Annotated in this window: 46 protein-coding genes and 3 tRNA genes (2 of these 49 running past the window's edge); 25 read left to right on the top strand and 24 right to left on the bottom strand. The window is 69.9% G+C overall.

The window, feature by feature from the left end:
• Positions 1-107, top strand: partial view of a M20 metallopeptidase family protein gene (locus tag K318_RS22420; RefSeq protein WP_051298223.1) — the 3' portion only. Its footprint begins 1,078 nt before the window's first position; 107 of the gene's 1,185 nt are visible here — the last part of the coding sequence; its start codon lies beyond the left edge, outside the window; it ends in the stop codon at positions 105-107.
• Between the two features lie 20 nt (positions 108-127).
• On the opposite strand, the gene K318_RS24860 is transcribed toward K318_RS22420, so the two are convergent.
• From K318_RS24860 to pdxA, 18 genes are all read right to left on the bottom strand, one after another.
• The gene (locus tag K318_RS24860) at positions 128-274 is read right to left on the bottom strand and encodes a hypothetical protein (RefSeq protein WP_156914068.1); all 147 of its coding nucleotides are present in this window, start codon (positions 272-274) and stop codon (positions 128-130) included.
• A gap of 977 nt (positions 275-1,251) precedes the next feature.
• Entirely contained in the window at positions 1,252-2,697 is a 1,446-nt protein-coding gene (locus K318_RS0115435) for an APC family permease (protein WP_245579922.1), read from the bottom strand.
• Positions 2,698-2,863: 166 nt separating this feature from the next.
• Complete coding sequence (locus K318_RS0115430) at positions 2,864-3,769, bottom strand: ribokinase (RefSeq protein WP_029090142.1); 906 nt, start codon at positions 3,767-3,769, stop codon at positions 2,864-2,866.
• Positions 3,766-5,460 carry a dihydroxyacetone kinase family protein gene (locus K318_RS0115425; protein WP_029090141.1) on the bottom strand — a complete coding sequence of 565 codons (1,695 nt, stop codon included), beginning with the start codon at positions 5,458-5,460 and terminating at the stop codon, positions 3,766-3,768. Before K318_RS0115425 ends, K318_RS0115430 begins: the two co-directional genes overlap by 4 nt.
• Before the next feature lie 9 nt (positions 5,461-5,469).
• Positions 5,470-6,348 carry a dihydrodipicolinate synthase family protein gene (locus K318_RS0115420; RefSeq protein WP_029090140.1) on the bottom strand — a complete coding sequence of 293 codons (879 nt, stop codon included), beginning with the start codon at positions 6,346-6,348 and terminating at the stop codon, positions 5,470-5,472.
• A 38-nt stretch (positions 6,349-6,386) separates the two neighbouring features.
• Positions 6,387-7,880 carry a tripartite tricarboxylate transporter permease gene (locus K318_RS0115415; RefSeq protein WP_029090139.1) on the bottom strand — a complete coding sequence of 498 codons (1,494 nt, stop codon included), beginning with the start codon at positions 7,878-7,880 and terminating at the stop codon, positions 6,387-6,389.
• Positions 7,877-8,368: a tripartite tricarboxylate transporter TctB family protein gene (locus tag K318_RS0115410; RefSeq protein ID WP_051298092.1), complete on the bottom strand. Its 492-nt coding sequence runs from the start codon at positions 8,366-8,368 to the stop codon at positions 7,877-7,879. The genes K318_RS0115415 and K318_RS0115410 overlap by 4 nt, the downstream gene beginning before the upstream one ends.
• Before the next feature lie 37 nt (positions 8,369-8,405).
• Positions 8,406-9,383, bottom strand: coding sequence for a tripartite tricarboxylate transporter substrate binding protein (locus tag K318_RS0115405; RefSeq protein ID WP_029090137.1), 978 nt, complete (start codon positions 9,381-9,383; stop codon positions 8,406-8,408).
• A gap of 63 nt (positions 9,384-9,446) precedes the next feature.
• On the bottom strand, positions 9,447-10,178 hold the full coding sequence (locus K318_RS22415; protein ID WP_051298091.1) for a GntR family transcriptional regulator: 732 nt from the start codon (positions 10,176-10,178) through the stop codon (positions 9,447-9,449).
• Between the two features lie 184 nt (positions 10,179-10,362).
• On the bottom strand, positions 10,363-13,200 hold the full coding sequence (locus K318_RS0115395; protein ID WP_051298090.1) for a penicillin acylase family protein: 2,838 nt from the start codon (positions 13,198-13,200) through the stop codon (positions 10,363-10,365).
• A 199-nt stretch (positions 13,201-13,399) separates the two neighbouring features.
• On the bottom strand, positions 13,400-14,284 hold the full coding sequence (locus K318_RS0115390; protein WP_029090135.1) for a LysR family transcriptional regulator: 885 nt from the start codon (positions 14,282-14,284) through the stop codon (positions 13,400-13,402).
• A 110-nt stretch (positions 14,285-14,394) separates the two neighbouring features.
• Positions 14,395-15,882, bottom strand: a complete 1,488-nt coding sequence (locus K318_RS22410) for an aldehyde dehydrogenase family protein (RefSeq protein WP_051298089.1) — start codon at positions 15,880-15,882, stop codon at positions 14,395-14,397.
• The gene (locus K318_RS0115380; RefSeq protein ID WP_029090134.1) at positions 15,875-16,780 is read right to left on the bottom strand and encodes a dihydrodipicolinate synthase family protein; all 906 of its coding nucleotides are present in this window, start codon (positions 16,778-16,780) and stop codon (positions 15,875-15,877) included. Before K318_RS0115380 ends, K318_RS22410 begins: the two co-directional genes overlap by 8 nt.
• Positions 16,781-16,904: 124 nt before the next feature.
• On the bottom strand, positions 16,905-18,239 hold the full coding sequence (locus K318_RS0115375) for a TRAP transporter large permease (protein WP_029090133.1): 1,335 nt from the start codon (positions 18,237-18,239) through the stop codon (positions 16,905-16,907).
• Positions 18,236-18,817 (bottom strand): TRAP transporter small permease, encoded by a 582-nt coding sequence (locus K318_RS23935; protein WP_051298088.1) that lies wholly within the window; start codon positions 18,815-18,817, stop codon positions 18,236-18,238. Before K318_RS23935 ends, K318_RS0115375 begins: the two co-directional genes overlap by 4 nt.
• The gene (gene dctP / locus K318_RS0115365; protein ID WP_029090132.1) at positions 18,814-19,869 is read right to left on the bottom strand and encodes a TRAP transporter substrate-binding protein DctP; all 1,056 of its coding nucleotides are present in this window, start codon (positions 19,867-19,869) and stop codon (positions 18,814-18,816) included. Before dctP ends, K318_RS23935 begins: the two co-directional genes overlap by 4 nt.
• Positions 19,870-20,129: 260 nt before the next feature.
• A complete protein-coding gene (locus K318_RS0115360; protein ID WP_029090131.1) occupies positions 20,130-20,921 on the bottom strand; it encodes a DeoR/GlpR family DNA-binding transcription regulator in 792 nt (263 codons plus the stop codon).
• A 120-nt stretch (positions 20,922-21,041) separates the two neighbouring features.
• A complete protein-coding gene (gene pdxA, locus K318_RS0115355; protein ID WP_029090130.1) occupies positions 21,042-23,576 on the bottom strand; it encodes a 4-hydroxythreonine-4-phosphate dehydrogenase PdxA in 2,535 nt (844 codons plus the stop codon).
• Positions 23,577-23,711: 135 nt separating this feature from the next.
• Here pdxA and K318_RS0115350 point away from each other — a divergent pair, with 135 nt between their 5' ends.
• Positions 23,712-24,692, top strand: a complete 981-nt coding sequence (locus K318_RS0115350) for an aldo/keto reductase (protein ID WP_029090129.1) — start codon at positions 23,712-23,714, stop codon at positions 24,690-24,692.
• Positions 24,693-24,712: 20 nt separating this feature from the next.
• A complete protein-coding gene (locus K318_RS0115345; protein WP_029090128.1) occupies positions 24,713-25,606 on the top strand; it encodes a dihydrodipicolinate synthase family protein in 894 nt (297 codons plus the stop codon).
• 1 nt (position 25,607) lies between these two features.
• Here K318_RS0115345 and K318_RS22400 read toward each other — a convergent pair whose 3' ends face one another.
• Together K318_RS22400 and K318_RS22395 are read right to left on the bottom strand one after the other, a co-directional pair.
• A complete protein-coding gene (locus K318_RS22400; protein ID WP_156914067.1) occupies positions 25,608-26,996 on the bottom strand; it encodes a sodium/glutamate symporter in 1,389 nt (462 codons plus the stop codon).
• A gap of 28 nt (positions 26,997-27,024) precedes the next feature.
• Complete coding sequence (locus K318_RS22395) at positions 27,025-28,164, bottom strand: NAD(P)/FAD-dependent oxidoreductase (protein WP_051298085.1); 1,140 nt, start codon at positions 28,162-28,164, stop codon at positions 27,025-27,027.
• 8 nt (positions 28,165-28,172) lie between these two features.
• Here K318_RS22395 and K318_RS0115330 point away from each other — a divergent pair, with 8 nt between their 5' ends.
• From K318_RS0115330 to K318_RS0115305, 6 genes are all read left to right on the top strand, one after another.
• Positions 28,173-28,961: a MurR/RpiR family transcriptional regulator gene (locus K318_RS0115330; RefSeq protein WP_084500304.1), complete on the top strand. Its 789-nt coding sequence runs from the start codon at positions 28,173-28,175 to the stop codon at positions 28,959-28,961.
• 42 nt (positions 28,962-29,003) lie between these two features.
• On the top strand, positions 29,004-30,038 hold the full coding sequence (locus tag K318_RS0115325; protein WP_051298084.1) for a LacI family DNA-binding transcriptional regulator: 1,035 nt from the start codon (positions 29,004-29,006) through the stop codon (positions 30,036-30,038).
• Between the two features lie 228 nt (positions 30,039-30,266).
• The gene (locus K318_RS0115320) at positions 30,267-31,916 is read left to right on the top strand and encodes an OPT/YSL family transporter (protein ID WP_084500303.1); all 1,650 of its coding nucleotides are present in this window, start codon (positions 30,267-30,269) and stop codon (positions 31,914-31,916) included.
• A 68-nt stretch (positions 31,917-31,984) separates the two neighbouring features.
• The gene (locus K318_RS0115315; RefSeq protein WP_029090124.1) at positions 31,985-34,024 is read left to right on the top strand and encodes a hydantoinase/oxoprolinase family protein; all 2,040 of its coding nucleotides are present in this window, start codon (positions 31,985-31,987) and stop codon (positions 34,022-34,024) included.
• A gap of 3 nt (positions 34,025-34,027) precedes the next feature.
• On the top strand, positions 34,028-35,872 hold the full coding sequence (locus tag K318_RS22390; RefSeq protein WP_084500302.1) for a hydantoinase B/oxoprolinase family protein: 1,845 nt from the start codon (positions 34,028-34,030) through the stop codon (positions 35,870-35,872).
• Positions 35,869-37,149 (top strand): metal-dependent hydrolase family protein, encoded by a 1,281-nt coding sequence (locus tag K318_RS0115305; protein WP_051298083.1) that lies wholly within the window; start codon positions 35,869-35,871, stop codon positions 37,147-37,149. Before K318_RS22390 ends, K318_RS0115305 begins: the two co-directional genes overlap by 4 nt.
• A gap of 72 nt (positions 37,150-37,221) precedes the next feature.
• On the opposite strand, the gene K318_RS0115300 is transcribed toward K318_RS0115305, so the two are convergent.
• On the bottom strand, positions 37,222-38,166 hold the full coding sequence (locus K318_RS0115300) for a phosphoglycerate dehydrogenase (RefSeq protein ID WP_035282157.1): 945 nt from the start codon (positions 38,164-38,166) through the stop codon (positions 37,222-37,224).
• Positions 38,166-39,602, bottom strand: a complete 1,437-nt coding sequence (locus K318_RS0115295) for an Nramp family divalent metal transporter (RefSeq protein WP_029090121.1) — start codon at positions 39,600-39,602, stop codon at positions 38,166-38,168. The genes K318_RS0115300 and K318_RS0115295 overlap by 1 nt, the downstream gene beginning before the upstream one ends.
• Positions 39,603-40,003: 401 nt before the next feature.
• On the opposite strand from K318_RS0115295, the gene K318_RS0115290 reads away from it, so the two are divergent.
• The 8 genes from K318_RS0115290 (at position 40,004) to K318_RS0115255 (ending at position 48,706) form a co-directional block, all read left to right on the top strand.
• Complete coding sequence (locus K318_RS0115290) at positions 40,004-41,368, top strand: sodium/glutamate symporter (protein WP_029090120.1); 1,365 nt, start codon at positions 40,004-40,006, stop codon at positions 41,366-41,368.
• A 125-nt stretch (positions 41,369-41,493) separates the two neighbouring features.
• Complete coding sequence (locus K318_RS0115285) at positions 41,494-41,853, top strand: hypothetical protein (RefSeq protein WP_029090119.1); 360 nt, start codon at positions 41,494-41,496, stop codon at positions 41,851-41,853.
• A gap of 430 nt (positions 41,854-42,283) precedes the next feature.
• Positions 42,284-43,657: an MFS transporter gene (locus K318_RS0115280; protein WP_084500300.1), complete on the top strand. Its 1,374-nt coding sequence runs from the start codon at positions 42,284-42,286 to the stop codon at positions 43,655-43,657.
• A gap of 196 nt (positions 43,658-43,853) precedes the next feature.
• Positions 43,854-44,369, top strand: coding sequence for a cyclic pyranopterin monophosphate synthase MoaC (moaC, locus tag K318_RS22385; RefSeq protein ID WP_035282155.1), 516 nt, complete (start codon positions 43,854-43,856; stop codon positions 44,367-44,369).
• Positions 44,366-45,640: a molybdenum cofactor biosynthesis protein MoaE gene (locus K318_RS22380; protein ID WP_051298082.1), complete on the top strand. Its 1,275-nt coding sequence runs from the start codon at positions 44,366-44,368 to the stop codon at positions 45,638-45,640. The genes moaC and K318_RS22380 overlap by 4 nt, the downstream gene beginning before the upstream one ends.
• Positions 45,637-46,836, top strand: coding sequence for a ThiF family adenylyltransferase (locus K318_RS22375; RefSeq protein WP_084500297.1), 1,200 nt, complete (start codon positions 45,637-45,639; stop codon positions 46,834-46,836). The genes K318_RS22380 and K318_RS22375 overlap by 4 nt, the downstream gene beginning before the upstream one ends.
• Positions 46,833-47,792: a formate dehydrogenase accessory sulfurtransferase FdhD gene (locus tag K318_RS0115260; RefSeq protein WP_029090117.1), complete on the top strand. Its 960-nt coding sequence runs from the start codon at positions 46,833-46,835 to the stop codon at positions 47,790-47,792. The genes K318_RS22375 and K318_RS0115260 overlap by 4 nt, the downstream gene beginning before the upstream one ends.
• A gap of 104 nt (positions 47,793-47,896) precedes the next feature.
• A complete protein-coding gene (locus K318_RS0115255) occupies positions 47,897-48,706 on the top strand; it encodes a metal-dependent hydrolase (RefSeq protein WP_029090116.1) in 810 nt (269 codons plus the stop codon).
• A 120-nt stretch (positions 48,707-48,826) separates the two neighbouring features.
• Here K318_RS0115255 and K318_RS0115250 read toward each other — a convergent pair whose 3' ends face one another.
• Positions 48,827-49,615, bottom strand: a complete 789-nt coding sequence (locus K318_RS0115250; protein ID WP_035282152.1) for a DedA family protein — start codon at positions 49,613-49,615, stop codon at positions 48,827-48,829.
• Between the two features lie 95 nt (positions 49,616-49,710).
• Between K318_RS0115250 and K318_RS0115245 the strand changes: the two genes are divergently transcribed.
• Positions 49,711-49,783, top strand: a tRNA-Gly gene (locus K318_RS0115245).
• 162 nt (positions 49,784-49,945) lie between these two features.
• Here K318_RS0115245 and K318_RS0115240 read toward each other — a convergent pair.
• A complete protein-coding gene (locus K318_RS0115240) occupies positions 49,946-51,511 on the bottom strand; it encodes a tyrosine-type recombinase/integrase (RefSeq protein WP_169721480.1) in 1,566 nt (521 codons plus the stop codon).
• Positions 51,512-52,254: 743 nt separating this feature from the next.
• On the opposite strand from K318_RS0115240, the gene K318_RS0115235 reads away from it, so the two are divergent.
• The 7 genes from K318_RS0115235 to K318_RS0115205 all read left to right on the top strand — a co-directional run.
• Positions 52,255-52,327, top strand: a tRNA-Lys gene (locus tag K318_RS0115235).
• Between the two features lie 434 nt (positions 52,328-52,761).
• Positions 52,762-52,834, top strand: a tRNA-Asn gene (locus tag K318_RS0115230).
• Between the two features lie 59 nt (positions 52,835-52,893).
• Positions 52,894-53,217, top strand: coding sequence for an HNH endonuclease (locus K318_RS0115225; protein ID WP_029090113.1), 324 nt, complete (start codon positions 52,894-52,896; stop codon positions 53,215-53,217).
• Positions 53,218-53,252: 35 nt separating this feature from the next.
• Positions 53,253-53,663 (top strand): phage terminase small subunit, encoded by a 411-nt coding sequence (locus tag K318_RS0115220; RefSeq protein ID WP_051298081.1) that lies wholly within the window; start codon positions 53,253-53,255, stop codon positions 53,661-53,663.
• 10 nt (positions 53,664-53,673) lie between these two features.
• Positions 53,674-55,374: a hypothetical protein gene (locus K318_RS22370; protein WP_051298080.1), complete on the top strand. Its 1,701-nt coding sequence runs from the start codon at positions 53,674-53,676 to the stop codon at positions 55,372-55,374.
• Positions 55,375-55,383: 9 nt separating this feature from the next.
• Positions 55,384-56,811: a phage portal protein gene (locus K318_RS0115210; RefSeq protein ID WP_029090111.1), complete on the top strand. Its 1,428-nt coding sequence runs from the start codon at positions 55,384-55,386 to the stop codon at positions 56,809-56,811.
• Positions 56,811-57,671 carry the 5' portion of a VG15 protein gene (locus tag K318_RS0115205; protein WP_029090110.1) on the top strand. The gene runs 198 nt beyond the window's last position, so the window shows 861 of its 1,059 coding nt (coding positions 1-861); it begins with the start codon at positions 56,811-56,813; the stop codon falls past the right edge of the window. The genes K318_RS0115210 and K318_RS0115205 overlap by 1 nt, the downstream gene beginning before the upstream one ends.

The raw sequence follows: 57,671 nt of genomic DNA, 5'->3' as shown, positions 1-57,671 counted from the left end.
GACTGCACACCTCGGACTTCCTGCCCGGAGACGACGATGTGCGCCGCGTGGCGCAGGCGATGCTCGCCGGCTACCTCGCGGCCGCAGAGCTCATCCGAGAGGGGTGAGCGGGGCCGTGCCGGCAGTCTCAGCCCTTCCGTGCGGAGAAACGGATCACCCGTGCGCTGTCGCGCCGCTTGCGCTCTTCCTCGAGTTCGCGGGCGATCCTGCGCTGACGCTCTTCGGCCTCCCGTCGTTCCGCCTCGGTGAGTTCCCACGCGGGTGCACTGGACATCGGCTTCACCTTCCTTTCCGGATGCGGGTGTCTGATATCTGAGGCAACTGCGGGTATGCGAGAGCGAATGCGATCGACAGTGCATCCGCGAACGCCTGGATGGGGTGCTGCTCTGCTTCGTCGAGTGCATCGGCACCAGGAGCATCCACTGACAGCATGCCATAGGGCTGCGCATCGGTGTAGATCGCACACGAGATGAACGCATCGTACTTCTCCCCGGTCTGCCCCCCCAGTGATCGGCGTCTGCGTACGTCGTGTCCGAGACGAACCGGGGAGCGCGATCATTTCCCTCGAGCCAGCGGATCGCGTTGTATCCACGTGGTCTGTCAGAGCGGACGAAGTGTCGAGGTCGGTCCTGGCGTCCTCGCGACGAGAGCACCCGCATCTCGGTCCTGTCCGGCAGGAGCACGAAGATCGAAACCCTCACTTGGTCGATCTCCTTGTACGTCATCAGCAGCTGCGAGATCACAAGATTGGCGACCTCGGTCGAGGCCTGCGGTCGCTTCCCCGGTGTGAGCTGTGTCAGGTGGGCGATCTTCTCGTGCACGATGGCGAGGCTCTCCGCCAGGCCGCGCAGCCGCTGCGCGACCTCGTTCTCCTCCCGGGCGACTCTGTGCTTCCAGTGGCCGATCGATGCATACGCGCGAGCACCACGGTCTGGGGCACCACTGAGAGCCAGAGCAGCAGCTGCCAACCGGGCTCCCGGGCTGTACTCCGAATCGTCCCGAGCACAACGAGCGCCCCCGAAGCCGCGGTGCCTGACGCCCCGATGACCAGATCAGACAGAGGGCGATTGCTGAGATCGCGCCCCACCCGGCTGGCCGAGGCCTTCAGCCAGTTCAGTTCCTCAGGCTGACGCATCCCTGCCTCCTCGCACTCATGACCTTCGCACGCCGAAGGGAGCCCTGAGCGTCGCACGAGGCACGGACATCGCTCCGTGCGCGCTCGACCTCGAGCTGTTTCTGCGCCGCGGTCCCTCAGCCCACGTCCTCTCGGGTCAGGCGGGCGCCGATCCGCTGCGCGAGGCCGGGCCGGGCGAGGACGATGACGAGGCCGATGAGGCACCATGCGCCGGACATCCACGGGAACCACGTGTAGGGAGCCTCCTGGCCGATCACCTGGACGGCGTAGACGAAGACGAGGTAGGCCAGCCCCAGGACGGGGAAGGCGAGCTCCCACACCGGGATCCTGCCCCCGGAGCCGAGGACGAAGCGGATGACGCCCACCGAGGTCATGCCGTAGGCGACGACCATGCACAGCGTGGCGATGGTGGCGTACCAGTAGTAGACGTCGACGGAGGTCGCGCCCAGCAGGCCGGACCCGCAGGCGATGACGACGGTGCTGAGGACCACGAAGAGCACCGCGGGGCCGGGGACGCCGGTGACGGGGTTCACCCGGGCGAAGCCGCGCGGGCCGAAGCCGTCGCGGGCGAGCGCGAAGAGCAGGCGCGAGGCCGCCGCGGTGGAGGACAGCAGGGAGGCGAAGGCGACGAAGAAGGCGATGACGGAGATGAGCACCGCGAACCACGGGCCGATGTAGGTCGAGGACAGGGCGGTGAGCGTCGAGGAGGCCCCGGCGAAGGCGGCGATGCCGGCCTCGTCCGTTCCGAAGCCGATCGTCTGGGCGAACATCACGAAGGTGTAGATGATCCCGGCGAGCACGACCGCGAGTCCCAGGGCGCGCGGGATGGTGCGCCTGGGCTCGCGGGCGTCCTCGGACAGCGAGGTGCCGGATTCGAAGCCGGCCCACGAGAGGAACCCGAACACCGAAGCCGTCATGATCGCGGAGAGGGGGGCGTCGCCGGGCAGGAGGGTGCCGAGGTCCACGCCGGTGCTCACGGGCGCGCTGCCGGAGGCGACGCGCACGATGATGACGACGGCGAGGACGAGCATGACGAGGATGCCCACGAGTCCGATCGCCAGGAGGGTCCGGGCGGTGACGGTCGACTCGCGGAGGTTGAGCCAGAGGACGAAGACGCCCACGAGGAGGGGGATGAGCACCCAGAGGCCCTCGGCGAAGGGGAGGCCGAGCTCGGCGGCCATCGCCTGGAAGAAGACGGCGCAGGCACCGGCGATGCAGGCCGCGAAGAACAGGTACGTGCCCAGGAGGGCGAATCCGCCGAAGAAGCCGGCGCGCGGTCCCAGGGTGGATCCGGCGAGGGCGTACACGGAGCCCGCGTGCGTGATGCGGCCGGTGAGCCGGATGAACGCGTAGGCCACGAGCATGGTCCCGATGAACGAGACGAGGAATGTGAACGGCACGGCCCTGCCGGTGAGGCCGGCGACCCCGATCCCGTTGAGGCTCATGGCCATGACCGGGCCCATGAAGCCCACGGAGATGGCCGCGACCTCAGGAGTGCGGAGACGGCCGCGGGGCCGGACGGACTGGGCGTCGCCGAGCGAGGGGGCGGGGGATTCGGTCAACGGAGCTCAGGCTTTCTGTGACGCAGCGCAGGAGCTGCCGACGGGTCCCGGGCTGCGGAGACGCGCCCGGGGTGTGTAATGCACATTACACACTCCGGGTGATCGGGTGCAGATGTTTCTCGCTATTAGAGAAGTGCAGGGTTCGGGAAGCAGTTCAGGCTGTCGCTCACCACGAGTGATCGCGAGGATACGACTGCATCGCGCCGTGGGCCGTGGCTGCGCGTGCGGCGAATCCGGTGGCGCGCTGAGCTGCGAGCTCCAGATCGTCACCGCAGGCCAGCCGCCCCACGAGCACTCCGGCGAAGGCGTCACCGCAGCCGGTGGTGTCCACCGCCCGCACAGTCGGAGTGGGGATGTGCGCGGCGGGCCGCTCCTGGCGGGAGAGCAGGACGCCTCCGGCGCCGAGGGTGATCGCCACGGTGTCCACCCCGAGCGCCTCGGCGGCGGCCTCGAGGTCCGGTGGGGAGGCGGTGTCCGGCGACGCGGCACCCGTCGCGGCCGCCTCCAGCAGCGCCTCCGCCTCGCCCCGGTTGACGACGAGCAGATCGATGTCCTCCAGCGGGACCGGCGCCTCGGGGACGGGGGAGAGGTTGAGCGCCACACGGCATCCGGCGGCGCGCGCCCGCGAGGCCGTCTCGAAGACCGCCGCGAGCGGGACCTCCATGCCGAGGAGCGTCCACGAGGCGGCCTGCAGGCGGGCATCCGGACAGTCATCGCCGGTGACGTCCGCGTTCGCGCCGGGCACCATCACGATGGTGTTCTCACCCGCCTCGTCGACGGTGATGAGCGCCGTGCCGGTGGGCGAGCCGGTGGCCCGGACGTCCGCGGTGTCCACGCCGCAGGCACGCAGCGCCGCCGTGACCTGCTCGCCCGCCTCGTCGCGGCCCACCCTGCCGATGAGGGCCGTCGCCGCACCGCTCAGCGCCGCCGCTGCGGCCTGGTTGGCGCTCTTCCCGCCCGGCGACTGGCTCAGGCTGTGCCCCAGCAGCGTCTCCCCGGGTAATGGGAAGCGCCGCACGCGGACCCCGAGGTCCCGGTTCACGGACCCGAAGACCACGAGCGCGGCGCTCATGCCGGGCTCCCTGCTTCCCCGGCCTCCGCGAGGGCGGTGAGGAAGCGGACGACGGCGACGGAGCCGGGATCCGGCAGCCCGCGCGTGCGCTCTCCCTGCCAGGCCGCCCTGCCGCGGCGGTTCTGCAGCGGGGTGCTCTCCGCCAGCAGCCGCTGCGCTTCAGATTCGAGCGCGCGGAGGCCCGCACCTGCGCCTGCGAGCTCCGCGAGCGGGATGAGCACGTCGAGGAAGGTCTTGTCGCCCAGGCGGGCGCCTCCCCGCTCGCTCACCCTGTCGGCGAACGCCCGGAGGCCGGCCGCGCACCGTGCCGCCGGATCGCTGCCGGCCTCCGCGTCGACGGCTTCGGCCGCCGCCGCCAGTCCCGTGCCCACGAGCGCGGCGAAGGTCGAGGGATTGGCGGAGGCGAACGCCGAGGCCGCCGTGAGGAGGACGACGGACTCGGCCGCGTCCGAGGGCAGGCCGGCGACCGCGGCGGCCACGGCCTCGGCTCCGGCGGAGACCGTGATGCCGAGGTCCCCGTCGCCCACGGCCGCGTCCAGCCGGCGCAGCTCCTCCGCATGTGCGGGCATCTGCGGCAGCGCTCCGAGCAGGAGGGCGCGCAGCGGCCCCGGGTCCTCCGCGGTGCGGATCTCCACGGAGGTGCCCGAGGCGTCGCGCAGCTCTCCGCGGACAGCCTCGTCGGAGGAGCCGTCCCGGTAGAAGGGGGAGGCCGCGGGGGCCGCGATGAGGTCCTCGAGCTCCTCGTCGAGGAGCATGACCGAGACCGAGACGCCTGCCATCTCCAGGCTGGTGACGTACTCGCCCACGAAGCGGTGCGCGATGTCGACCCCGCGGGCCGCGAGCCGTTCGGCGAGGCGCCGGTAGACGACGTAGAGCTCCTCCAGAGGGGTGGCGCCCAGACCGTTGACGAGGACGGCCGCGCGGCTGCCCTCGGTGAGGTCGAGCTCCCCGGCGATCTCCTCGAGGAAGCGGTCGGTGATCTCGTCCGCGGTCTCGAGCGGGCCGCGGTGGACTCCGCGCTCGCCGTGGATGCCCACGCCGATCTCCATCTCGCCCTCGCCGAGCTCGAACGTGGGCTCACCTGCGGCGGGCAGGATCGTGGGTGCGAGCCCCACTCCCATCGTCCGGGTGCGGTCGACGGCCTTCTGCGCGATCCGGGCGACCTCGTCGAGGGGCATGAGCGCCTCGGCGGCGGCACCGGCGGCCTTGTAGACGAGGACGAGGCCGGCCACCCCTCGCCGGTCCCCGCTGCGCTCCGGCGGGGCGGAGGCGATGTCGTCCGTGCCCAGCACCGTGCGCACAGGAGTGCCCTGCGCCCGCAGGAGATCCGCCGCGAGGTCGAAATTGTAGACGTCCCCGCCGTAGTTGCCGTAGAGCAGGAGGACGCCGGCCTCCGAGGCGACGGAGGCGGCCGCGGCGTGGACGAGGGCCGCCGAGGGGGAGGAGAAGACGTTGCCCACGGCCACGGCCGAGCACAGGCCCCGGCCCACGTAGCCGAGGAAGAACGGCAGATGGCCGGAGCCGCCGCCGGTGACGATGGCGACCCGTCCGGGCTGCGGTGCGTCGACGCGCCCGAGGGAGCGCCGGTCCGTGGTGAGCGCGCGGATCTCCCCGCCGTGCGCGGCGAGGATGCCGTCCATGACCTCGTCGACGAGATCGGCCGGGTCGTTGATGATCTTGCGGAGGGTCATGGCGCTCCCTCAGCCTGCGAGTGCGTCGAAGTGCGCGGCCAGGTCCTCGAGCGCAGCGCGCTCCTCCGCTGTGACCCCGGGGACGGCCGAGCGCACCGGTCCGCCCCGGAAGCCGCGTGCCTCGGCTCCTGCCTTGAGGTGGGTGAGGCTGCCTGCGAGCACGGCCCGGACGACCCTCTCGACCTCGCCCTGCCAGCGGGCGGCCTCCTCCTCGCGGCCGGCCGCGACGGCGTCGCGCAGGGCGACGAACGGCTCGGGGAACGCCGAGGACACTCCGGAGACGATGCCGTCCCCACCGGCGCCCGCGAGCCAGCCGAAGGAGATGTCGTTGCCGGAGAACACCTCGAAGCCCTCGGGGCGGTGTGCGAGGTAGGCGGCCACGGACTCGTCCGACTCCCCGCTGAGCTTGACTCCGGCCACACCGAGGTCCGCGAGCTTCGGCAGGAGTGCGGGCACGGACACCGTCGAGGTGCGCGCCGTGAAGAGATAGGCGTAGAGCCTGGCATCGGGCGCGGCGGCGACGAGGCGCTCGTAGTACCTGAGGACCTCGGCCTCGGGGGCGGGCTGGTAGTAGGGGGTCACGGCGGCGAGGCGGACCGCGCCGGCGCCGGCTGCCCCACGGGCCAGCTGCTCGGCCTGGAGGGCGGCGGCCGCTCCCACGTGGAAGTAGGTCCGCTCCGGGGCGAACACCTCGAGGGTCGTCCGCAGCACGGAGAGGCGCTCCTCGTCGGACAGCGCGGGGAACTCGCCCGTGGTGCCGGCGGCGAACACCGCGTCCACACCCTTGTCCTGCAGCCAGGCGAGCTGCTCGCGGGCGGCGCCGAGGTCGAGCGATTCGTCCTCGGAGAAGAGGGTGGGGGTGGCGGTGATGACGATGGGTCGGTTCATTGCTTTCCTTTGCTGTGGCGTGTGCTCTGCGGCGGGTTTCAGCGGGCTGCCCGGGCCGCGGCGCGGCGGCTCCGGAGCGCGCGGACGAGGGGAGGGACGGTGACCGCTCCCACTGCGACGACGAGGAAGCCCATGGCGATGGGACTGGTGAGGATGTTCGCGGGGCCTCCGATCTCGAGCGCGCGGCGCAGATTGCCCTCTGCGAGCGAGCCGAGGATGAGGCCGAGGACCACGGGGCCTGCGGGGAAGCCGAACCGCCGCATGAAGAGGCCCGCGATCCCGAACGCGAGCATGACCACGACATCGACGACGCTGTTGTTCACGGCGTAGGTGCCCACCATGCAGAAGACGATGATGACGGTCCAGAGGAAGTGCGGCGGCAGTTCGAGGAGCCGGGTGACTCCGCGCGAGCGGACGACGCTGAGCCCGAGGGTGAGCAGCGTCGCCGCGACCATGATTCCCGCGATCGTGTAGACGAGGTCCGGCTGGCTGGTGAAGAGGCCGGGCCCCGGCTGGTAGCCCCAGATGACGAGCGAGCCGATGAGGACGGCCATGACTGAGTCCCCGGGCACCCCGAGGGCGAGGGTCGTGGTCACGGACGGGCCCAGTGTGGCGTTCGAGGCGGTGTCGCTGGCGGTGAGGCCCTCCAGCGAGCCCTTCCCGAACTTCTCCGGCTCCTTCGAGGCCTTCCGCGCGGTGGTCCAGGAGAGGATCCCTGCGATGTCGCCGCCGGCGGCGGGAACTGCGCCGACCGCTCCGCCCACGGCCGAGCCGATGCCCAGCGGTTTGAGCATGGTGCGCAGCTCACTCCGGTCGGGCCACCAGCGGCCCATCTCCCGGATGGGGGAGTGGAGCGCGCTGCGGTGGGTGTACATCTGGTCGAGGACGTCGGCGATGCCGAAGAGCCCGATGATCACCGCGATGAAGGGGAGTCCGTCGGAGAGGGCGAGGATGTCGAAGGTGAAGCGCTCCGTGCCCGTGATGGGGTCCCTCCCCACGGAGGAGAGGGCGAGGCCGAAGGCCCCGGCCGCGAGTCCCTTGAGGATGTTGTCACCGGAGACGCCCACCATCATGGTGAGCCCGAAGACCACGAGGGCGAACATCTCCGCCGGGCCGAACATGAGCGCGATCCGCGAGAGCGGGATCGCCGCGAAGACCAGCACGATGAGACCGACGAGGGTGCCGATGGCCGAGGCCATCGCAGAGGTGGTGAGTGCGACCCCGGCCCGGCCCTGTCTGGCCATGGGGTTGCCGTCGAAGGTCGTGGCGATCGAGGCGGGAGTGCCCGGGGTGTTCACGAGGATCGCGGGCACGCGGTCCCCGAAGTTCGCCGCCACGTAGATGGTCAGCAGCACCGCGAGTCCCGGGACGGGGTCGAGGGTCAGGGTGAAGCTGCTGGCGAGCGCGACCGCCATCGTCGCGGTGATGCCGGGGAACGCGCCCACGAGCATGCCGGCGAGCGCACCCACGAGGATGCAGACGATGACGAGGGGATCGGCGAGCTGTGCGAGCCCTTCGAATGCGGCGCTCATACCGGCACCCGCAGCAGCAGTCCGAACAGGAGCCAGAGCACGAGGGTGACGATGAGGGGGAAGAGGACGAGCCCCTTCCAGCCGCGACCGCCGCCGATGGCGACGAGCGCGGCGAGGAGGAGCGCGGTGACCAGACGGAAGTCGAACACCAGCCAGGCTGCGCCGTACGCCGCGACGGCTGCGAAGACGAGCGCGATGCGCACCGTGCCCGCACGGCTGCCGGCCTCGACCTCCCCGCCGGAGGCGGCCGGGCGCAGTCCGTCCTTGAAGGCGGCCGCGAGGGAGAAGAGGATCATCGCCGCGCCGGAGAGCTGGGGCCACCAGCGGGGGCTGAACTGCGATTCGACCTCGGGGACGGGGACCGACTGGGCCAGGAGGAGGACGAGCGCACCGGCGGCGATGCCGCAGAGCGGGCCCACCAGTGCCCGGCCCCGGCCGGGGCTCAGCATCACGATGCTGCCGCCGGAGGGCTCTGTGGGGAGTGACATGGGATTCTGCTTCCGTCCGGGATGGGAGGGCGAGTGCTCAGCCGCCGAAGATCGCGGCGAAGCGCTCGTTCTCGTCCTCGTAGAACGGCTGGAAGTCCTCGGGGGGCACATTCATCGGCACATTTCCCGAGTCGGCGATGATCTTCCGGAAGTCCTCGGTCTCCGCTGCCTCGGACACGGCCGAGGACAGAGTCTCCTTGACCTCGGCGTCGAGGCCTGCTGGGGCACCGAGCGCGCCCCAGCCGCCGATCACGACGTCGTGGCCGGCCTCGGCGCCGGTGGGCACGCCCTCGAGCGCGGGCGAGGGCTCGTCGTCGAAGACGGCCAGGACGCGCAGGGTTCCGTCGGCGTGGCCTGGTGAGGTCTCGGAGATGCCGGCGACCACCGCATCGACCTGACCGCCGATCGCGGCGGTGACGGCGGGTGCGCCGCCGTCGAAGGGCACGGGCTTGAGCTGCGCGTCCGCAGTGGTCGCGAGCTCTGTGGTGGCCGCCTCCCAGATGGAGCCGGTGCCGGAGTTGGCGACGGTGACCTCGCCGGAGCGTGCCGCCGCGATGAGATCCTCGAGCGTCTGGTATTCGCTGTCCGCGGGGACTGCGATGGTGGCCGGGACGGAGACCATCTGGCCGAGCGGCTCGTACGCCGCCGGGTCGATGTCGTAGCCCTGGTAGCCGAGCATGACGGTTTCGACCGGGAGATAGCCGATGGTGTATCCGTCCGGCTCCTGGGCGGCGAGGTAGTCGAGTCCCACCGAGCCTGCGCCGCCGCTGCGGTTCTCCACGACGATGGAGGCATCCAGGCTCTCCTCCATCTGCGTGGCGAGAGTGCGGGCGGCGAGGTCGGAGGCGCCGCCGGCGTCATAGGGCACGACGAGGGTGATGTCGCCGTCGGGGAAGCCCCCGGCGGCAGAGTCCTCCCCGGTGGCCCCGCCGCGATCGGCGCAGGCGGTCAGGGTGAGGGCGGCGACGGCGGACAGGGCTGCGATTCCCGCCAGGCGGGTGCGGCTGCGGTTCATGTGTGCACTTCCTTGTGAGTGTTCTCGGGCGAGAACGGGTGGGTCCGGGCGGAGCTGCGGTGCTCAGACCGCGGAATCTGCCGGGGCCGGGGAGCCCTGGGAGTCCGGCGGGTCGACGGGGGGATGGTGATCAGGCTGTGCGTCCGTGAAGTGCTCGCGGACGCGGACGCGCGAGGCATCGACGTGGTGCGCGAGCTCTGCCAGAGCCGCATCGTCGTTGCCGTCCTCGATCATCACCAAGAGCTGCTGGTGCTTCTTCAGGGACGGCTGCAGGTCGATGTGGTCGAGGTTGGCGACGAGGAGCAGATTGGAGATCGAGCCGCGGTACTGGCTCCACACGCTCTGGACGCGGCGGAGCCCCGATGCGGTGCCGAAGGCACTGTGGAAGGTGAGGTCGGCGAGGGTGAACGCCGCGGGGTCACCGGCCGCAACGGCCGCCTCCATGTCCGCGATGGCGGAGCGGAGGAGCGCGAGCAGACCCTCCCGGCGGGAGCCGAAGGCCTCGGTGAGGGCCATCTGCTCCATGGCCAGGCGCAGCCGGAAGAGCTCGTCGATGTCCTCTCGGGTGAGTCCCAGGACGCGCACGCTGCGGCCGCTCGTCTCCACCAGCCCCTCGTTGGCGAGGATCCGGAGGGCATCGCGCACCGGGCCGCGGCTGACCTGGTAGATCTCCGCGAGCCTGGTCTCGACGAGGCTCGCGCCCGCTTCGATGCCGCGCGTGACGATCTGGCGGCGCAGATCGTCGGCGACCTGGTCGCCCAGGGCATCGCCGCGGCGCGGTGGTGAGGGGTGCATCTCGAATCCTTTTCAGTTTACCGTTTACTGTAAACAGTGTGCCCATGATGCCATACGGACGAGGCGTGCGCCACAGTCGTCCGTGAGACCGGAGCCGGGCTGGGGCGCGGATCGGTTCGGGGCGCGGTTCCGGCCCCGGGTCCCGTTCCTCGACCGGAGCCGGGGCCGGGGCGCGGCGCGGGGCTCAGCCCGGCACGAGCGTGAGGGTGTCCTCCGCAGCGGCCCGGACGGCGCCGTCGGTGAATGCCCACGCGAACTGCTCGCCGTGGGCCCAGTCCTCGGCCTGGTCCGCATAGTGCGGGTGGAAGGCGTGACCGCTCGCCCCGGTGAGGTGGTGCCAGGTCGAGGCGTCCCAGTCCGCGAGGTCGATGACCATGCGCATCGAGGGGACGGTGACTGTCTCGTAGCCGTCGTCCAGCCCCCAGCCGGTCGCGTTCACCACGCCGGATCCGCCGCCCACCGGGTACGGACCGCGGTTGAACAGCGCCTCGACGGGCGCGATCCCGCTCTCGCCGAAGGTGCCGCTGCGCAGGGTGAGCGCATGGAGCTCGCCCCAGTTCCATCCTGCGGGGTCTGCCCCCTGCGCCTGAGCGAGCTCCTCGTAGGCGTCCACCGCCGCGGTCTGCAGGAGCCGCGTGCGGGACCCGCCCCACCACGGGCTCTCCTCGTCGTCGAGCTGCAGCGCGAACACACGTGCGAGACGGGACTGATCGTCCCGGGCGATGCCGATGTCCTCGGGCTCCTGCGGCTCCGCGGCGCTCCTGGCCGCCGCGGAGTCCTGCATCGCGGTCGCCTGCGTGGACATCATCCCCTCGGTCACGCGGTTCCACAGCACATTGGCGAACGCCGCGGCGGGGGAGTCGGCGTCGTTCTGTCCGTCCCAGTCCGCCAGCAGGCTCAGGGCGTCCCTGACGCGGGGGTCTTTGGGAGGGTCGATGCTCGCGTACGCGCCCTGCAGCGCGTCTGCGAACGGCGCCTCGTTGTCCATCTGCACCTGCGCCATGTCCTCGCTCGTCACGGGCCCCGCGGCGATGCGCTCGCGCAGCAGCTCGTCGATGCGTGCGGCGCGGTCGCCGTAGTCCCAGTCGCGGCTGAGGAAGTGGGGGTAGTCGTCGTTCACGATCGCATTGTTGGCGGTGACGATGTACCCGGAATCGGGGTTGTAGGCGACCGGCTGCTCCTCGAAGGGGATGAAGCCCTGCCAGTCGTAGGCGCTGTCCCATCCCGGCTGCGGCAGCCAGCCGTCACCCCCTCCGCGGACGGGCAGCCGGCCGGGAGCCTGGTAGCCGATGTTCCCCTCGCGATCCGCGTAGACGAGGTTCTGCGCGGGCACGTCGAAGCGCGAGGCCGCCTCGCGGAAGTCCGCGAAGTCCTCCGCGAGGTTGAGGGTGAAGATCGACTGGGCCGTGGTGCCGGGATCCAGCGCGGTCCAGCGGAGGCTGAGGGCGTTCTCGCCGGGCGGCAGCTCCGTGCTCTCCGCTGCGTCCGTGCCGGTGGGAGCTGTGCCTGCGTCCGAGGCATCGGCGTCCGCATGGTGCGTGGGGCCCACCGGGACCTCGTCCTCACCGGTGCCGGCGCCCACCCGCGGCTCTGCGGCGATGTCCGTGAACTCCGGCGTGAGATCGGAGACGAGCGGGCCGTGCCCGGTGGAGCGCACCTCGATCTCCACATCCTCGCCGCCGGCCACCCGCAGCGTCTCCGTGCGGGTCTCGAAGGCGTGCTTCTCGCCGTCCTTCCAGTAGCCGTCGTCCTCGACGCGTTCGACGTAGAGGTCCGCCACGTCCGTGGTGAGGTTCGTGAAGCCCCATGCGATCTGCTGGTTGTGGCCGATGACGATGCCCGGGAGGCCGGAGAAGCTGAAGCCTCCCACATCGAACGGGCACTCGGGGGAAACGGTGCTGCAGCGCAGCTGCATCTGCGTCCAGACCGAGGGCATGGAGGCACCGAGGTGCGGGTCGTTCGCCAGCAGCGGCGCGCCGGACTCCGTGTGCTCACCGGAGACCACCCAGGAGTTGGAGCCGACGCCCTCGCCCTGCGCGCTCACCAGCGCGTCCACTCTTCCCAGGAGGTCGCCGAGGGAGGAGAGGCCGGCCTCGGCGGCAACGGCCGATGCAGTCGTGGGAGTGGCCGAGGCAGTCGCGGCGGAGGCAGAGGATGCGGCACCGGCCTGCACCTCGCCTGCGGTCCCCGCAGATCCCGCGGGGTCCGCGTCCCTGCCGGAAGCGCCTGAGGGTGCCGGCACCTCGGCCTCGGCGATCTGCTCCCCTGCGGGGTCCTCGGCCATGATGACGGGATGCTCCTCGAGGGGGTAGCCCGGGTAGAGCTCGGCCAGCCGCTCCGCGTCCAGGTCCCGGGCGAGCAGGGCGCGGGCAGTCTCGTCCTCGATGTTGGTCCGCAGGTCCCACGCCATCGCCTTGAGCCATGCGGCGGAATCCGCCGGCGTCCACGGCTCCGGGGCGTACCCGGGGTTCTGCAGACCCAGGACCGTGTACTCGAGGGCGAGGCCTCCGCCTCCGCGCTCCTCGAGGTAGGCATTCACCCCGGCGGCATAGGCTTCGTAGTGGGAGCGCGCCTCGGGCGGCATGTCCTCGACCTCCTGCTGCGCAGTCCGGTGCCAGCCCAGCGTGCGCAGGAACGCATCCGTCCCCAGCTGGGACTCGCCGAACAGCTCCGAGAGCCGCCCCGCCGTCATGTGCCGGCGGAAGTCCATCTCCCAGAAGCGGTCCTGCGCGTGGACGAAGCCCTGCGCGAAGAAGAGGTCGTCGGAGCGGGACGCCGTGAGCGTGGGGATGCCGTGGGCGTCGCGCTGCACGGTCACGCCCTCGTGGAGCCCCGCGGCCTCGATCGTCCCGGTGGTCTGCGGGAACGCACGCCTCACGGACCAGAGCCCCAGCGCGGACGCCACGAGGGCGAGCACCACCACTCCCGCTGTGGTCCAGGCGAGGAGCCGCCGCAGCCGAGGCCGGCCTCGGGCGGGCTTCCCAGCGCCGGGCGGGCGGGTGCTGAGGAGGTGCTGCGGCATGCGTGCGTCTCCGCTCTGAGAGGCTCTGGGCTGTGGTCGCTGAGTGCTGTGCAGCTGATGCCAGGAGTCCGTGGGCTGCGGCGCCCACCCGGCTCAGGTTACTGCCGGGTACAGTCTGCTATCTTCCGGTTCCCCCGGAAAGCGGATGGAGATGCGGACGGCATATGTGCGACGTGCTCTGTGCGGACGTGAGCAGCGTCTATGCGGGTACGGTCAGCCCGGCTTCCCGCACGGCGTCGTGGAGGAACGCGAGGATGCGCTCCGTGGTCTTCCACCGCAGCTGGGCCGAGGGCAGGACCGCCCAGTAGCGGCCCCGGAAGCTGAGCTCCTCCGGCAGGATGCGCACGAGCGCCTCGTTCCGCTCCGCGGTGTACGTGGGCATGACCGCCAGGCCCACCCCGGCCAGCGCCGCCTGCTCATGCACATTGAGGTTGTTCGACTGCAGCTGGATGCAGCTCGGCAGCCGTCCGCGGAGCGCGTCGAACTCCGGTATGCCCGCGATCGGATCCTCGGAGTACCAGCTGAGGACATGGTCCTCGAGGTCGTCCGATCCGCGGATCGCCGCATGGCGCCCGAGGTACTCCGCCGTGGCGTAGAGGCCGATCTCGTACTCCGCCAGGAGCGTCGAGCGCACCGAGGCGGAATGGGGCCGCGAGCGCACCACGGCGACGTCGTAGGACGCCCCGTCGCGTGCGGCGAGGGACGGCGCCGACACGATGCGCAGGAGTATGCTCCGGTCGGCGAGCAGCCGCCCGCACCTCGGGGCGAGGATGTTCGCGGCGAAGCCGTCGGAGGACAGGACCGTCCACTCCTCCGGTCCCATGCGTGCGGGATCCCCCTCCGTCACGGCGTCGTATCCCAGGGAGACGGCTCGTGCGGCCGGGAGCAGGCCCTCGCCGTTGGCATTGAGGGCCCATCCCGTGCGAGTCCGCGTGAACAGCCGGATGCCGAGGACCTTCTCCAGTCTCCGGACGCGTCGGCTCACGGTCGTGTGGTCGACGCCCAGCTCCTGCCCAGCCCGCGCGAGGGTGCCGGAATTGGCCAGCACATGGAAGTACCGGATGTCCTCCGCATCGGCCTTCATGGCCTCCTCCTCGGGTTGGGGGCGTGCAGGGCAGAGCCCACCGACCGCTCCGGCCCATGCGAGACGCCCCGCGCTGGGCCGAGGCGGTCGGCCTCGGCGGCAGCGGGGGGCTACCCCTGTGCGATCCAGACCGTCATGGCCTCCTGGTAGGCGTCCAGGGCCTCGGGACCGTTGTCCCTTCCCCAGAAGCCGGACTGCCGCATCCCGCCGAAGGGCGTTGCGACGGTCCCCTCACTGTAGCCATTGATCGCCAGGGTGCCCACGCGGATGCGATCCGCCCACCACCTCACCATCGCGAGGTCCTCGCACCAGACCGTCGACGCGAGGCCGTAGGGCTCGCCGTTGATCGCGCTGACGGCCTCCTCGCGGGACGAGACCCGCACCAGCTGCGTGACCGGACCGAAGATCTCGCCTGTGCCCAGACGGCTGTTCGCCGGCACGTCCGCCAGGATGGTCGGCGGGTACCAGGTGCCCCGCGCGGGCACGTCGGGAGCGCGGTGGAGTACTGTCGCGCCCAGTGAGACCGCCTCGTCGACCCAGTCCGCGATCCGCTCCTGGGCAGCGTCGTTGATGACCGGCCCCATGTCCGCGGCCTCGTCCAGCGGATCGCCCACGGTGATCCGCCCCGCTGCCGCGACCAGTGCGTCCCGGAACCGGACGAAGCGCTCCTCGTCGTCGCCCACGAAGATCACGCGGGAGGAGGCGGTGCAGTTCTGGCCGCTCGTGCCGAAGGCCGCCGCCACCGCATCGGCGGCGGCGGCCTCGAGGTCCGAGACGTGAGCATCGTCGACGATGTAGCCGGCACGGCCGCCCAGCTCCAGCGAGATCTTCTTGAGGTTGGATCGCGCGGATGCCTCCAGCAGCGCCCGTCCCACCGGTCCGGAGCCGGTGAAGCCGAGCGCGTCGACGTCGGGGTGGAGGCCCAGCGCCCGGCCGGCGACGGCCCCCGTGCCGGTGAGCACGTTGAGCACGCCGTGGGGGACTCCCGCCTCGGCCGCGAGCTCGGCGAAGCGGAGCGCGCTGAGGGTGGAGTCCTCGGAGGGCTTGAGGACGACGGCGTTCCCAGCCGCCAGTGCCGGAGCGACCTTCCAGCCGAGCATCGCGATGGGGAAGTTCCACGGCAGGATCGCCCCCACCACTCCGACCGGCACCTTCCGGACCCAGCCCCAGCCGGAGGCGTCCTGCAGGTAGCGGCCCTCGTCCCGGCCGCAGAGGTCTGCGAAGAAGCGCAGGTTCGCGGCCACGTCCCCCACGTCCTCGGCGAGACTGTCTCGGAACAGCTTCCCGGCCTCGACGGCGTCGAGGTAGGCGATGTCCTCCGCATGCTCCAGGACCAGGTCGGCGAGGCGGCGGAGGACCAGGGCGCGGTGCGGTCCGTCCTCGGCCCAGCCCCCGGCGGAGAACGCGCGGCAGGCTGCGGCCACGGCCTCGTCCACCTGCGCCTCCGAGGCCTCCCGGAGGCTCCCGATCACCTCGCCCGTGGCCGGGGAAACCAGATCGAGGGGAGCTCCCTCGCCCGTCACCCACTGCCCGTCGACGTGGAGGCCGCAGCCGCGTCCGATCAGGGCGTTCAGCGCGCCCCTGCTCTTCTCATGCATGGGCTCCCTCCCCTTCCATGCCTGCGATCGCGCTGAGCACGGACTCCACTTCGGCGGGAGAGGCGGTGGGGAGCGGGGGGCGCACCGGCCCCTGCTCGGCACCGCGGCGGCTCAGCGTCTGCTTGATGAGCGAGATGAAGGCGGAGCTCCCCTCGATCTGCGCGAGAGGCGAGGAGAGGCCGTTCCACAGGTCGAGGGCGGCTGCCCACTCGCCGTCGCGGCAGAGCTCCCACAGTCGCTGGCACTCGCGGGGCAGGAGCCAGGCCGAGGCCGCGACCCAGCCGCTCGCACCCTGGGTGAACCCCTCGAAGGCGATCCCGTCGGCACCCGCGAACACCTCGACGCTCTCGTCCAGGGCGTCCCGCAGCTCGCGAATCCGCGAGGCCTCACCCGAGGTCTCCTTCACGCTCCAGAACGCTCCCGTGTCCTGGAGAGCGGCGAGATGCTCGGGCCTGAGGTCCGTGCCCGTGGAATGGGGGTTGTTGTAGACCATCACCGGAAGCTCAGAGGCGGACATCACCGCGCGGAGGGCTGCGACTGCGGCATCCGGCTCCAGGCCCCCGTAGAAGGGCGGAGTGATCATCGCCGCGTCCGCGCCCCAGCTCTTCGCCTGTGCGATGAGCGCGGTCATCTCCGCAGGGGAGTAGGCCATGCAGCCGACGACCACGTGGGCCCGTCCTGCCACGGCCTCCACCACGGCGCGGATCTGTGCCTCGCGCTCCTCACTGCTCAGGGCCAGCGCCTCGCCCGTGGCGCCCAGGCACAGGAAGCCGCCGACGCCCGCCTCCAGGGCGCGGTCGATGCCGGTGAGCAGCACCTTGATGCTCTGCTCTCCGTCCGCATCGAACGGGGTGGTCGGCACGGCGAAGACGCCGCGCATGGTCTGCTCATCCGGCATGGGAGCTCTCTTTCTCTGCAGTGTTCTCTGTCTCTGGTCTCAGTGCGGTTCCACGGCGCCGGCGATGATCGCCCGACGCCTTCGGCTGTTCGGCAGCCGGGGGTGTGCGTCTCCGGAGCGGGGGCTATTCGAGGAGGCCGGGGAACCACGTCAGCAGCCCCGGGAAGACGACGCAGAGGACCACGAACAGGATCTGCAGTCCGATGAAGGGCAGCGTCGCCCGGTAGATGTGGCCGATGGTGATCGCCTTCGCGGTGATGCTCTTGAGGTAGAAGATCGCGAAGCCGAACGGCGGGGTCAGATAGGCCGTCTGGAGGAGCACCATGAAGAGCAGCGCCCACCACAGCGAGTCGAAGCCCTGGGCGATGATGATGGGTGTGAGGATCGGCGCGGCCAGCAGGATCACCGCCATCGTTTCCAGGAACATTCCCAGGACGAACAGGAACAGCACTGCGAAGATCAGCACGCCCCATCGCCCGCCCGGCGCCATCTCCGCAGTCTGGATCATGAGCGCTTGACCGCCCACGCCGGCGAACACCGCGCTGAATGCGGCTGCGCCTGCGAGGATCCACACGATCATGCCGGTGGTCTTGGTCGCAGACCAGCAGGTGTCTCTCAGCGTCCGCCAGTCCAGTCCGCCGGAGAGGGCGGCCAGGGCGAGCGTTCCGATGACGCCGATCACCGCGCCTTCCGTGGGCGTAGCGGTGCCGGAGAGGATCGTGCCGAGGACGACAGTGATGAGGACCCCCGGAAGGATGAGCCCGCGCAGTACGCGGCCCGGGCTCACATGCGGTTTCGCCTCCTGCTCCCCGCTCGTGGGGGCGCCCTCCGGTTTGGGGAAGGTTCCCGGCCGCAGAATGCCGAGGACCACGATGAAGACGACGTAGAGTGCGGCCAGCAGGATACCGGCGGAGAGGCCGCCGGCGAAGAGGCTCGCGACGGAGACGCCGGTGATCGCGCCGAACACCACCATGTTGAGGCTGGGCGGGATCAGCTGTCCCAGCGTGCCGCCGGCCATGACGGCCCCCAGGGCGATCCCGCGGCGATAACGGTACTTGAGCATCTGCGGCAGGGCGATGAGGCCGAGGCCGATGACTCCCGCCGCCACGACGCCGGAGATCGCGCCGAGGATGGCACCGACGACGATTGCCGCGATCGCCAGACCGCCCCGCAGCTTCCAGCTGATCCGGTAGAGGACGTCGAAGAGCTCCTCGACGATCTTGGACTTCTCCAGCAGCACGGACATCAGGATGAACAGGGGGATGGCGACGAGGGTGAAGTTGTTGATGGAGCCGAACACCCCGGAGACGATGAGGGGCATCCCGCTGGTGCCCCACGCGAGGAGGCAGAATCCTGCGGCGACCCCGAACAGCGAGAAGGCCACGGGGACGCCGAGCGCGAGGAGGACGAACAGCGCCAGGAACATCCCGGCGGGGAGGAGATCGATGAGGAGCGTCACCTCGGCTCACCTCCGGTCCGTGGGGAGGGGCCCGAGGCTGGGGCATCTGTCGGAGCCGTGGCTGCGGCAGTTCCCCTGTCGGACGGCTCCTCGGACTCGGCGGCGATGTCCTCGGCGACCGTGCGCGGCAGGCGGAACAGCTGACGCAGCGACTCCGCGAGGAGCAGCAGTCCGCCCAGCGGGATCATCCAGCGGAACCACCAGATCTCCGGATCGAACGTGGTCTGGAATATCGACCGCTCGCGGATCCGGGTCGACTCGTAGGCGGTGAGCGAACCCTGCACGACGAGGGTCACCGCGACGGCCGCGATGACGAGCAGGGCGATCCCCCTGAGGGCGGTCCTGGTGAGGATGCCGGATCTGCGCGGGATGATGTCCACCGCCACGTGCTCCCGGTCGCGGAGGACCTGGCCTCCGGCCAGCAGCGCGGAGATGCCGAAGAGGAAGATGGACACCTCGAACGGCCAGCTCAGAGCCTGACCGGAGGCGCGAGAGACGACATTGACGAGGACGACGATCACCAGCGCGGGGAGCAGCGCTGCGCTCACGGCCGTGGCGATCAGCTGGAGTCTCTTCATCGGTCCGACCCTCCGTTCTCCTCGACGGCAGCGGCGATGGCCTCGGCCTCGTGGTCGTAGCCCAGCTCGCGGAGAACCTTCGTGTACTCGTTCACGTACCTCAGAGAGCGGTCGCTGCCGTGGGCGAACTCGCCCAGCCATTCGAAGGCGATGAGCCGGGCCTCGGCCACGTCCTCGGCGGGGAGCTCGACGGTCTCCACACCTGCGTCCGCCCAGATCTGCGCGGCCTCCTCGTTGGCCTCGGCGTACTCGCTCGCACCCGCCTGCCGGGTGGCCTCCTGCGCGGTGAGGACGGCCTGCTGGTAGGAGGCGGGCAGCGAGTCCCATGCCTTCTCGTTGATGATGAGATCCTTGTCCGATGTGGGCCCCGTGTGCAGGACGGGCTCGATGAGGTAGTCGGTGACCTCGTGCAGGCCCATCTCCGCGTTGACCAAGTGGTCGTTGAACTCCGCGCCGTCCACGGTGCCCAGCTGCAGGGCCGTGTAGAGCTCGGGCGGGGCGATCGAGACGGCGTTGGCACCGAGGCGGTCGAAGTACAGCCCTGCGACGCCGGTGGCGCGCAGATTCAGCCCGGCGAAGTCGTCGAGGGAGTCGATCCGCGCATCGGACATGAATATCTCCGTGGGGCCGTAGTCGAATGCCCCCAGGTACTCGATGCCCGAATCCTCGTAGACCTCCCGGAAGATCGGCTCGAGTGCCTCGCTGCGGGTGTAATGCTCCTCCGCGGTCTGCAGCGGGTCGCCGGGGATGCTCGCGAGGTTGAAGACCGGATCCTTGTTCGTCCAGTACCCGGAGAAGACCGCGGCCGCCTGCACTGTGCCGGTCGCGACGTTGTCGTAGGTCTCCGTGATGGGGAAGAGGGTGCCGCCGCCGAAATGCTCGATGACGAACTTCCCGTCGGTCTCCTCCGCCACCTTCTCCGCGAAGAGCGGGATCGTGCTGTCGTACCGCGAGGTGCCGGGCACCTGGTGGGTCACGATCCGCCAGCGCAGCTCCTCACCGTCCTCGGCGGTCTGGTTCAGCAGGCCTGTGCTGCAGCCGGTGACCAGCATCAGGGATGCTCCCACGGCGGCGAGCGCGCGTGGTCCGGCTGGGAGTCTGTGCAGTGACAAGGAGTCCTCGCTTTCCGTGCTGACGCTGGACGTCAGTGGAAACGAGACTATGAACGGGAGAGGCGGCTCACAATGGCCGGTTCTCCAGGGCAGCGTGCAGAACTGCACATGCACGCCTGCTGGGCGTGGGAGTGCAGAGGTGAGGAGACGCAGGCGGGCGGCGGGTTCGGAGCTGCTGCGCGGGGCGGGTGAGCGGACCCTCAGCCGTCGGTGGCGACCGCCTGACCGTCGTGATCCACGCGGATGACGGCGATGCCGCGGTCCGTGAACTGAGCGGTCTGCTCCTGCGTCGCGGAGTCGTCGGTGACGAGCGTCCAGCCGGGGCCCAGATCCGCCCAGGCGTGGAAGGGGCTGCGCCCCAGCTTCTCGGCATGCGCGACGACGTACACGCGTTCGGCGCGGCGGCTCATGAGCTCCTTGAGCCGCACCTGCTGCAGCGATGCCTCGCACACGCCGTGCTCGGCTGTGACGGCGTCCGCGCCCAGGAAGGCCGCGTCGAAGGTGAGCTTCTCCAGCCCGGCCTCCGTGAGGGGGCCGACGAAGCCCTGGCTGATCTCCCGGTACTGCCCGCCCAGCAGCGTGACCTCGGTGTCGTCGAGCCCGGTGAGCTGCTGCAGCGGCGTCAGGCCCGTGGTGACCACGGAGAGCGGAGAGGTGTCGCGCAGCGCCCAGGCGATCTGCGCGGTGGTGGTGCCCGCATCGAGCAGGATCTGCGAGCCCGCGGTGACCTGCCGCGCGCACCACGCGCCCATGGAGCGCTTCGCCTCGGTAGCCTCGTGCGTGCGCTCCGCGAGCGGGCTCTCGTGATGCGCCGCCACGGCGATCACGCCCCCGTAGGTGCGCGCCAGGTCGCCAGCGGCGGTGAGCCGCGCGAGATCCCGGCGGATGGTCGAGGCCGTCACGCCCAGGGACTCGGCGAGGTCGTCCACGCTCAGCTCGCCCTGCGTGCGGGCCAGCCGGACGATCTCCTCGCGCCTCTCACCAGCGTTCATGTGTCACCTCAGCGGTTTCTCCCGGCCCTCGCGGGCATGGAACGGACGGGCACGCGCTCCGGACCCGCCGCGCCGTCCGGTGGAGGGACGGGCTGCGGCCGCTCCGGGGTCCGTCTGCGCTCAGACGGATGCGAGCGCGGCGGCCTGCCGCATGGCCTCGCTCATGCTTGCGGTGTCGACCTTACCCGTGCCCGCGATGTCGAAGGCGGTGCCGTGGTCCACGGAGGTCCGGATGACGGGCAGGCCGACCGTGATGTTCACGCCGGCCTCGATCCCGAGGACCTTGATGGGCCCGTGGCCCTGGTCGTGGTACATCGCCACTATGAGGTCATAGTCCCCTCGTCCTGCGAGGAAGAAGGCCGTGTCCGCGGGCAGGGGGCCGGCGGCGTGAATGCCGTCGGCACGCAGGGCCTCGAGTGCGGGCGTGATCTTCTCCGCCTCCTCGCCGTAGCCGAACAGTCCGTTCTCACCGGCGTGGGGATTGATGGCGCACACGCCGATCACCGGCTTCTCGATGCCCGCGCGCACCAGGGCCTCATGTCCGCGGCGCACCGTCCGCTCCACGAGCCCCGGCTCGATCTTCGCGATCGCGTCGATGAGGCCGATGTGCGTGGTCACGTGGATGACCCGCAGCCGGGGGGAGGAGAGCATCATGGACACCTCCTCGGTGCCGGTGAGTGCCGCGAGCATCTCCGTGTGGCCGGGGTAGCGGTGACCTGCGGCGTGGAGGGCCTCCTTGTTCAGCGGCGCGGTGCAGATGGCCTGCACCTCTCCGGACATGGCCAGCTCGGCGGCGCGTTCGATGTAGCGGAAGGCCGCATCGCCGGCGAGGGGAGAGAGCTCGCCCCAGGCCAGGTCCTCCGGCAGCAGGCCCAGATCGATGACATCGATGCGGCCAGCCGCCGCCTCGGCCTGCGCGGGGGAGTCGACCACCGAGATCTCGACCTCGCGCCCGAGGATAGCGGCGGCCTGACGCAGGCGCGCGGCATCTCCGATGACCACGGGATGGGCCGCCGCCAGCACGGTGGGATCGAGGCACGCGGCGATGCAGATCTCCGGGCCGACGCCGGCTCCGTCGCCCATGGTGACGGCGATGGTGGGAAGAGCGGACATGCGATCTCCTTCGCGGATGGCGGCAGCGGCGCTGCCGGAGGGGACGGAGGCGGGCGAGGCGGTGATCGGCCCGGTCATGCGGTCCGGGTGCGCCCGCTCCGCGGAGCGGGTCAGGGTCTGCGGCCGCCCGCGCAGCGCGCGGTGGATGAGGGTGAGGGAGTCGCGCTCGCCCTGGCCCCCGGGCCGGGTGACGACTCGGCCGAGGAGGCGGGGGCGAGGGCTCCCGGGTCCGGGGTGCCCCGGCGCCGAGGCCCCGGGGGCCGTCCGCACCTCGGAGAGCACCGCTCCCGGATGGATCTCGGCGAGGGCGAGGAGTGTGCTCACGCCCAGGCGGTCGAAGACGGCCCGTGCGGTCTCCCCTCCGGCCGCGGCGAGATGCACAGGCTCCCTGCGGGCCAGCACCGCTTCGACGAGGCGGGCGAGCTGCTCCGGCAGCAGCCGGGAATCCGCGGGCTCGCCGTCGTCCGTGAGCCGGAAGGCGAGGTCTCCCTCCGCCAGCCCTGCGGCCACCTGCGCACAGACCTCCTCGAACGCGCGCGGGTCCGTGCTCCAGCGCTGTGCATGCGCCGCCGGGACCTCGAGCACAGTGGTGCCGGTGTGTGCACGCAGATGCGCGATCTGGCCGTCCACGCGCCGTGCCGCCGTGCCGAGCACCATGAGGACGGGTGCCTGCTCCGACTGCCTGTGCTCCGGGGCCGCCGCTGCCGAGGCGGTCTGCGCTGTCTCCGCAGACCGCGCTGCCGTGTGCGCTTCGCCGCGGGCCTCCACGGTGGAGACGGCAGGTGACTCCGGGCCGGTGCCGGTGAGGGTCTCCGCACAGGCTCCGGCGCGGACCTCCTCGCGCACCTCGGCGACGGCCCGCGCGAGTGCCGCCGAGCCCACGAGGACGGCTCCGGCGGTGAGCGCCAGCCGTGCCAGGGCGCGCAGATCCTCTTCGGTCTCGGCGTCTGCGATGACCAGGCGCGCAGAGGTGAGACGGCGCATATCGGCGGAGGTGCGCACATCGTGCAGTGAGAGATGTGCGGTGGCTGTGCTGCAGAGCTCCGAGAGATGCCCAGGGGGAGTGCCGTCCTCCACATCCCAGGCGGGTGTCTGTACGAGGGGAACGCCGTCGACGAGGGGCACGCCGTCCACCACTGTGCGACCGTGCTGCGGGAGTGCGGGGGCGAACAGCACGGGGCCGGTCCCCGCGGCGAGGGCGGCGTCGATGTGCGCGGGCACGTTCCCGCGCAGCAGTGAGTCGACCTTCACGAGGACTGTGCGGGCGGGCGTGCCGCGGAAGGCGGTGAGCGCATCGAGGGTCCGCCGGCGTGCGGCGTCTGCCGAGAGGTGACGGCAGTCCAGGTCGATCGCGAGATCGGCGGTGTGCCGGCCGGAGCCGGAGCAGGGGATGTCATGGCCGGGCGCGTCCTCGCCCGCGGCATCGGCTCCGGCGGCGGTGCGGAGCAGGACCTGGACGGGGGCGCCGACGGTGACGGCAGCCTCGGCGGCGCCGCTGAGGTCGTCGGCAAGCACGAGGATCCCGGGAGGTGAGGGGAACATGGCACTCCTTGGGAGCCGGCCGGCGGAATGGCAACAGCCTGCCAGGTATGCGTGAAATGCGCAAGTAATTGCACGATACGCGCAAATGGGAGAGAATCGCCCCAGTTCGCCCGTTCGCGTCGATGAGGAGATCCCATGCCCGCAGACAGGAATCTGACGATCGAGGGGGCTCCCATGCCGCTCTCCCCGCTGGTGCTGGGCACCATGACGTTCGGCGACACCGTGGACGCGGTCGCGGCGCAGCAGGTGTTCGAGGCGGCGCTCGCTGCGGGCATCACCGGCATCGACACGGCCAACGGCTACGCGCGGGGCACCACCGAGGGCCTCATCGCCCCGTGGGTGAGGGCGCACCGGGAGGAGATCGTGCTGGCGACGAAGGCGGGCATGCCCCACGCGGACGCCGGTGAGAACTCTCCGCTGTCAGCCGCGGGGCTGCGTGCGAGCGTCGAGGGCTCCCTGCGTCGCCTGGACGTCGAGAGGATCGACCTCTTCTATCTGCATCAGCCGGACCGGGAGGCTCCGCTGTCGGAGACGCTCACGACGGTGGCGGAACTCCACGCCGAGGGCAGGATCGGGGCGCTGGGCATCTCCAACTACGCGGCCTGGCAAGCGGTCGATCTGCTCGCCGCCGCGGATGCGGCAGGGGCGCCGCGACCCGTCGTCGCGCAGAACGTCTACAGCATCCTCGCGCGCCGGATCGAGGACGAGTGGCTGGAGTGCGGCCGCACGCACGGCATCGCCACGATGGCATACAACCCGCTGGCCGGAGGGCTGCTGGCCAGGCGGCCCTCGACCTCGGGCGCGCCGGAGCGCTTCACCGGCTCCGTGCTCGCGCAGATGTACTCGCAGCGCTATCTCTCGGACTCCGTGACCACTGCCTGCGAGGCGCTGGCCGATGTGGCCGAGGAGGCCGGCATCCCGCGGGCGGAGCTCGCACTGCGCTGGGTCGCGGGTGCGGAGGGCGTGAGCTCGCTCCTGCTGGGCGCGAGCCGCGTCTCACAGCTCGAGTCCAATATCGCCGCGGTGGCCAAGGGGCCGCCGCCTGAGGACGTGCTCACGGCAGTCGATGCCGCAACCGCCCCGCTGCGGGGCTCCATGCCGCTCTACAACCGCTGAACCTCCACGGAAGGACCTCCATGACCGCACTCAACGGAATCCTCGCGGCGATCGCCACGGCGTTCGACGAGAACGAGCAGTTCGCGGAAGCCGCGATGCGCGTGCATGTGCGCAGACAGCTCGATGCCGGTGTGCACGGCATCTTCGCCCTGGGCACCAACGGCGAGTTCTACGCGCAGTCCGCGGCAGAGCGCGCCGAGGCGGCACGCGTGGTCGTCGACGAGGTGGCGGGCGCGGTGCCCGTGGTGATCGGAGCCGGCGCGATCACGACGCGTGAGACCGTCGCGATCGCACAGGACGCAGCTGCGGCCGGTGCGGATGCGCTGTCGATCATCACCCCGTACTTCGCGGCGGCCTCGCAGGCGGAGATCGAGAACCACTTCCGTGCCGTCGCCGGTGCCGTGGACGTTCCGGTCGTCGTCTACAACATTCCCGCACGCACGGGGGTGAATGTGGCTCCGGCGACGCTGGAGCGATTGGCGGAGGTGGAGAACATCGTCGCGGTGAAGGACTCCAGCGGCAATTTCGACACCATCCTGCAGTACCGCGAGCGCACGGACCGCGAGACGTTCTCCGTGATCTCCGGCAACGACTCGCTCATCCTCTGGACGCTGCTGGCCGGCGGCGCGGGTGGCATCAGCGGGATCGCGAACATCTACCCGGAGACCATGGCCTCGATCTACGACCGGTTCGTCGCCGGTGACATCGACGGGGCCCGGGCGGCGCAGGACAGCATCCGGCCCATCCGCAACTGCTTGGCGCTGGGCAATCCCAACACCGTGGTGAAGTATGCGGCGAACGTCCGCGGTGCGGCTGTGGGACCGGCGCGTGCGCCCTTCAACGCACTCTCCGCCGAGGCGCAGGCCCAGGTGCGCGAGACCATCGCGGCGGATCTGGAGCGCGGCCTGGGGTGAGTCAGGCGGGGGCGCCCGCTCCTGCCTCTGGACGGGCGGCGGCGGGCTTCCTCCATATGCCCGTCGCCTTCGCCGCCCCTATCATGACGAGACACAGCGCGAGGCAGGCCAGGCCGAGCCAGAGGTTGCCGATGTTCATGACCAGGACGGGGAACAGCGCAGTCACCAGGCCGCCCCCGACGAACGGACTGGCGAAAGGTGCTCGGAGTGCGAATCCCCGGAAGGCGTTCGTCTTCATCTCCGGATCGGCGGCGCGCAGCAGAAGCAGGCCCACGGAGGTGACACCGGTCATCGCCCCGAAATTCACGATGCTGTTCTCCACCCAGTGCTGAGGGAAGATGCGCGGGCCGATCCAGCAGAAGATTCCGACGCTGATGACCGCGACCACTACCGTGGCGATGAGCAGCGGAAGCCAGTTCGCGAAGATCACCGGCAGCGAGATCGTAGCCACCGCGGCGACGACCAGGAAGTCCAGTGCGATCCCCGCGATGGAGTTGAGCGTCGGCTTGTCCACGAGGGCGTAGGCCGGTGTCCGGGAGACGATGAGCTGCACCAGCAGGCCGCCCAGCATGGCCAGCGGAAACAGGGGGATGCCGGTGAGGAGCTGGTCCACTCCCCACTTCAGCAGGACACCGATGAGCACGGCCACGCCGATCAGGGAGACGTGGAAGGCGAGATTGTCCAGCGATCCCCGGCGCAGGCGGTTCGTGGAGTCCGTGCTGGCCTCGGCCGGCGGAAGGATGTCGGAGCCTGTGCTCGGACCCTGTGCCGCAGCGGAGGTGAGAAGTCCTCTGCGCGCTGCGAGGTTGAGGATGACCATCCCCGCGATGATGCCGAAGAGAAGGCCGACGGTCGCCGAGCTCAGCGAGAGGGAGCTGCCGTCCTCCCAGCCGAGCGAGCTGTAGGACTCCTCCATGCCGGCGGCCGTGCCGTGGCCGCCGGGCCAGGAGACCTCGAAGATGGTGGAGAAGAGCGGATTCGTGCCCATGAGCGGCTGGAGCACCAGATAGGTGAGGAGTGCCGGCACTCCCACCACGGCGAAGGTGCTGAAGTACCCGTAGAAGACGTGCGGTCCTGCCTCCTTCGCCGCTTCCCGGAACCCGGGGAGGTTCTGTCCGAGGAGCATGGGCGCGAAGACGATGGTGATGAGGACCCCGGCGAAGGAGGACCAGGTCGTATGCATCCCCGCGGGGACCAGGCCAAGTGCATGCGGACCGAGACCCAGGCCGACGGCGCCTCCCAGGAGGGCCGCTGGGATGAAATACCGCTTCAGGGCGGGTACCAGGGTCCTCAGCAGCAGTCCTACGAGCAGGAGTATGCCGAGGCCGCAGGCCGCCACGAGCAGGGACAGCAGAGCATCGCCGTCGAAACCGTCTGAGCTGAACATCATTGTTCTCCAGGTGTGAGGTGGGAAGTCTTCAGAGGGTGAATCGGTCGGGTGAGAACGGGGCGAAGGCGCTGTCCGCCCGCCTTGCGCGCAGGGATTCCGCGACCCTCGGTGCCACAGCCGGGGCGAGTGCCCAGCCGTGGCCGGACCATCCTGTCGCCACCATGACGTTGGGGGCGACGTACCCGATGGTGGGGATGAGATCCACCGAGGCCGTCTCGGTGCGCGAGGCATCGGCGTCGATCACCTCGAGCTCTCCGAGGCCGGGGAACGTCTCGGTGAGGCTGCGGATGTTGCCTGCGATGTTCTCCTCGCGAGTCCGGCCGCGGCCGGTCGCAGGGTCGAGCGTTCCGCGCCAGCCGCCGCTCAGCATGATGACCCCGTCATCGAGGACCTTCACCGAGAGCGGCCTGCTGTCGTGCGCTGTGAGCAAGGGGATCTCCGGCCTGTTCCGGCTCCGCAGGAAGACGGCCTGAGGGTAGATCGTCCACAGCGGGAGCTCACCTCCGGGGAGGTCCGCGAGCAGCGGGTTGGCCCCTGCATTGTTCGCAAGGAGGAGCTGCTTGCCGATCGTGAAGACGTCTTCCGTCGCGGTGAGGACCGATGCGGCGGCTCCTGAGGCGTTGGTCTCGATCTTCACTGCGGTGGTGTTCTCGAAGAAGTCGACGCCCAGACGCCGGCCTGCCTCTGCATAGGCCTGCGTGGTGGCTCCGTGGGACGCGACGCCGTCCAGAGGCGCGTAGATTCCCGCTTTCGTGGTGGTGTCGATGCCCGGCAGGCGGGTGAGAATCCGATCGCGGTCCCATACCTCCGTCGGGATGCCGAGCGCATTCTGCGCTCCTGCGGTGGCCTCGACGGCCGCGAGGCCGTTGTGTCCGTTGGCCGCGTTGCCGCTGACGAGGCATATGCCGCCTGTGCGGACGTATCCGGTATCGGCTCCGAGCTCGTCCGCCAGTGTGGGCCAGAGCTCGCAGGCCTCACGCATGAGCGGCATCTCCCGCAGATCGCGCCTGTTCGCGCGCACGCCTCTCTTGCCCCGACCGCCGGAGGCCTCGGCGGCCAGGGTCGCCGTTTCGATGACCGCGATCGAGCCTGCGCCCGATGCGGCGAGATGGTAGGCGGCGGCGCAGCCGTGCACGCCGCCTCCGATGATGATGTAGTCGTACTTCACGGGTCCTCCTGGCGAGCAGGGATCCCCTGCGATTCGCGACCACGACTGCCGCAGATGTCGCACGCGAAGCGGGGGTGAGCGAGGCGACGGTGGCCCGGGCTGCTCAGAAGCTCGGGTTCACGGGGGTCAAGGAGATGAAGGCCGCCTATGCGGCGCGTGTGCAGAGGGGGGTCGGCCTGGAGGGGGTCATGGAGTCGCGACTGGCGCGGCTGCGGTCCATGGGCGCTTCCGGTCCCGAGCGCACGCTGGGCGGCGTGCTGGCCTCGGCGGCGGATCTGCTTCTGACCCTGAGCGAGACTCTCGACCCTGCCGCGTTCGCCGAGGCTGCCGAGGGCATCGGGGCTGCTCCGCGGACGGTTGTGTACGGTCTTGGGACCGGCTCGCAGATCGCGGGCTACTTCGTCCTCGAACTCGAACGGGGGGGAGTGGATGCCGTGGTGGTGTCCGGCAGCGGGCACACCAATGCGGATGCGGTGTTCCGGCTGCGTCCGGACGATGCGGTGATCGTCCTGGCTCCGCGCGTGGTCTTCGACGATGTCGCGGCGTTCATCGCAGGCGCGGCGGGGATCGTCGGGCTCGTGGCTGTCGTGTCTCAGGATGAGGTGCCGAAGGCGTCCCGGGGGTCGGCCGTCCACCTGAGGCTGCCCGACACGTCCGGTGGCGTGGCGACGGAGTCGGTGGCCGCATGGGGTGTCTGCGACGCTCTCGTGGCGGAGGTCGTGCGTGCTCGGCCGGATCGGGCCCTCGAGGCGCGGAGTCGTCTGCAGGAGCTGAGGGAGCGGTATTCTGCCCGATGAGGCGCGTGATCCGCGGATCACGCGCCCCCATAGACTCTGAATATGAGTCAGCAGGACAAGGGTGTGCGCCGGCGTCCTCCTCGCGTCACGATCAAGGACGTGGCCCAGGCTGCAGGGGTCTCGCCCTCGACGGTCTCCCACGCGTATTCCGGACGCCGGGCGATCTCCGCGAAGACCAGGGAGCGCGTGTTCGCGGCCGCGGAGGCCCTCGGCTACAGCGCCGACCCGCATGCGCGGTCCATGCGCACCGGCAGCTCGGGGATGATCGGGCTCGTGCTGCGGCCCCGCTTCGCGGCCACCGGGGCGCCTGAGGCGTCGGAGACCTTCAACCGCCTCGCCGGCAGCATGGCGACCGAGTGCCTCCGGCGCGGGATCGGCCTGGTCCACGTGCCGGATCCCAGCCGCCCGGACTACGCCGCCGTGCCGATGGACGGGTGCATCATCGCCCATCCCTATGCAGGGGATCCCATGATCGATCTCCTCGCCTCCCGGGGGATCCCCGTCGTCTGCGCGGATCCGGACCCTGACCGGCCGGATCTGCCCTGGACTGCCGGGGTCGACTATGCGGAGGGGATGAGGGCGGTCTTCGATGCGCTCGGTGTCGAAGCCGGGGCGAAGGTGTGGCTCATGCCCGGTTCGGAGGACAATGCCTGGAACCGCGCGGCCCGCAGCGTGCATGCGGAATGGTGCGCGGGCCGAGGGGCTGTGCCCGAGGTTCATGTTCTGAGCGAGGCGCTGTCTTCGGACGAGGCGAGGGCGTGCGTCGCCGGGCTCCTGGATGCCGAGGGAGCGCCCGCCGCGCTGGTTCACTCCCTGAGCAAGCTGACCGGCCCGGTCATGGAGGCGCTCTCCGCCGCCGGGCTTGCGGTGCCTGCGGACGTCAGGCTCGCGACCCTCACCGACTCCTCCTTCGCTCGCGCGGCGCACCCTCCGGTCACCGCGCTCGACCTCAACCATGAAGGGCTCGCGGCCGCGGCCGTGGACCTGCTGCTCGACCGGATCGCCGGGGGGTCGCCGCCGGCCGGTCCGATCCGCGTCCGCCCGCAGCTGAATGTCCGGGAGTCGACGCAGCCCTGAGGGATGTCGTCCCATGTGTGCGGTGCGCCTCTTGACGTGAGGCCCGTCACGGTGTTGACTCTTGGGAGTCAAATCGTTTTGATCGTGCTGGCCCACCCGGATGCCTGTGTGCTGCATCGCTGCAGCCTCTGGGGACAGGGCCGGCCCAGCGGCGGACCCCGGGTCCGTGCGGAGACAGCTCGCTCGCGCGCATGCGAGCGGAGCCCCCTTCTTCAGAGAGGCACGGCCATGGCAGCTGAGGCGAGGTCCGGCGAGGACCTGCAGATTCCGCCCCATCCGAGAGCGTTCGAACCCGGCACGCTCGTGCTGACGATCGTGCTGGCCGCGGTGGGCGCCTTCATCGGCATCCACCTCATCACCCAGCTCGGCATCTCCACCCACACCTCCGTCATCGGCGCGCTCATCGCGATGATGATCGGAAGGATCGGTCTCACGGGATTCCGGAAGTTCCGCAGCGTGCATCGCCAGAACCTCGCGCAGACCGCGATCTCCGCCGGCACCTTCGGTGCGGCGAACGCCATCATCACCCCGCTCGCGATCACGTGGGCGTTCGGCCGTCCGGATCTCATCTGGCCCATGTTCATGGGGGCTGCCGGCGGGCTCGTCGTCGATGCGTGGATCCTCTACCGTGCCTTCGGCTCGAAGTTCCTCTCCGCGCGGAACGCGTGGCCCCCGGGAGTCGCGGCGGCGGAGGCGATCAGGGCCGGGGACCAGGGCGGGAGGCGTGCCAAGGTGCTGGTGGCCGGCGGGGTGATCGGCTTCGTCCTCGCCTGGTTCGGCCTCTCCGCCTCCGCGGCGGGGGTGGCTCTCATCGGCAATGTCGTCGCCCTGCTGATGTTCGGCCTGGGCCTCCTCATCGTGCAGTACTACTCGCTGCTACCGGGGCTCGCGGACTTCTCGCTGGCCGAGAACTACATCCCCCACGGGATCATGATCGGCGCCGGAGTCATCGCACTGGCCCAGGCGGGGTTCATCCTCTTCAGGAGGCAGCGGGCGAAGCGGGACGCACAGCCCGTTCAGGAAGCCGCCTCCACTCCGGATCCGGCGATGGCGGACACCGTGAGCCCGCGCCGTCTGCGCGGCGGGCTCGGCTCGGGCTTCCTGCTCTTCATCGCGGTGGCGATCCTCCTCGCCTTCGTCTCCGGGATCTACGTGCAGATGTCCGTGCCCGTGCTCATCGGCTGGATCCTCTACGCCGCGGTGGCCGCGTTCGTCAGCGAGCTCATCGTGGGTCTGGCGGCGATGCACGCAGGCTGGTTCCCGGCCACGGCGATCACCCTGATCTTCCTGGTTCTCGGCCTCGCCATCGGATTCCCGCCGGAACCGCTGCTCGTCCTGGTGGGCTACACGGCCTCCACCGGACCGGCCTTCTCCGACATGGGCTACGACCTCAAGACCGGCTGGATCCTGCGCAAGGTGCATTCGCGTCATCCCGGATACGCCGACTACGAGCGCTCCGGTCGGAAGCAGCAGTACTACTCCGCGATGATCGGATTCGTCGTCGCCATGGGAATGGCCGCACTCCTCTGGAAGCCCTATTTCGAAGACGATCGCATCCCTCCCGTGGCGGTGGTCTTCGCAGACACGATCAAGGTGGGGCTTGCGAACACCGAGGCGCTGCAGACCATGCTCCTGTGGGCGCTGCTGGGTGCGGCGCTGCAGGCGGTGGGCGGGGCCACCCGGCAGATGGGCATCATGCTCGCCACCGGCCTGCTCATCGCCGCCCCCTATGCCGGCTGGCTGGTGCTGGGCGCCCTCGCGGTCAAGCTCGTGGTCGTGAAGCTCAAGGGCCGTCAGGCGGAGGAGGACCTGCAGCTCATCGGCGCAGGCATCATCACGGGCGATGCCTTCGCCTCCCTGGGCCGCATCTTCCGATAGCGGTTCCGGTCCGTGCACGGAAGCGGCGGACACACACAGCAGAGAACATCGAGCAGAACAGGAAACACATGCAGTCAGGGACACGGATCTCCGTCGATGTGGGAGGAACCTTCACGGACGTGGTGAGGCTGGACCCGGCCTCGGGCGCACTGCGCTTCGAGAAGGTGCCCACCACCCCGCAGGCGCCCAAGGAGGGGGTGCTCCGCGCCTTCGACAAGGTCGAGGCGCCCATCGACCAGGTGAGCACCTTCAACCACGGGTCGACGCTGGGCCTGAACTCCCTCCTCACGCGGACCGGGGCGCGCATCGCCGTGATCGGCACGCAGGGCTTCCGCGACGTCTACCTGCTGGGCAGGGCCGGCAGCCGGGTGATGTACGACATCACCTTCCGCAAGCCGGAGCCGCTCGTGCGGCGCCGTGACACCTTCGAGGTCCCCGAGCGCACCCTCTACGACGGAACAGTTCGCACCCCGCTGGACCGGGAGGCCGCCGCGGAGGTGGCGCGCGAGATCGCCGCGGGCGGATACGAGGGCGTGGCTGTGGGCTTCCTCCACGCCTATGCGAACCCGGAGAACGAGATCGCGATGGGCGAGGTGCTCAGGAAGTTCGCGCCCGAGGCCGAGGTGACCCTCTCCCACGAGCTCTCGCGCGAGTACCGGGAGTACGAGCGGACGAGCACCGCCGTCCTCGACGCGTACATCAAGCCGATCATGCGCCGCTACCTCGCCGACCTCGGCGAGGACCTGCGGCGGGCCGACTTCGAGGGCAGGTTCCTCATGTCCCGGTCGGGAGGGGGCGCGATGACCGCGGCGGCCGCGGCGGAACAGCCGGTCAACCTCATCCTGTCGGGCCCGGCCGGCGGAGTCGTGGGAGCGGCCGCGCTGTCCGAGGAGCTGTCCGAGCCCAATGTCATCACGATCGACATGGGAGGGACCAGCCTCGACGCCTCCCTGATCCTCGATCACGAACCCGTGCTCTACCAGGGCGCGGAGTTCGAAGGCCTGCCGATCAACACTCCCTCGCTCTACATCCACACGATCGGCGCCGGCGGAGGTTCGCTCATCTCGCTCGACAAGGCGGGCGCGCTGCAGGTGGGGCCGCAGAGCGCGGGCGCCGACCCGGGGCCCGCCGCGTACGGCCGCGGGGGAGAACTGCCCACGTTCACGGACGCAGCGGTGTCGCTGGGGTACATGGGCGGCGACCTCGCCCTCGGCGGCGACCTGGTCCTCGACGAGGAACGCGCGGAACAGGCGCTGGCCCCGGTGGCCCAGGCGCTCGGGTTGTCCATCCCGGAGCTTGCGCGGGGGGCGGTGCAGATCGCGAACATGAAGATCGTCGGTGCGGTCCGGTCCATCACGGTGGACCTCGGCCGCGATCCGCAGGACTTCGCCCTCATGTCCTTCGGCGGCGGGGGCGGCCTGGTCGCCGTCGATGTGGCGCGCGAGCTGAGCATCCCGCGCGTGATCGTGCCTCCGGGGCAGGGAGCCTTCTCCGCACTGGGCATGCTCATGGCGGACGTCCAGCACGACTTCTCCCGCACTGCCGTCCAGCCGCTCGCCGATCTCGATGCGGAGTTCTTCGAGCAGACCTACGCGGGCATGGAGGACGAAGGCTGTGCTGTGCTCCTCGGAGAGGGCTTCGGGCCGGAGGCGCAGACCTTCCAGCGCACCGTCGACGTCCGCTACCGGGGCCAGGAGCACTCCGTCTCCGTTCCGCATCCGCGGGGGAGCGCCGATCCCGTCGCCGCCCTCGCCGCGGAGTTCGCGCAGATGCACCGGCGGATGTACGGGCACACGATGACGGACCCGCTCGAGGTCACGACGCTGCGGGTCAACGCGGTGGGCGCAGTGGAGAAGCCCGCATGGCCTGCAGCGCAGGTGCGCGTGGACGGCGAGCCGACCCCGGTGCTCACGCGCACCGTGCACGTGGGGGAGGAGCCGCAGGAGTATCCCGTCTTCGCCCGGGAGCAGCTGTTCGCCGGGGATCGCCTCTCCGGACCGGCCATCATCGCCGAGCACACCGCCACCACCGTCCTCCACGCGAGTGACGAACTCCGCGTGGGCGACCTCGGCGAACTCGTCATCACCCTCGGCGCAGAAGGAGTCTGAGTCATGACCAATCCCATCACCCTCGAGGTCATCCGGCACGCGCTGATCGCGAGCGCGGACGAGATGGCGCGCAACCTCTGCCGCACCGCATACAACACGGTCGTCTACGAGATCCACGACTACGGGATCGGGCTCCACGATGCCGCCGGCAGCGTCGTGGCGGACTCACCCGGCCTGGCGATCTCCACCGGCGCCAACGACTACGGGATCCGGAGGTCGATCGAGTTCCTCGGCGCGGACGCGATGCGGGAAGGGGACGTGTTCATCCTCAACTATCCGTACTGGTCCTCCGCCCACACCCTCGACCCGCTGGTATTCGCTCCCATCCACCACGACGGCGAGATCATCGGCTTCTCCTCCTGCCGCGTGCACGTGCTCGACCTCAAGCAGAAGAACGCGGGCTACGTCCTCGATTCGACCGATGCGTACCAGGAGGGTCTCATGTTCCCCGCGAGCCGGCTCTACAGAGCCGGGGAGCCCAATGACGACGTCCTCAACGTCATCCGCTTCAACTCGCGGATGCCCGAACGCACCCTGGGCGACATCCACGCACAGGTCTCCGCCTGCTGGAGCGGGATGCGGCGGATGCAGGAACTCGCCGCCAAGTACGGCGCGGACGTCCTGCGGCAGGCGATGGCGGACATCCAGTCGCATGGTGAGCGCCTCGCGCGCCTGGCTCTCGCGGAGCTGCCCAAGGGAACCTGGACGGCGGAGGACTTCGTCGACTCCGACGGGATCGATCTCGACACCCCGCTGCGGCTGCGAGCCACGGTCACCGTCACGGACGAGGAGATGGTGATCGACTGGACGGGGAGCGAGAAGGACGTGAAGGGGCCGTTCAACCTCCCGGTGGGGAAGACGCTGGCACTGTCCGGGCTCATCTTCAAGTCGCTGACCACCCCGGACTCGCCCGTCGCGGCCGGCAACTTCGCCCCGCTCAGGGTCGTCACGGAGCCGGGCTCCATCATGCACGCGGTCGATCCGATGCCCACCTTCACCCAGTGGACCGGGATCCTCGCGGGCGAGGTGGTGCTCAAGGCGCTGGCCCAGGGCATGCCGGAGCGGATCCCGGCGAGCTCCGGCGGAGACGTCTCCTCCATGATGGGCTGGGGCACGGACCCCCGGACCGGCAGGGCATGGCTGGAGGCCACCAATGAGGCCATCGGCTACGGCGGGCACCGCGGCGGGGACGGGGAGGACGGCATCATGCACCTCACCCAGCCCGGCTGCCGGAACAATCCCGTGGAGGTGCTGGAGACGAAGGCGCCCCTCTTCATCGAGGCATACGGCTACGAACAGGACTCCGGCGGAGCGGGCATGCACCGCGGGGGAGTCGGAGTCCACCGCCACTACCGGTTCGAGGCGGACTCCACCGGGATCTGCCTCGTATCGAAGACGAAATCGCCGCCGTGGGCACTGGCCGGAGGACAGGAGGGACGCCCCGCGAGCGTGGTGCTGGATGCGGGCACCGAGGCCGAGGTCGTGACGGGCGGCGGAACCTATCCGCGGCCGGCGGGCTCCCGCCTGGACAACCGCACCGGCGGCGGCGGGGGGTACGGCGATCCGCTCGACCGGGATCCGCTGAGCGTGCTGGACGACGTGCTCGACGGGTTCGTCTCACGGCGTGCGGCTGAGGAGGAGTACGGGGTGCTGTTCACGGAGGACGCCTCTGCTGGGGGTTCCGGCCGGGAGGCCTCCGATGCAGGTGCGCCTGCGAGCGGGACGGCGGCCGAGGCGGGCTTCGCCGTGCGCGAGGCGCGGGAGCGTTCACTCGTCCCGGACGTCTCCGGGACCCAGCGGCTCCGTGACGAGAGGAAGCGGCGGCGGCTGCAGGGGGCGGCCGGATGAGGCAGCGAGAGGCGCAGGCAGCGAGCGCGGACGGGCCCGCCCGGAATGCGGTGCTGCGCCACGGCCGCTTCCTCGACCCGGAGACCGGCCTCGTGGTCGAGGGCGATATGCGCATCGAGAACGGCGAGATCGCGGAGATCGGAGACATCGGCGCGGTGACGCGCACCGATGCGTCCTCGGCCGACGAGTCCGCGCAGGGAGTCGAGACCGACCTCGGCGGTGCAACCGTGACCCCGGGGCTCATCGACGCGCACTTCCACGCCTATGCGGCGGGGATGGGCGGGATCATGATGGCGACCCGGACCACGAGCTTCGTGGTGATCAACGGGGTGAACCGGCTGTCCGCGGCGCTGAGGCGCGGATTCACCACTGTGCGCGACGTCGCGGGCGGGGACATCGGGCTGCAGCAGGCGATCGAGCGCGGCATGGTCGACGCGCCCCGCTATCTGTTCAGCGGCAGGGTCCTCAGCCAGACGGGAGGGCACGGGGACGTGCGGCCGGCGGAGCACGATCTGCACGCCGGCTGCGACCACACGCACGAGGTGGTCGACGGTGTCGACGCTCTGCGCAGGGCGGTGCGGGAGCGGCTGCGGACCGGGTCGCACGTCATCAAGATCATGGCCTCGGGCGGGGTGATCTCACCGACGGACCCGTTGTCGGTGCCGCAGTACTCCGCCGAGGAGATCGCCGTCGTGTGCGAGGAGGCGGGACGCCGTGGCAGCTACGTCGCCGCCCATGCGTACTCCGCCGAGGCGGTGGTCCATGCCGTGACGAACGGCGTGCGTTCCGTGGAGCACGGCAACCTCATCGATGCCGAGGCCGCACGGGTGATCGCCGACCACGGAGCGTTCCTCGTGCCGACGCTCGCCGCGTATGACGCGATGAGCAGGCGGGGAGAGGAAGCCGGACTGACCCCGGTGGGACGGGAGAAGAACGCCGAGGTGCTGGGGGCCGGGCAGCAGGCCATCCGACTGGCGCGCGAGGCCGGCGTGCGCGTGGGCTTCGGCACTGACCTCATGGGCGATCTGGAGGACGAACAGCTGCGGGGCATCGAGCTGCAGGCGCAGGTGCTCGAGCCGCTCGAGCTGCTGCGGTCGATGACGGTGGTGAACTCCGCCCTCATCCAGGACGCCGGCCGGGGCAATCTGGCGATCGGGAGTCCTGCCGACCTGGTCGCCTTCCGGGAGGATCCGCTCGAGGACGTGAGCGTTCTGTGGGATCAGGAACGGCCCCGCACGGTCATCCAGGGCGGAGCCGTGGTGTGGGACGAGCGGTGACGGGCATCCGGAACTGAAGGGCGGCTCGCCGCGTGCGATGGCGAGCCGCCTTCTCCGCTTCCCGGAGAAAGGTCACCGCACCGGGAAGCGGGGCTCCTCGTCGCTGAGCACGCGCACGACGTCCTCGACCGCCCAGGTGCCCATGTTCGCATTGGCGATGTCCGAGTACGCGCCGATGTGCGGGGTGGCGATGAGGCGGGGCGCGCTCAGCAGCGGATGGTCCGCAGCGGGAGGCTCCGAGGAGAACGCGTCCAGTGCGGCGAAGGAGAGCCTGCCCGCGTGCAGCGCCTCAGCGAGGGCGGCCTCGTCGACCAGCCCGCCTCGGGCGGCATTGATCAGCGCCGCGCCGCGGGGCATGGTCGCGAGGAGCTCGGGGGTGAGGAGGGGGCCTCCGCCGCCGGGCAGGTGCAGCGAGAGGAAATCCGAGGTGGCCACGGCCTCCTCGAGGGACAGCGGCTGCGCGCCGGCCTCGCCGATCGCCTCCTCCGGGACGAACGGGTCGTAGGCGGCGATGCGCATCCCGAACGCGGCCGCGCGCTGTGCCACCGCCCGCCCGATCCGGCCGAAGCCCAGGATGCCGAGCTGCCGGCCGGCCAGCTCGGTGCCGGAGAAGACCTCCCAGCGACCCGCACGCAGCGAGGCCTCCGCCTCCTGGACCCTGCGGGCGCCCATGAGCATGAGGCCGAGGGTGAGATCTGCGACGGCGCCGGCATTGGCGCCGGGGGTGCTGACCACGGTGATCCCGGCCTCGGCGGCCGCCGTCAGATCGATGTTGTCGACACCCGCCCCGTGCTTGGCGATCACTCGCAGACGCGGGCACGCGGAGATGACGTCCGCGGTGACGGAGTCCAGACCCACGAGGACGGCCTCGGCACGGGCGATCGCCTCGATCAGACCCTGACCGGACTTGGGGTGGCCCTCGGTGCAGTGCTCGAGCTCCAGCCCCAGGTCCGCCGCGCGCTGGGCGGGAGCCCCGGACAGCTTCCCGAACGAGGGTGTGAGGACGGTGAGGCGCATCAGGCTCCGATCTCGATTCCGAAGGTCTCCAGCGCCGAGTAGATGCCCAGGGCGGCGATCGCGAGCGAGGAGAGCACCAGCATGACGGTGAAGAAGTGGTTGGACCTGAACTCCGCCGGCACCTCGCGGGAGCGCAGGAACCACACGGCGATGACGACGGCCACGAGGAAGACGCCGCTGGCGACCCCGCCGATCTGGACCATGAGCACGGGGGACTGGATGACGAGGAAGCTCAGTGCCCAGATGATGGGGAACACCACCGTGAGGATGCGGATGATCCGGGTGCGGACGGCCAGATTGCTCCAGTCGAAGGCGCCCAGGAGAGAGACGGTGTTGGTCCACAGGCGGGGCACGCTCGCGGTGGAGGCGATGAAGGTGGAGAACAGCACGGCGAAGGCGCCGATGAGGAAGATCCAGTGTCCCGGCTCGCCCATCACGGATGTGTACATGACGGACAGGGTGGTGATCATCTCGTTGCCCTCCGGTACGAGATCCTGCGGGTGCAGGATGGCCGCGCCGATCACGTAGAAGGACATGGTGCAGACGGTGGAGATGATCCAGGAGACGAGGACGTCCGTGCGCATGACGGAGATCCAGCCGCGGGCGCGCCGGGCGCGTGCGGCGGAGCCGTCGTCCGGCCCGGTGTAGCGGGCATATCCCTTCTCGAGGCACCAGTAGGTGTAGGTGGTCATCTCGTCCGCGCCCACCCCGGTGATGCCGAACATGGCCACGGCGAATCCGAGCGTGCCCGCGGGGATCGCGAAGCTCAGCCCGCTTGCGATGTCCCCGCCGGTGAAGGCGAAGTCCGTGAAGGGCAGCGAGAGCGCGAGCCCCACCGTCGAGAGCGTGAAGATGATGACGGCGGCGACGGAGAACTTCTCGACGATGCCGTACTTGTTGGTCACCAGGAGCGAGATCACGACCGCGAGGGCGACGACGGTCCAGAAGACGAGGGACGGAGTGCCCAGAGGCTCGCCGATCACCGGGAACATGATGCTCAACGCGGCGACGGCACCGCCGATGATGCCGCCCCGCTGCAGCACCTTCGCGAAGTCCATGAGGATCCAGAGGAGATTGATCCACCCCGCACGGCCGATGAGGCGCGGGCCCACATGGGAATAGCCCTCCAGCGCCGTCTTGCCGCTGAGGATCGTCCACTGCGCGAGCTCCAGCTGGACCCACACTTTGATGGCGGTGGAGATGATGACGAGCCACAGCAGGATGAAGCCCGCCTTCGCGCCCAGCGCCGTGGTGGTGATGAGTTCTCCGGAGCCGATCACCGCCGCCGAGATGATGAGACCCGGGCCCAGGTGCCTGAGCCTGCCCGCGAATGTGGTGGGCGGCTCGATGACGTCTGCGGGGTCGAGCCGGTAGGGGTCCGCAGCGGCGGCCGCCGAGGCCTGTACCGGAGCGGGCTCCACGCTGTTCTGTGTCATGGTCGGCTTCCTTGCGCGAAATGTGCAGTCCTATATGAGGGGTGCCGGGACTGCGACGTTTCGCTTGTCACAAGGTAGGTGGCAGTGCGAGGACGCAGGCGAGGCTCACATGAGTCTGGCATGTGTAGCGCGAATCGCGCAACATTAGTGCGCAGTGTGTGCATATCGCTGCGGCGTGCTCCTTCCGCGGCGCAGGGCGTCCCGGACGTTCCTCGCGATCCTGGCCGGCTGGACTTGCATCCGGCCCCCTCACCCCTCAGGCTGTCCTGGGCCCATCTGCGGCCCGCCCTCTGCGGGGCGCTCCCGCAGCCCCTCGCGCGGTGCCCAGCCGGTCTGGTCCCCCGCGCATACCCACGCACGGCGATCCCGTGCTGCCTGACGTGTTCGAAGGGAGACGATAGATGGAGACGAGCGAGTTCAGCCCCTGGGCCCTCCTGGTCGATGCCGGAATGATCGGCGCGCTGCTGGCGGTGGGGACGATCCTCCGCGCCAAGGTCCGCTTCCTGCAGTCGATGATGATCCCCGCAGGTGTCATCGCCGGTTTCGCGGCGCTCCTCCTCGGCCCCAATGTCCTGGGCTGGCTGCCGTTCTCCGATCAGCTGGGCACCTATTCCTCGCTGCTCATCGTCTTCGTCTTCGCCTGCCTTGCGCTCTCCAGCGACTTCAACGTCCTGAAGATCGGCAGGAACGTCGCGGGCTTCGCCTCCTACGGCGTGCTCATCTACGCCGCGCAGACCGCCGTCGGAATGCTGCTCGTCCTCGCACTCCTCGGTCCGCTGCTGGGCGCGCCCGACCATGTGGGCCTTCTCCTGTTCGCCGGGTGGGCGGGTGGGTTCGGCTCAGCTGCCGCTCTCGGCACAGTGTTCGCGGAGGCCGGCGACCCCACGGTGCAGTCGCTCGCCTTCACCTCGGCGACGGTGGGCCTGCTGGTGGGCGTGATCGGCGGCATCGTCCAGGCGAAGATCGGTGCTGCGCGCGGCCACGCGAAGGAGTTCGCGGGGCTGGCGCAGATCCCCGACGACCTGCGCACGGGGGTGCTGGACCAGAGCCGTGAGCGTCCGGCCATCGGCACCCACATGTTCTCCGGCGGCACCATCGAGTCGCTGACCTTTCAGGCGAGCATCATCGCGGCGGTCTCCGCCGCGGCCTACGGCCTCAACGAGGTGCTGGGCGAGCTCGTCCCGGCCGTGTCCTTCCCGCTGTTCTCCATCGCTTTCATCGTCGGCCTCGCGCTCCGCGCGCTCCTCGCGGCTACGCGCACCACCCGCTTCATCGACCGGGACTCGATGAGCTCCATCTCCGGGCTGTCCACCGACCTGCTGATGGTCTGCGGCATCGCGTCCGTGGTGCCCAGCCTCGTCGCCACCCACTGGGTCGCGCTCCTCATCCTCTTCCTCGTGGGACTGGGCCTCTGCCTGCTCCTCGGGCTGTTCATCGCGCCGCGCGTGATGGCCGATGGCTGGTTCGAGCGCCAGCTCTTCACCTGGGGCTGGGCGACCGGCGCCGTCGCCACCGGCATGGCTCTGCTGCGGATCGTCGACCCCAAGCTCAGGTCGCGGACGCTCGAGGACTTCTCACTCGCGTATCTCCCGGTCGTCCCCGTCGAGGTCACCGCTGTGACATTCGCCCCGATCCTCGTGATCGCCGGTGCCTCGTGGGCGGTCGTGGGCATCTGGGGCGGCATCACGGTGGCGGCGCTGGCCGTGGCGCTCGTCATCGCGCGGATGAATCGGAAGGCCGGGGCGCAGGTGGCCGCGGGGGTGTGAGACCGAAGGTCCACAGGCCATGACGGCCGGCGCTCTGGGTGAGGTATTCCCGAGGCCATATGGGCTCACCCCTGTGATCCTCCCCAAGGCCCCCGCTCGGGCAGTCTGGGGCAGCGCGGCAGGGATTGCGATGGCTGGACGGCTTCGCCGGGACCTTCATCCGCAGGTACATCCGCGCCGACCTCGACCCGGGCGATCGATTCGTGGAGCCGTATCCCTTCGGGCCGACGCACTTCCGCCCCGAGGAGTTCCTGAGGGCGGGCAGGGCCGGTCGCGCAGCCGGGATCGTCGTCCGTGCGATCTGCCTCGTCGTGGGTCTCGCCGGCACGGCGGTCCTGATGCCCATCCTGTTGCACGCTCTCAGCACGCGAGCTTTTCATCCTGCGATGCCCGGTCTCGCGGCGTTGCTCGTTGCCTTCGCCGGGCTCGCTCTGGGCTCGCAGGCCTATCTGCGCTGGATGCTGCGGACCATGCGGGGACTCTGACAGGTCAGCGGCAGCTCGCACTTCTCCCGTTCCGTGGAGATGTCGTCCAACATGTCCGCAAGACCCCTGTTTGTGTGGAGATGTTGGGTGACATCTCCACACATATGCCTCTACCGTGGCGATGTGGACATCGCACGATTCGTGCCGGAGGCCACAGCCTTCGGCACTGCCCGGCCGACCGGGAGGCAGGTGTGGGGCGGCGCCTATGGAATTTCCTAGGGGCCCTAGTTTTTTTGCTGAGCGCAGCGAGGCGCCAGCCTAGTGGAGGACCGCACGGGCCGTCTCGCCATGAGGGCGGAGCCGACGCGAACTCTGCGGATCGGGGAGGATGTCGCGGCGCCGCACTCGGGCGGTGCACATGCGTGTGCGGGGGCCACCCGGCCTCGGGCGTCGCATTCCGAACCCACGAACAGCGAACAGGGGAGAGCCCATGAGTTCTTCGACGGTGACCGATGCCGCAGGCGGTCCGGACCGGCCGGACGGGTCTGTGGGCACCACCGCTGCCGCCCAGCAGCACACCACCTCTCCCCGGGAGATGCGCAGGATCGCCGGTGCCAGCGCCATCGGCACGGGTGTGGAGCTCTACGACTTCCTCATCTTCGGCCTCGCCGCCGGCCTGGTCTTCCCGCAGCTGTTCTTCCCGGAGTCGGACCCGCTCGTCGGCACGCTCCTGTCGTTCATGACCTTCGGCGCGGGCTTCCTGGCCAGGCCGCTCGGCGGCATCGCCTTCGGGCACTTCGGCGACCGCTTCTCCCGCAAGACCATGCTCGTGATCTCCCTCGTGGCGACCGGTGTGGCGACGGTCGCCATCGGCCTGCTCCCCACCTACCAGACCGTGGGCATCCTCGCCCCGATCCTGCTCGTCACGATGCGCATCGCACAGGGCTTCTTCATGGGCGGCGAGCAGTCCGGCGCCTTCCTCATGGTCACCGAGCACGCCCCCGCCGGCCGCAAGGCGTTCTACGGCTCCTTCGTCACCTCGGGCTCGCCCATCGGCAGCATCCTGGGCATCGGGTTCTTCAACCTCGTCGCGGCCCTCACCGGCGACCAGTTCGTCGAATGGGGGTGGCGGATCCCCTTCCTCGCCTCCGCCGTGCTCATCGGAATCGGCATCTACGTGCGCCTCGGCATCTCCGAGAGCCCGGTGTTCTCGCAGCTGGCGAAGAAGTCTACCGTGGCTCGAGTGCCGCTGGTGGGCGTGCTCTCCACGGCGCTGCCGCTGGTGATCGGCGGCGTGCTGGTGAACATGGGCTTCAACACCTTCATCTTCATCGTCAACTCGTTCTCCACCTCCTACGGCACGCAGACCCTCGGCATGGATCGCAACACCCTGCTGCTCTCCAGCCTCACGGGCTCCGTCGGCATGCTCGTCGCCGTCTTCGTCGCCGGCTGGCTCGCCGATCGGTACGGCCTCGTCCGCATCATGGCCGGCGGTGCGATCTTCCAGGTGCTGTGGGCCTTCCCCTTCTTCTGGCTCTTCGACACCGCGACGCCCGCGCTGCTCTACCTCGCGATGGTCTTCGCCTACATCGGCCTGAGCTTCGTCTTCGGTCCCATGGCCGCCTACTACGTGAGCCTCTTCCGCCCCGAGTACCGCTATTCGGGCGTGGCGCTGTCCTACAACCTGGGCGCAGTCCTCGGCGGCGGGCTCTCGCCCACCATCGCGACCGCGCTGCTGGGGCAGTTCGGCTCCAGCGCGGCGATCTCCGGCTACGTCGCCCTCGGCGGACTGCTCTCCCTCGCAGGCCTGCTCCTCACCGCCGGCCACGTGAAGCGCGTCTCCACGACCACGCTGGGGGACTGAGAGCTGCCTTCACGGGCCAGTGTCCCGAGGCCGGACCCGCCAACCGTGCCCGAGGCGGGCTCGTCAGCCGTGCCCGAGGCGGGAGCCGGTGCGTCCGTCCCGCGGACTACGATGGACTCCAGAGTCAGAGAGCGGTGCCGCGGGGCCGGACCGCGGGGCGCGCGAGACAGAGGACACGGCACAGGAGCGTGAGAACGTGGGCACTGCAGGGCACGAGGACGCACGTCGGGAGGGGCGGCTCACCCATGTGCGGGAGGACGGCTCCGCGCACATGGTCGACGTGAGCGGGAAGGCCGTCACCACGCGGACCGCTCGGGCGCATTCGCGGCTGGTGACGACCCCGGAGGTCGTGGCTCAGGTCTTCGACGGCACCCTGCCCAAGGGGGACGCCGCCGCCGTCGCCCGGATCGCCGGCATCATGGCCGCGAAGAGGACCTCCGAGCTCATCCCGCTCTGCCATCCGCTGCCCCTGTCGAAGGTGACGGTGGACATCGGACCGGGAGAGGGCGATGCACCCTCCGAGATCATCGTCGACGCCCTCGTGAAGACCACGGGTGTGACCGGTGTGGAGATGGAGGCGCTCACAGCGGCCTCCGTGGCGGCGCTGACGCTCTACGACATGGTCAAGGCCCTTGACCGCGGCGCCGTCATCGCGGAGACCGGGGTCCTCGCGAAATCCGGCGGCACCGGCGGGGACTGGGTGCGGGTATGACGGAGGGGCCCACTCTCCCCGAGGCGGCCCAGGCGCAGTCCGAGGCCCAGGCTCAGCCCGAGGCTCAGGCCCATCCTGTGGCCCCGGCCCGGACTCAGCCCGGCAGCCGGGCGCAGCACCGCATCCCGCACGCGCAGGTCTACACCCCGGGAGCGCACCCGCCCAAGCGCGCACCGGACTTCGGCGCCGGCCGCAGCGCCATCGTCCTCGTCGCCTCCACGAGCTGTGCCGAGGGCCGGGCTGAGGACACCGCCGGCCCCGTCGCCGTCGCCTGGCTCCGCGGGCTGGGCTACGACTGCCCGGATCCCGTCATCGTCGCCGACGGCGAGCCCGTGGGCCGCGCCCTCGACCACTACCTCGCCGAGCTGCCCTGGGACGCGCGTCCGCGCATCATCGTCACGAGCGGCGGGACCGGGCTGAACCCGGACGATGCGACCCCGCAGCTCACTTCCGCGCGCCTCGACTACGAGGTCCCGGGCATCATGCACGCCATCTGGGAGTACGGCCTCAAGAAGCTCGACTACGCGGTCATGAGCCGCGGTGTGGCCGGCGTCCGCGACCGGACCTTCGTCGTCAACCTCCCGGGCTCGCGCGGGGGAGTGAGGGACGGGGTCACGGTGCTCGACACCCTCATCCATCACGTCCAGGCCCAGATCGAGGATCTTCGCGATCACCCCGACGAACGGCGGCAGGCGGCCTCCGGCGGCAATGTCTCCGGCAGTGCGGTCTCCCATGCCTTCACCTCCGGGAGCCCTGCCCCCACCTCGGCGGGCCCTGCCCCCGATTCCCCGGGCGCCGATGCCGCGGCCCCCGGGGGAACAGACTCCGACCCCGCAGGTGCCGTCGCCGGCGAGGTGGTGCACGCGGGCGTGACGGAGGCGCCGCTGGACTCCGCTGCTGCCGAGGCCGCGGTCGTCTCCTCCGGGACCGGCGCCTCGGTCGTGTTCAACGGGATCATCCGCGATCACGACTCGGGGCGGGCCGGTGTGACGGGGCTGGCCTACACCGCGCACCCCGATGCCGGAGCGATCCTCGCTCGCACCGCCGAGGCTGTCGCGGCCGCGCACCCGCGGGCGCGGATCTTCGCCTCGCATCGGGTCGGGCGGCTGGCCCTGGGGGAGTCTGCGCTCGTCGTCGCCGTCGCGAGCGCCCATCGCGCGGAGGCCTTCGCCGCCGCCTCCGCACTCGTCGATGCGATCAAGGAGAGCGTCCCCATCTGGAAGGAGCAGTTCTACTCCGACGGCGGGCACGACTGGCCGGGGCTCCGATGAGCGAGCGCTACGTCCGGCAGATGCGCGTACCCGGGGTGGGCGTCGACGGCCAGCGGCGGCTGAGCGAGGCGAAGGTCCTGCTGGTGGGTGCCGGAGGCCTCGGCTCCCCGGCGGCGCTCTACCTCGCCGCCGCCGGTGTGGGGACCGTGGGGCTCGTCGATGACGACGTCGTGGAGCTGAGCAATCTGCACCGCCAGATCGTGCACACCACGGCATCGGTGGGCCGGCCCAAGACGGACTCCGCCCGTGAGACCCTGTCCGCGCTCAATCCCGAGATCCGCGTCGAGACCTTCGAGACGAGACTGACGGCCCGGAACGCGCTCGAGCTCGTGCGCGGCTGGGACCTCGTGCTCGACGGTGCCGACGACTTCGCCACCCGCTGTCTCGTCTCGGATGCCGCGACGCTGCTCGGAATTCCCCATGTGTGGGCCTCCGTGATGGGCTCGGGCGGGCAGCTGAGCGTCTTCGACGCCGCGCGCGGGCCCGTGTACCGGGACGCCTTCCCCGTCCTTCCCGCGCCGGGAACGGTGCCCTCGTGCGCACAGGCCGGGGTGCTGCCGGTGGTGCCCGGCATCCTCGGCGTCGCGATGGCCGCGGAGGCGCTCAAGCTCATCATCGGCCTGGGCAGCCCGCTCATCGGCCGGATCGCGGTCTATGACATGCTCACCGCCGACTGGGAGACGGTGCCCCTGCACCCCCACCCCGCCGTGCGGAGACCGCAGACCGCGGCCGAGGTGGGGGCCGGCCTGCCGCCTGCGGTGATCGTCGAAGAGCTCGCCTCTGTGCTCGGCGCTTCCGGTGCCCGGCCGCTTGTCATCGACGTGCGGACCGCGGAGGAGCGGGCCGCGGGCACCGTCCCGGGGTCGGTGCACGTGCCGGTCGAGATGATCGAGGCCGATCCGGCGGGAGCGATGGGCGGCGTCGGCGCGGGAGAGATCTGCTATGTGTTCTGCGCCGCGGGCACGCGCTCGGTCCGGGCTGTCCATGCGCTGCGGGGAGCCGGCATAGACGCTGTCGATGTGATCGGCGGCTACGAGGCGTGGGAGCGGCGGATCGGGAGCAGCGCGACGGCGGGGGCGGCGCGTTCGGTCCCGGCCTCGGTCTCCGGCTCGGCCCCGACTCCGGCCCCAGCCTCGACCGGAGAACAGGCCTCGGCAGGGTCGCAGACATCAGCGAGGAGGGATGAAGGACCATGACGCGGATGACCGTGCGGACGCGTGCACACCGCTTCGACGCGAACGGCCTCGTGCGGGCGCGTGCGGACAGGCTCGCCGGGGAGGAGCCGCTGGAGGTGCGCCTCGACGGCGAGCAGTTCACCGTGACGATGCGCACGCCGGGCAGCGATGTCGAGCTCGTGATGGGGTTCCTCCTCACGGAGGGCGTCATCACGCACCGCGACCAGGTGCGCGAGATCGACTTCTCCGCGGGGCTCGACCCTGATGGCAGCCGCAATCTCAACGTTGCCGGCGTCTCCCTGGAACCCGGCACCTGGGACCCCGTGACGTACCGGCAGAGGCAGGTCTACACCTCGAGCGCCTGCGGCATCTGCGGCACGGCCTCCATCGAGGCGGTGCAGAAGGTGTCCCGGTATCCGCTCGGCCGGCTGCGCCCGTTCGTGGAGCCCGCCACGCTGCTGGGCCTGCCCGATGCGCTCCGGGCGGAGCAGGCGCTCTTCGATTCGACCGGGGGAGTGCACGCGGCCGGGCTCTTCCGCATCATCGATCTGCCCGCGGCACCCGACTCCGCCGAGGCGCTGGATGCCGGGGAGGCCCCGGCCGGGGGCGGTCTGAGCGGCGCGGCGGGGAGCGAGGAGGAGGCCTCGGCGGTGCCCCCGCCCGCTCCGCAGCAGACGGAGCTGCTGTGCCTGCGCGAGGACGTGGGCCGTCACAACGCCGTGGACAAGGTGCTGGGCTGGGCGCTGAAGGAGGATCTGCTGCCGCTGGGCGACACCGTCCTGCAGGTCTCCGGGCGGGCGAGCTTCGAACTCGTGCAGAAGGCGGCGATGGCAGGCATCCCGGTGCTCTCGGCCGTGAGTGCGCCCTCATCGCTGGCGGTAGACCTGGGGCAGGAGCTCGGGCTCACGGTGGTGGGCTTCAACCGCGGGAGGACGTTCAACGCCTACAGCGCCCTGGAGCGGATCAGGGGGCGCTAGGTTCGGCGGACGTTCAGGGGGCCGCTCCGATTTCTCGTGTCCGTCCCTCCCTATAGCCTGGCGTCCTTCTCACTTCCCCTCAGCAGAAGGACATCAGCACCGTCATGATGGGCGCACACCATGCCTCCACCGGGGCCGCACTCGGCATCGCCGTCGCAGGCACCTCGGGCCTCGCACTCGGTCTCGTCGAGGGGGTGAGCGCGCCTGAGGTCATCGCCGTGACCCTCATGACCGCGGGCGCCGCCCTCCTGCCGGACATCGACCACCACAACGGCTCGATCGCGAACTCGCTGCCCGGCTTCGGACCGTTCCCGGGGCCCACCGAGGTGCTGTGCCGCATCATCGGACGCCTTTCCGGCGGGCACCGGCGCGGCACCCATTCGCTGTTCGGGATCGCCGTGTTCGTGCTCCTCACGTGGCTCATCGGGCAGTTCACGGTGACGATCGCAGGCGTCGAGCTGGCACTCGGCGCGGGTCTCCTCGGCGTCGTCCTGGCGGCCTTCGCCTTCGACGCCCTGCGGATCTCCCGGCTGGGACGGGTGTGGCCGTGGCTGCTCGCGCTCGCCGCGGGCGCCTATCTCGCCCTGCAGTTCCCCACCGCGGGGTGGGTGCTGCCGCTGGCCGTGGGCATGGGCTGCGCGGTGCACATCGTGGGCGACATGATCACGACAGGCGGCGTGCCGCTGCTGTGGCCGCTCGTCATCAGGCCGCCTCGGGCGCTGTCGCGGATTCCCGGGCTGAATGCGGTGTGGCGGCGGACGGGACTGTTCTCCGTGCCGCTCCTGGGCAATACCGGCTCCGCGCGGGAGTGGGTGCTCGGCTCCCTCGTGGGCGTCTACGTGGTCGCGGCCGTGATCGCGGAGCTCGGCGGCCTGCGGGACGTGCTCACGGACCTGCTCGCACGGTCCGGCTGAGGCGGAGCGGGGAGAGGCCGTGCGGCGGGAGGCCGTGCAGACGGAGGCTGGACCGGTGCCTGTGCGGACGGCACGCGGCCCCGCTGCCGACGCGTGCCCAGCCCCATTGCCGGTGCCTGCTCAGGCCTGCCGCCCGTTCGACTGCCGCCTGGCCTCCTTCCAGAAGGTCCAGCCGAACAGCACCGCGATGAAGCCCAGCGTGATCCACAGCGTGTACCGGTCGATGAGGCCGAGGACCTCCACGGCAGCCTCTCCCAGCTGATAGCCGAGGACCGTCCAGATGATCGTGAAGATCATGGCGCCGAGGAGGTCGGCGGTGAGGAACAGCCACAGACGCATGCGGCTCCAGCCTGCGACCAGCCACACGAGCGTGCCGGGCACACCGGGGCACCGGGAGACGAGCGTCATGAGGAACAGCGCCCATGCGGGGATGCGCTTGAGCTGCTCGATCCTCCGCTTCTGCCGTTCATTGGAGGCGAACAGGTTGAGGATGCCGTCACCCCAGCGCCGGCCGGCGAGCCAGAACGCCCAGTCGAGCTTCGCCATGCCGAAGAAGCCCGCGAACACCACGAGCCAGAGCGGGATCTTGCCCACGCGAGCATAGGCGGCGGCCGCGACGATAGAGGTCTTCGCCCCGTTGATGAACTCCTGCAGGACCGGTGCGTTGACCAGCATCCACGGACGCAGGGGCATGAGCACGAGGTAGATGAGCGGGACGCCGAGCACGATGAACAGCAGCGCCTTGTCGATGCCAGCCGCACGGCCCTGCCACGGCTTCACCTGCGCCCAGGGATCGGGCTTGGGGGGCTCCGCGGATTCCGGATCCTCGGCCGGAGCCTCGGCGGCAGTCTCCGGTGCCCGGGAGGCATGGCCCTCGTGCTGGCGCCGTTCAGCGTCGTCGTCGCTCATGTGCTCCATGGTAGAGGGGTGCTGTGTCGAGGCATGCCGATGTGCGCGTTCCGCAGTGGCGATGTATGCTGTTCCTCGTTCGCGTGAGAGCGCGTGCGGATGTAGCTCAATTGGCAGAGCGTCAGCTTCCCAAGCTGAAGGTCGCGGGTTCGATCCCCGTCATCCGCTCAGAGCGAAAGCCCCGGGATCCGCGTGATCCCGGGGTTCTTTCGTGTGTTTGAGAGTCCGCTGAGAATCTTCGCGTCTCGCAGTTCGAGAGGTTTCACCCGTATCCAAGCCCCGGATTCGCGGGGACCCGGGGGCCTTTGCAACTCGATTGCAACGCCGGCGTCAGAAGTTCAGCACCGCGGCCACGGCATTGCGACCGTCGGCGGTGATCTCTGCATACCTTTCGAGCACGAACTCCGCGGAGCCGTGATCCAGGATCGCCTGCACGACATGCGGAGGGACTCCGCCCTCGAGGGCCAGCGTCGCGGCGGTGTGGCGCAGATCGTGGAAGCCGAACGTGCGCTCGTCCCAGCCTTCCGGTCGCTCCGCCTTCGGCCGCAGGTCCAGCGGCCTCTGCCAATCCGCGTCGCCGAGCTGCAGGTCGCAACCGACCTCGCGGTCGAGGAGCAGGCTGAGTTGGTGCGAGCTCAGGTAGTCGGGCGCCGGCGCCGCGCCGAGCTCATCCTGCCACGCGGCGACCGCTGCCGCCATCTCCGGCCCGAAGCGGGCATTGCCGATGTGATCCCGGTCGAGGGTGCCCGCGGGGTAGAGCGCCCGCTGCGCGTCGTGCACGAGGAGTGAGGCCTGCAGTACGATCCGGCCGAACTCCCCGCGCTGCTCGCGTCGCACGGCATCAACCCCCGGCTTTCGTGGCGGCTGCTGCATGTTCGCGACGACGCCTTTGCCTCGGCCGGTCCTCCCGCGTCGAAGAGACTCGTCCCACTGCACAGGGAGAACGCCAGCTGCCTTGTACGGCATCGGACCGCCCAGGGCTCCGCGGAACACAAGGTCGTCCGGCTCGATGTCCCTGACGAGCGCGCGGAGATCGGGGACGAGGCTCGCTGGGATCGGGAGGTCGCGCGGCTTCCCGTTCTTCGTGGTGGAGACGTGGCCCCGCGAGGAGCGGGACCGGCTCACTCTCACGATCCCGGGGCTGTCGTCCTCGCCCCAGCCGGAGAACGGGAGGTCGAGGTCGCGGCGGCGGAGCTCGATGACCTCGCCCCACCTGCAGCCCGTAGCGAGTGCGAACCGGATGAGCGTGGCCCACCGGCCGGCGTGCGCGACGAGCCGGTCAGCCTGTCGGCGCGTGAGGGCGATGCTCTCGCCCAGTGCGTCGTTGCTGATCCGGTGCACGTTCCGCCCCGTGTCGATGTCGATACACGGATCCGTCTGGATGTAGCTCTTCCGCAGCGCGTACTGGCATACCGACTTCAGGGCCTTGAAGGCTTTGTCGCGGGCGACTGGATTGGTCGCCGACGGGAAGCCCTGAGTCCAGCTTGAGATGTGCGAGGTGCGCAGGTCGGCGATCCGGATCTCGCCGATCGCCGGGCCGACGTGGTTGCGCAGGTAGCCCTCGTAGTTCGCTGCCGCGCCGGCGGTGATCCCCCGGCCGCGGCGACCGCCGCGGGTCTTCTGCACCTCGAGCCACTCGTTCCAGACATCGGCGACCGTCAGGCTCTTGGTGGCTCGGGTCGGCACGAGAGTGCCGCCGCGGAGGTTGTCTGCGGTCCGAGCGGCCCACTCCTCGGCCGCGCCGCGGCCCTCGGTAGGGTCTGCCGACGCGTCGACGTGAGGGAAGTTCTTGGCCCGGCGCTGGACCTTGCCGTCGACCGTGGCGCTGGCGGTTGCCTTCCACCGGTTACGGCTGCAGCCCGGCGTCCACTCGCCGGACTGCTTCAGGTCTTTCACGGGCACATGAGCCTCCTCCATTCGCGTCAAGCCGTAGAGTACCAGCCTGGCAACGTTGACGGAGTGCGAGGGTACACGTTCGCGAGCGTTGCATAACACGTGACGAAGATCACACGATGGGGATGTGACTAAACCGGGATTTTCACACGCTTATACATAGTGAGGGGGTAAGGGGGAGGGAGTGAGCGAAGCGAACGACCGACCCCGCACCCCCGAACGCTAGCGCGCTCGGGAGAGCGCAGGAGACGCTAAGCACGGCTGAGCGCCGTGCCCCCTAGGGCTAAGGCGCAGAGCGCTGAGGCGCTCCGCAAGGAGCGCAAGAGCACGCGCGCAAGCGCGGAGAGCTGAGCATGAGCTCAGCCCCGGGGCTGAGCTCGAGCCTCGAGCAGAAGAAAGAAAGCTACAGCTCCTTCGTCGCTGTAGCCAAAGAAAGAAGACCTCAGCTCTGGTCGCCGCAAGCTCGGCTTCAGCCGAGCGCTAGAGCGCGCGCGTAGCAACCCCAAGACTCGGTCGGTGCACTCCTTCCGGCGCCAACGTCGAAGTTGGCGCGCACCGATCGCCCGGGACGGGCCTCTGACCGTCCCCGCCCTCCGGCAGCGTAGCCGGCACCCGCGATGAACCCCTCGTTGAGACCGCCTCTCTCCCGGTCGCCGAGATGCGCCTTCGGGCGCAGGAGTTCCGCGGGGCAGACCAGGAGCCCATAGAAACGTGGCCGCTTGACTGCGGGTCCACGGGCTCCTTCAGCCTCTCTAGCTCAGCTGGTAGAGCACTCGGCTCTTAACCGAGGGGTCGCAGGTTCGAGACCTGCGGGAGGCACGCGGTCCAGACTCGCACTCATGGCGAGCAGTGTCCGCCGTCAACCCGGATGCGGATCCCCTGGGATTCGAGTGCACCTTCCGGGTCTTTGTAGGTCAGCCAACGGATAGGCGTCCGGTCTCCAAAACCGGCCAAAAGGTGGTTCGACTCCACCGACCTACGCGGAGATGAGTCGACGGCCATCGGCTCGTCTCTAGGGAGTGGCAGAGCGCCCGAGACCGCATCGACAGATCGTGGCGATGCGTGAGGGTGATGCGATGACCCAACGGCTCAACGCGCGTAGCGCGGTCCAACGGCAAGTGCTGAGGGCCAAGCGAGAGCGATCCGGCTTAGCGGCTGGTGAACGAGCTCAGCTCAGCGGCAGGGTCAGGCACTACGGCTAATAGCGATGAAGCGATCCCGTAGTCCGGTCCTCATCAGACCGCTCCCACCCTTCCTCAGTAGCTCAACAGGCAGAGCGCCGCACTGTTAATGCGGGTCGTCCGGGTTCGAAACCTGGCTGGGGAGCAGCAGATCAGCCCGCCCGGTTCGCCGGCGCGGGCTGGTTTTCATTCACAGGAGGCTTCATGACGCAGCGGTCATGGGCCGGCTCCGACCGCCGAGGGCGCCTGCCCGACAACTGGCGCCAGCTGCGCCAGGCGGTCTTCGCTCGCGACGGATGGCAGTGCGTGATGCGCGCCCCCTCGGGGCAGCGATGTCCGCGGCCGGCGCAGGAGTGCGACCACATCACCCCCGGGGACGACCACTCGATGTCGAATCTGAGGTCGCTGTGCACACTGCACCACGCATCCATCACCGGCGCCCAGGGCGGGCGCCGAGTCCACAAGCGCGCCCGGATGGCGCACCCACTCAAACGCAAGCCGGAGAAGCACCCCGGCGATCCCGGATAGGTCGGAGGTGATTCCCGATTGGCGCACGAGGCCCAGTGCCATCGCGCTCCGAAGAGCGCGTAGGCCACGCCCGGCAGGCCGGAGGCCAGGACGCGGGAATCTCCACCGGCACGCTCCGGCCCGTCAGATGGCCGGCGGCTGACCGAGCGTGGTCGAAGAGGGCGAAAGAGCTCTACAAAGCCGCGAAGGAATCCGGCCAGTCCGACTACTACCAGCAGACCGACATCGCTCGACTGCGATTCCTGCTGGACCAGATCACCTACTACGAAGGCCAGCCGCAGCGCAGCGCCATGATGCTCCAGTCGATCACGTCGGAGCTCTCGAATCTCCTGTTCTCAGAAGGGGATCGCCGGCGCGTTCGGATCGAGCTCTCGAAGACGGACAACTCGATGCAAGATGCGCAGATCGTCGCGATTGATTCCTACAAGAAGGACCTAGGTATGTGAGGGGCGTTCATTGGCAGTTCACGACTACAAGTTCCCCGGAGGCTGGAACCACAAGATCTTCGGGAATACGTGGAAGGTCAATGACGACGGCTCATGGTACCTGCCGGAGCGCACTCTCGGCTGGGGGATCCTCGGCTGGTGCTCCGCATACCTCTTGAACGACCAGGGCAAGCAGTGGCGCTTCACCCCAGAGCAGGCCCGCTTCGTGCTGTGGTGGTACGCGGTCGATGACCGCGGCCGATTCATCTACCGCAAAGGCGTGCTGCAGCGACTCAAGGGCCACGGCAAGGACCCACTCGCTGCGGCGCTCGCGCTCGTAGAGCTCTGCGGGCCTTCGCAGTTCTCCGGATGGGACAGCGCCGGCCAACCGCTCGGTAGCTCGCACCCGAATGCGTACGTCACCGTCTCCGCGGTGTCGGAGTCGCAGACGCGGACGACGTCCGACGTGCTGCAATGGATGGTCTCGGACAGGCTGAAGAACGACTACGGCCTCAACGTCGGCATCGAGCGCGTGACCGCCAACGGCGGACGGGCGCAGCTGGTCTTCTCCGCCTCCTCGTACAAGAGCATCGAGGGCAAGCGCCCGACGTTCTCGATCCTCAACGAGATCCAGCACTGGACGGCCTCCACCCAGGGCCACAAGATGTACGAGACGCTGGACGGCAACCTCACGAAGAGCCCCAACGGCGTGGCTCGGATGCTGGCGATCACCAACGCCTACCAGCCCGGCGAGGACTCCGTCGGCGAGATCATGCGCCATGCGTACCTCGACCAGGTCGACTACGACCGCAAGTTCCCGGGCAAGCGCATCGGCGCCACGATGTACTACGACTCGCTCGAGGCGGACCCCGCCGCTCCGCTCGAGCCCGAGATCATCATGCAGATCGTCGCCGAGATCCGCGGCGACTCGAAGTGGCTCGACCCCGAGTCGATCGTCGGCCGCTTCATGGACCGCTCGGTCCCGACTTCGCACAACCGGCGGATGTTCTACAACCAGGTCGTCGCGAAAGAGGACGCCCTCTACGAAGAGGCCGACTGGGACTCGAGCCGCGTCGACGCCGGCGAGCTGCTGCCCCGGACCGAGGTGGTCCTCGGGTTCGACGGCGGCAAGACCGACGACGCCACGGCGCTCGTCGCCAAGCGCGTCTCCGACGGAGTTGTCTTCCCGATCATGATCTGGGAGAAGCCCCCGTCGAACGTCGACGACGACTGGCAGATCGACCGACGGCAGGTCGACTCGTACATCCACTGGTGCTTCAAGACCTTCGACGTCCTGGCCTTCTATGCCGACGTCGCCGAGTGGGAGTCGTACATCGACTCCTGGTCAGAGGCCTACCGCAGCCGCCTGGTCATCCGGGCCTCGAGCAGGCACGCGATCGGATGGGACATGCGAGGCGGTCAGGAGAAGATCACGCGCGCGAACGAAGCGCTCATGACCGCGGTCTTCGAGTCTCGAGCCCTCCTTGAAGAGGGCGCCCCCGAGGCCGAACTTCCGTTCAAGCACAACGGCAACCGGGTTCTACGCCGGCACGCGCTCAACGCGCGGCGAAGAGAGAACCGATGGGGAATCACGTTCGGGAAAGAGTCCCGCGAGTCCCCGCTCAAGGTCGACGCCTACGCGGCTGTGCTGCTCGCGGAGATGGCGTACCGCGACCTCAAGGAGTCGGGCAAGGCGAAGCGTCGCCAGCCCGCCAAAGTCATCGCCTACTAGGAGGTCTGATTGGATCCCACTCTGCGATCGGATCTCGACGAGCTCTTTCGCACGCTCGCCCACGAGAAGGTGGTGACCGGCCTTTGCGACGACTACATCAACGGCAAGCAGGCGGATCCCTGGTCTCCGGATGAGTTCGACCAGGAGTACAAAGAGCTCAAGGACCGGGCGAAGACGAACATCATCCGCCTTCCCCCGCTCGTCGTCTCCGAGGTATCGCACGTCCAGGGGTATCGGCGGACGCTGAGCTATGACGCCGAGGGCAACGCCGTCAGCGACCGGTTCCCGGAGGAGTTCAAGGACTTCCGCCGGCTGCGGTTCGGAAACCTGCAGTCGGTCGTGCATCACGCCTCCGCCGCCTACGGGCAGTCGTTCGTCGAGGTCTACAAAGACAGCAAGGGCAGGCCCGGAGCGAACATCCTGAGCTCGCTGAACACGACGGCGCTGTGGGACAACCCCGTGTCGGACGAGTATCCCCGTTCGGTCCTGTGGCTCGTCCGCTCGACCGCGGACGACTCCCCAGGGCTTGCCTACGGGTGGGACCGGGTGAACAAGTACCGACTCGAGACCGACGAGAACAACGAATGGGTGGTCGTCGAGGAGGGGGCTCACGGGTTCTCGGACACGCCGATCGTCCGCTTCCCCTGCTTCCTCGACTCCGAAGGCCGGGTGCAGGGTCTCGTGGAGAACCTGATCGAGCCGCAGGACCGGGTCAACCAGTCGGTCCTCGACCTGCTCACCGGCCAGGCCTACACCGGCAACCAGATCTACACCGCGTCCGGCGTCCAAGGCGAGCGAGTCCTGGACTACGACGGCACGCCGAAGGTGGACGAGAACGGCAACGAGCTCATCCGCCCGTTCCGCATCTCCGCGCGCCGGATGCTGACCACCGACAACCCCGAGGTGAAGTTCGACCGCATCCCAGCAGGATCCCTCGAGGACCTGCTCGCCGCCCTCGGCAACTCGCTCGAGCTGTTCGCCGTCGCCGGCCAGATGAGCCCGTACATCTTCCACGGGAAGATCTCGAACCTCGCAGCGGAGGCGCTCGCGGCTCTCGATTCGCAGTTCTTCCGCCTCGTCAAGTACCTCCAGTCGAACTGGAGCGAGGGCTGGGCGAGCGTCTTCCGGCTGTTCGCCGAATGCCGCGGAGACGAAGAGGGCGCCGAGGCCTGGGACGTCGAAGTCCGCTGGGCTGACTTCAGCATCAAGACGTTCTCCAGCTACGCCGACGGCCTCGCGAAGATCGCCGAGAACCTCGGAATCCCCCGCGAGGGCCTGTGGCACATGGTGCCCGAGGTCTCGAGCTCGACGATCGAGCACTGGCGGGAGCTGAAGGAGAAGGACCTCGACTACGCCGAGGACGCCGACAACCCCGATGAGTTCGACCGCCAGGTCGACTACTCGCGCCGGCCTCGCGCCGACGCCCGGGAGGCCTGATGGCCCGACCCGAGATAGAGATGCTCGAGCACGTGCACCGTGCGGCGATCGCCCGTCTCGGCCTCGCGATCGGGATCCTCGCTCGAGATGAATGGCAGACGGTCAACCCACTCAATCCGAACCTCAGCCGCGCCGAGCAGCGCATCTGGCGCCTGATCCTCGGGGGCCGGCAGATGAGCCGGCGCCTCTCGGAGCTCTACCTCCGACTGATCCGGGCGCTCGAGATTGGGGAGACCTACGCAGGGTCCACCGGACCTGCTGTGACCTCGCTCGACGAGCTCCGAGAGCAGTATCTCGCGCTGGTGACCGAGGTGCTCGAGTTCGCTTTCTCGATCACGCCCGACATGGACATCGACGAGCAGTGGCTCGCAGACCTGCTCCGCGACGCCGAGGACGACGAGACGCACCCGCGAGCCGAGCTCGAGGACGCAATCGCCGGCTGGCTCACCGAGCGCGGCCCCGACGGGCGCCTGCGCATCCGAGACTTTGTCTGGCCGCAAGACCAGGTCGAGACCCTCGACGACGCGGCCCGCGTCTACGGGAACTCCATCCGCGCCGCCGGCCCCGACGGCCTGCAGCACAAGCTCAACGAGCTCGCCAGGAAGCACGCCGACGACGCAGACAGGTTCCGCCGGGAGGCGGCTGCGGAGTTCGAGAAGCACGGGAACATGCTCGCCGCCGAAGTCGACAAGGCCGGCATCGACGCCGGCCGCGACTTCATCATGGAAGCCGTCCAGAAGGACAGCCGTCGCTCGTCTATGACCGTAGCTCGAGGCACCCGAGCAAACCCCTGCGCATTCTGCGCGATGCTCGCTTCCCGCGGATTCGTATACCTGTCCGCGAGGACGGCCATGCACGGG

Origin of the sequence: Brevibacterium album DSM 18261 (assembly GCF_000426445.1) — a bacterium.
GTDB lineage: Bacteria > Actinomycetota > Actinomycetes > Actinomycetales > Brevibacteriaceae > Brevibacterium > Brevibacterium album.
Note: the sequence above shows the minus strand (reverse complement) of the source record. Positions and strands in the feature narration are given on the sequence as shown.

Bases quoted from the DNA above. Each gene is read 5' to 3' on its own strand.
- pdxA (WP_029090130.1), bottom strand. From the start codon at position 23,576: ATGTTCCCCTCACCTCCCGGGATCCTCGTGCTTGCCGACGACCTCAGC.
- K318_RS22375 (WP_084500297.1), top strand. From the start codon at position 45,637: ATGAGCGAGCGCTACGTCCGGCAGATGCGCGTACCCGGGGTGGGCGTC.
- K318_RS22410 (WP_051298089.1), bottom strand. From the start codon at position 15,882: ATGCATGAGAAGAGCAGGGGCGCGCTGAACGCCCTGATCGGACGCGGC.
- K318_RS0115295 (WP_029090121.1), bottom strand. From the start codon at position 39,602: ATGACACAGAACAGCGTGGAGCCCGCTCCGGTACAGGCCTCGGCGGCC.
- K318_RS0115305 (WP_051298083.1), top strand. From the start codon at position 35,869: ATGAGGCAGCGAGAGGCGCAGGCAGCGAGCGCGGACGGGCCCGCCCGG.
- K318_RS0115420 (WP_029090140.1), bottom strand. From the start codon at position 6,348: ATGAACCGACCCATCGTCATCACCGCCACCCCCACCCTCTTCTCCGAG.
- K318_RS0115425 (WP_029090141.1), bottom strand. From the start codon at position 5,460: ATGACCCTCCGCAAGATCATCAACGACCCGGCCGATCTCGTCGACGAG.
- K318_RS0115300 (WP_035282157.1), bottom strand. From the start codon at position 38,166: ATGCGCCTCACCGTCCTCACACCCTCGTTCGGGAAGCTGTCCGGGGCT.
- K318_RS0115410 (WP_051298092.1), bottom strand. From the start codon at position 8,368: ATGTCACTCCCCACAGAGCCCTCCGGCGGCAGCATCGTGATGCTGAGC.
- K318_RS0115390 (WP_029090135.1), bottom strand. From the start codon at position 14,284: ATGAAGGCCGATGCGGAGGACATCCGGTACTTCCATGTGCTGGCCAAT.
- K318_RS24860 (WP_156914068.1), bottom strand. From the start codon at position 274: ATGTCCAGTGCACCCGCGTGGGAACTCACCGAGGCGGAACGACGGGAG.
- K318_RS0115350 (WP_029090129.1), top strand. From the start codon at position 23,712: ATGCCCGCAGACAGGAATCTGACGATCGAGGGGGCTCCCATGCCGCTC.
- K318_RS0115280 (WP_084500300.1), top strand. From the start codon at position 42,284: ATGAGTTCTTCGACGGTGACCGATGCCGCAGGCGGTCCGGACCGGCCG.
- K318_RS0115380 (WP_029090134.1), bottom strand. From the start codon at position 16,780: ATGCCGGATGAGCAGACCATGCGCGGCGTCTTCGCCGTGCCGACCACC.
- K318_RS23935 (WP_051298088.1), bottom strand. From the start codon at position 18,817: ATGAAGAGACTCCAGCTGATCGCCACGGCCGTGAGCGCAGCGCTGCTC.
- K318_RS0115315 (WP_029090124.1), top strand. From the start codon at position 31,985: ATGCAGTCAGGGACACGGATCTCCGTCGATGTGGGAGGAACCTTCACG.
- K318_RS0115225 (WP_029090113.1), top strand. From the start codon at position 52,894: ATGACGCAGCGGTCATGGGCCGGCTCCGACCGCCGAGGGCGCCTGCCC.
- K318_RS0115415 (WP_029090139.1), bottom strand. From the start codon at position 7,880: ATGAGCGCCGCATTCGAAGGGCTCGCACAGCTCGCCGATCCCCTCGTC.
- K318_RS22400 (WP_156914067.1), bottom strand. From the start codon at position 26,996: ATGATGTTCAGCTCAGACGGTTTCGACGGCGATGCTCTGCTGTCCCTG.
- K318_RS0115290 (WP_029090120.1), top strand. From the start codon at position 40,004: ATGGAGACGAGCGAGTTCAGCCCCTGGGCCCTCCTGGTCGATGCCGGA.
- K318_RS22380 (WP_051298082.1), top strand. From the start codon at position 44,366: ATGACGGAGGGGCCCACTCTCCCCGAGGCGGCCCAGGCGCAGTCCGAG.
- K318_RS0115395 (WP_051298090.1), bottom strand. From the start codon at position 13,200: ATGCCGCAGCACCTCCTCAGCACCCGCCCGCCCGGCGCTGGGAAGCCC.
- dctP (WP_029090132.1), bottom strand. From the start codon at position 19,869: ATGCTGGTCACCGGCTGCAGCACAGGCCTGCTGAACCAGACCGCCGAG.
- K318_RS0115255 (WP_029090116.1), top strand. From the start codon at position 47,897: ATGATGGGCGCACACCATGCCTCCACCGGGGCCGCACTCGGCATCGCC.
- K318_RS22415 (WP_051298091.1), bottom strand. From the start codon at position 10,178: ATGCACCCCTCACCACCGCGCCGCGGCGATGCCCTGGGCGACCAGGTC.
- K318_RS0115260 (WP_029090117.1), top strand. From the start codon at position 46,833: ATGACGCGGATGACCGTGCGGACGCGTGCACACCGCTTCGACGCGAAC.
- K318_RS0115345 (WP_029090128.1), top strand. From the start codon at position 24,713: ATGACCGCACTCAACGGAATCCTCGCGGCGATCGCCACGGCGTTCGAC.
- K318_RS0115320 (WP_084500303.1), top strand. From the start codon at position 30,267: ATGGCAGCTGAGGCGAGGTCCGGCGAGGACCTGCAGATTCCGCCCCAT.
- K318_RS0115360 (WP_029090131.1), bottom strand. From the start codon at position 20,921: ATGAACGCTGGTGAGAGGCGCGAGGAGATCGTCCGGCTGGCCCGCACG.
- K318_RS22390 (WP_084500302.1), top strand. From the start codon at position 34,028: ATGACCAATCCCATCACCCTCGAGGTCATCCGGCACGCGCTGATCGCG.
- K318_RS0115325 (WP_051298084.1), top strand. From the start codon at position 29,004: ATGAGTCAGCAGGACAAGGGTGTGCGCCGGCGTCCTCCTCGCGTCACG.
- K318_RS0115430 (WP_029090142.1), bottom strand. From the start codon at position 3,769: ATGAGCGCCGCGCTCGTGGTCTTCGGGTCCGTGAACCGGGACCTCGGG.
- K318_RS0115405 (WP_029090137.1), bottom strand. From the start codon at position 9,383: ATGAACCGCAGCCGCACCCGCCTGGCGGGAATCGCAGCCCTGTCCGCC.
- K318_RS0115250 (WP_035282152.1), bottom strand. From the start codon at position 49,615: ATGAGCGACGACGACGCTGAACGGCGCCAGCACGAGGGCCATGCCTCC.